Source organism: Ferrovibrio sp., assembly GCF_002796975.1.
In the GTDB taxonomy this organism is placed as follows: domain Bacteria; phylum Pseudomonadota; class Alphaproteobacteria; order Ferrovibrionales; family Ferrovibrionaceae; genus Ferrovibrio.
On the sequence record NZ_PEKV01000017.1, the window covers coordinates 1 to 55,092 of the forward strand.

Genomic DNA, 55,092 nt, shown 5'->3' on the forward strand with positions numbered 1-55,092 from the left:
GTCTGCGGCGCCGGCCTGGTCGGGTCCACCATCGCGCGCCAGCTTGCCGCCGAAGGCAACGAAGTGACGATGATTGACGTCTCGGCCGAACGCGCCAACAAGGCAGCGGAAAGCTACGACCTGCGCGCCATCGTTGGCCATGCCTCACATCCCGATGTGCTGGAACAAGCCGGCGCCTCCGATGCCGACATGCTGATCGCGGTCACCTTCGCCGATGAAGTGAACATGGTGGCCTGTGAAGTGGCGCATGCGCTGTTCAATGTGCCGACCAAGATCGCCCGCATCCGTGCGCAAGGCTATCTGCGGCCGGAATGGTCGGACCTGTTCAACGAAAAGCATATTTCGATAGATTTTATCATCTCGCCCGAGATCGAGGTGGCGCGCGCCATTCATCGCCGCATCCTGACGCCGGGCGCCTTCGACATGATCCCTTTTGCGGGTGATCGGCTGCGCCTGGTTGGCGTCCGGCTGGAGGAAGACTGCCCGGTGCTGAACACGCCGCTGCGTCAGTTGACTGGCCTGTTCCCGGACCTGGCGCTGAATATCTGCGGCATCATCCGCCAGGGCGCGATGCTGGTGCCAGATGCCGATGATCATCTGGAAGCCGACGATGAAATCTATGTCTGCGTGCTGTCGGAGCACCTGCAACGCGCCATGCGCATCTTTGGCCATGAGGAACGCGAGGCGCGTCGTATCGTACTGGCGGGCGGCGGTAATATCGGCCTGTTCCTGGCGCGCGAGATCCAGGAAAGTCAGCCTTCGGTGCTGCTCAAGATCATCGAGGCGAACCGCGAACGTGCGGAGCATATCGCCAGCACTCTGAAGAATGCGGTGGTGCTGCATGGCGACACACTGGACCAGGACATTCAGCAGGAAGCCAAGGTCGGTGCCGCCGAAACCATCATAGCCATGACCAACGACGACGAGGTGAATATCCTCACGTCGCTGCTGGCCAAGCAGGCTGGCGCTCAGCGCGCCATCACGCTGGTCAACAATCCGGCCTATGACACGCTGATCGGCTCGCTCGGCATCGATGTCGTGGTCAATCCACGCTCCACCACGGTGTCGTCGATCCTGCAGCATGTGCGCCGCGGTCGCATCCGTGCGGTGCATTCGCTGTACGATGGCGCCGCCGAGGCCATCGAGGCTGAGGCCCAGCAGACCAGCGCGTTGGTCGGCAAGCCGCTGTCGGAACTCGATCTCCCCGATGGTCTGAAGATCGGTGCCATCCTGCGTGGCGATACGGTCGAGATCGCGCGTGGCGACAGTGAGATCGAGGCTGGCGACCGCGTCATCCTGTTTGCCCGCCGCGACGCCGTGAAGAAGGTGGAAAAATTGTTCGCTGTCCGCCTGGAATTCTTCTGAGATAAAAGCAAAAAGCCGAGGCCTTTCCGATGTCGCGTATCGCTTATGTCAACGGTCAGTATGTGCCCTATGCCCAGGCCGGGGTACATGTGGAAGACCGCGGTTTCCAGTTCGCCGACGGCGTCTATGAAGTCGTGGCGGTGAAGGACGGCGGCTTCGTCGATCTCGAAGGCCATTTGGTGCGGCTGGAGCGCAGCCTGGATGAGTTGCGGATCGACCGTCCGATGTCGCGCGCCGCGCTCAGCGTCGTGCTGGCCGAAACCGTGCGGCGCAATCGTGTGCGTAACGGCAGCGTCTATCTGCAGATCACACGCGGTGAGGCCAGGCGCGAATTCCCGTTCCCCACCGATACCGCCCCCACTTTCGTCGCCATCGCGCGGCATCTCGATTGGGCGAAAGGCGCCGCCAATGCCGCCAAGGGCGTGGCCGCGATCACGCATCCCGATATTCGCTGGGGCCGCTGCGATATCAAGACGGTCGGCTTGCTGCCTGCCGCATTGGCAAAGCAGGCCGCGAAAGAAGCCGGCGCCTATGAAGCCTGGCTGGTCGATGACGAGGGCTTCGTCACCGAAGGCAGTTCCTCGAATGCCTGGATCGTGACCAAGGACAATGTGCTGGTCACCCGCAAGCCGACGCATGAAATCCTCAGCGGTATCACGCGTTCCGCCGTGCTGGAACTGGCGAAGCAGGAAGGGCTGAAAGTCGAATTCCGGCCCTTCAGCGTTGCCGAGGCACAGGCAGCGAAAGAGGCCTTCGTCTCCTCGGCCACGTCCTTCGTCATTCCCGTGGTGTCGCTGGACGGCAAACTGATCGGCAATGGCGGTCCGGGCGTGGTGGTCGCGAAGTTGCGCAGCCTGTATGAGGCACATGCCGCGACCCATAGCACCGACTGGCAGGCGCCCTTCCTCGGGCCGTAACGGTCGTCACACCACCGTCACTTCGGCGTGAGACAGCGGCAGGCGTGGTCTGATGCCGCACTGCACGCCATTGTTTTGCCACTTTCAGAAATTAATGGTTTAATTCATGGGCGTGGGGCAGCGGCCGCCGCCCCCGCAGTACTGATGGCCGCGTTTTCGAAGGAAAAATCCCGGGGACGTAGTCGGCAGAAGCTGAAAAAACAAAAGAACTACAACAACATAAGAAACGAAAGGTCTAAACTATGGCCGCCGACAAGCCTCAGAACGTCCAGGACGTCTTCCTCAATCACATCCGCAAGACCAAGACCCCGGTGACCGTCTTCCTGGTCAACGGCGTGAAGCTGCAGGGCATCATCAGCTGGTTCGACAATTTCTCGGTGCTGCTGCGCCGCGACGGCCACATGCAGCTGGTCTACAAGCATGCCATTTCGACGGTCATGCCGTCCGGCCCGATCCAGCTCTTCGACCCGGCCGCCGCCGGCGAGAAGCCCGCTGCCGGGGAACAGGGCTGATCCGCGCGGGTTTGTATCCCCTGAACGGTGCCCACCAGCGGAGCATCGTGTAAGTTTGGCTGATGTCTGATTACGACACTCTGGAAGACGAGCGCCCCCGCAAGGCGCTCGTCCTGCATCCGTCCCTGAAATCTGCCCAGGCCAAGGCGAAGGCAGCCGATCTGCGCCGCCGGCCCGAGGCGCGGCTGGCCGAAGCTGTGGGTCTGGCCGCCGCTATCGACCTGCAGGCCGTACGCGCTGATGTGGTGCCGGTTTCCACCTGGCGCCCGGGCACTCTGATCGGTCCGGGCAAATTGGAAGAACTTGCCGCCTGGATCGCCGAGAACCCGGTGGACGTGGTGGTGGTGGATGCCGCTGTTACGCCGGTACAGCAGCGCAATCTGGAAAAGAGCCTGAAGGCCAAGGTGATTGACCGCACCGGTCTGATCCTGGAAATCTTCGGCGCGCGCGCACGCACCAAGGAAGGCCGGCTGCAGGTCGAACTCGCGCATCTGAATTACCAGCGCTCGCGCCTTGTGCGGTCCTGGACCCACCTTGAACGTCAGCGCGGCGGCTTCGGCTTTCTCGGCGGCCCGGGCGAAAGCCAGCTGGAAATGGATCGCCGCCTGATCGGCGACCGCATCATCCGCATCAAGGAAGACCTGGCGCAGGTGGTGAACACCCGTTCGCTGCATCGCCGTGCGCGGCAGAAGGTGCCGTATCCGGTGGTGGCGCTGGTGGGTTACACCAACGCCGGCAAGTCGACGCTGTTCAACCGGCTGACTCAGGCCGATGTAATGGCGAAGGATCTGCTGTTCGCCACGCTTGATCCCACCATGCGCACCTTGCGCCTGCCGTCGGGCCGCAACATCATTCTCAGTGATACAGTCGGTTTCATCTCCGAACTTCCCACGCATCTGGTCGCTGCCTTCCGTGCCACGCTGGAAGAGGTGATCTCGGCCGACCTGATCCTGCATGTGCGCGACCTGTCGCATCCCGACACCGAAGCGCAGGCCGCCGACGTAGCCGATGTGCTGGCCTCGCTCGGCGTCAAGGAAGACAGCGAGCATCGGCGCATGGAGGCCTGGAACAAGGCCGACCAGTTGCCACCGGAAGAGCGTGAAGCGCTGCAGAACCAGGCTGACCGCCAGGACACCGCCGTGCTGATCTCGGCGCTGAACGGCTACGGCTGCGACACGCTGCTGGAACGTATCGACGGCATGCTGGATACGGACCGGGTCGAGATAGATGTCACGCTCGATGCCGGCGATGGCGCCGCGATTGCATGGCTGCATCGTCATGGCGAAGTGCTGGACATGAAGGAAGAAGGCGGCAGCCTGAAACTTTCCGTGGCGCTGTCGCAGGCGGAAGCGGGCAAGTGGCTCAAGCGCCAGGAAACGGGTCGTATATGAAGAAGGGACAAGTATGAAAGTCGATATGGACGCCGTGCGGCTGCTGATCGAAGGGGCGGCGCGCACCACCATCCTGCCGCATTTCCGTAAGCTGGAAAGCAAGCAGATCGACCAGAAGGCCGGTCCGCATGATGTGGTCACTGTCGCCGACAAGGCCTCGGAAGAGTTTCTGACGCCGCGTCTGCGCGATCTGGTGCCGGGGTCCACCGTGGTGGGCGAGGAAGCCAGCAGTGCCGATGAAAGCATCATGGATGCGCTGCGCCGCCCCGGCTATGCGTGGCTGATCGACCCGATCGACGGCACCGCCAATTTCGCCGTCGGCAGCGCGCTGTTCGCCGTGATGGTGGCGCTGGTGAAAGATGGCGATGCCGTGGCCAGCTGGATCCACGATCCGATCCGCAATATCACGGCGATGACCGAGAAGGGTTCCGGCGCCTTCATGCGCGAGGCCGACGGCGATATGCGCAAGCTGAAGACGCCGAACCCGCCGTCGCTGGCGCATGTCTCGGGCGCGCCCAACCTGCGCTACGGCGACCGCGATTTCGCCGCGCGGATTGCGTATCGCATGGACAAGACCGCCGGCGTGATGATCCTGCGCTGCGCCGGCCAGGAATATCTCGCCATGCTGGATGGTCATTTCCACTATGCGGTCTATAACCGCGCCATGCCCTGGGACCATACGGCTGGCTGCCTGCTGCTGACCGAGGCCGGCGGTATCGCCAAGCGGCTGGATGGCAGCCTCTATCGCGCTGCCGACAAGCCCTGGGGCAGCCCGCTGGTCGCAGCTTGCGGCGAAGAGCAGTGGAACTGGCTGAAGAAAGACATCTTCGACGCCTGATCAGGCCATGACGTCAGTGGATATCACCGCCGTCGGCGACCTGCTGATCCAGGCAGGGCGCGAGATCATCATGCCGCGCTTCCGCCGCCTGGAGGCGCATGACGTGCGCGAGAAATCCCAGGCTGATCTGGTCACCGTTGCCGACGAAGAGGCCGAAGCCTTTCTGACGCCACGGCTGGAAGCGCTGCTGCCCGGATCGCGCACCGTCGGCGAGGAGGCGGTCGGACGCAATCCTGCGCTGCTGGACCAGTTGCGTCAGCCGGGCCTGCGTTGGCTGATCGATCCTATTTCAGGGACATCGAATTTTGCTGCGGGCTGGCCGTTTTTTGCATCCATGATTGCATTGATTCTTGATGGCGATGCCGTCGCATCCTGGATACTGGATGTCCCCGGTGAAACTCTTGTGACGGCATCGAAAGGGGAAGGGGCCTGGCTTATGAGCGAGCGGGGCTACGGCATGCGTCTGCAAATGACGAAGCCTCCGTCGCTTGCCCATCTTTCGGGCGCGGCAAATCTCCGCATGAGCAACCGGTCGTTGGTCAGTCGCCTAGCGCACCGGCTGGACCGGACGGCGGGCCTTATGTGTCTTCGGTGTCTTGGACTTGAATATCTGTCTCTTGCCCAAGGACAACTGCATTATGGAATATACAGCGGGCGTCACCCATGGGATTTCGCCCCGGGCAGCCTACTGATCACTGAAGCCGGCGGTGTTGCGAAAAGGCTGGATGGGCGGTCCTATTGTGCCGCCGATCCGCTAAACACTGCGCCTCTGCTTCTGGCCTGCGGCGAGGAGCAGTGGGACTGGCTGAAACGCGAGATTTTCGATCCCTGATTCGGTGCGATTTCGGGGCAAAAAACCGCACCCGCGTACCGGACGGTAGCCCCCGGCCGCAGCGTCCAGGCGAAGTTCGCATAAATATCTGAAATATATAGAATTTTAACCTCCGCTTTGGGCCTTATTGGCCGGGTTCGAAACGTTGCTGCCATACCCTCGGCATGGTAGTTTCTGCGACCTGATTCCAGGGCCGAATCCGGGCCCATTCGGGTGGCCTGAGTCGCCCGATTTCAGACCCCAAATTCACTACATTTTTTGGACGCCGTTTCGTGACCGAACAGCCGAAGCCTCCGCACGATATTCAGCCGATCTCCATCGAACAGGAGATGCAGCGTTCGTATCTCGGTTACGCCATGAGCGTGATCGTGTCGCGTGCCTTGCCCGATGCGCGCGACGGTCTGAAGCCGGTGCATCGCCGCATCCTCTATTCGATGCATGAGAACGGCTATACCGCTGACAAGGCCTATCGCAAGTCGGCCCGCGTAGTCGGTGACGTGATGGGTAAGTATCACCCGCACGGCGACCAGTCGATTTACGATGCCATGGTGCGCATGGCGCAGCCCTTCTCGATGAGTCAGCTCCTGCTGGATGGCCAGGGCAATTTCGGCTCGATGGACGGCGATAAGGCCGCGGCGATGCGTTACACCGAAATCCGCCTGGAGCGCGCCGCCGAGGCGTTGCTGACGGATATCGACAAGGACACCATCGATTTCCAGCCGAACTACGACGACAGCACGCAGGAACCCAGCGTGCTGCCGGCGCAGTATCCCAATCTTCTGGTCAACGGCGCCAACGGCATCGCCGTTGGCATGGCGACCAATATTCCACCGCACAACATGGGTGAGGTGATCGACGCCTGCTGCGCCTATGTCGACAATAATGAAGTGACGCTGGAACAACTGTTGGAGATACTCCCGGCACCCGACTTCCCCACCGGCGGTATTATTCTGGGCCGGGCCGGCGCGAAGTCGGCGATGTGGACCGGGCGCGGCTCGGTGATCGTGCGCGGCAAGGTGCATTTCGAGGAGATCCGCAAGGACCGCGAAGCCATCATCATCACCGAGATCCCGTATCAGGTGAACAAGGCCTCGATGATCGAGAAGATGGCCGAACTGGTGCGCGCCAAGAAGATCGAGGGCATTTCCGATCTGCGCGACGAGTCAGATCGTGACGGCGTGCGCGTGGTGGTCGAAATCAAGCGCGATGCGATGGCCGATGTGGTGCTGAACCAGCTTTACCGCTTCACGCCGCTGCAGAGCAGCTTCGGCGTGAACATGCTGGCGCTGAACGGCGGCAAGCCGGAACTGCTGAATATCAAGCAGCTGATCGGCGCTTTCGTGAACTTCCGTGAGGAAGTGATCCTGCGCCGCACGCGCTTCCTGCTCGGCAAGGCGCGCGACCGTGCCCATGTTTTGGTCGGCCTGGCGATTGCGGTGGCGAATATCGATGAGGTGATCAAGACCATCCGCGCCGCGCCGGATCCGCAGACCGCGCGCGATCAGTTGATGACTCGCGAATGGCCTGCCCATGACGTGGCTGACATGATCGGTCTGATCGACGATCTGAGCCACAAGGTGATCGATGGTAAATACAAGCTGTCGGAAACTCAGGCCCGCGCCATTCTCGACCTGCGTCTGCAGCGCCTGACCGCACTGGGCCGCGACGAGATCGGCGACGAGATGAAGAAACTCGCCGAGGAGATCAACGAATATCTCTCGGTGCTGGGCAGCCGCGTCAAACTGATGGGTATCCTGCGCGGCGAGCTGGTCTCAATGCGCGAACGCTTTGCTGTACCGCGTCGCACCCAGATCGCCGAGATCGAGTTCGAGCAGGACGACGAGGATCTGATCCAGCGCGAAGACATGGTCGTGACCGTCAGCTTCGGCGGTTATGTGAAGCGTACGCCGCTCTCGACCTATCGCCTGCAGAAGCGTGGCGGCAAGGGCCGCACTGGCATGAGCACCAAGGACGAGGATTTCGTCACTGGCGTGCTGGTGGCCAGCACCCATACACCGGTGCTGTTCTTCTCCAATATCGGCCGTGTCTACAAGATGAAGGTCTACCGCCTGCCGGAAGGCACGCCGCAGTCGCGCGGCAAGGCCTTCGTGAACCTGCTGCCGCTGGCGGCGGGCGAGAAGATCACCGAAGTCCTGCCGCTGCCCGAGGATGAAACCAAGTGGAGCGAGCTGCATGTCATGTTCGCCACCGCCAAGGGCTATGTTCGCCGCAACGACCTGAGCGATTTCGTCTCGATCAATGCCAACGGCAAGATCGCGATGAAATTCGAGGGCGAGGACGCAGACGACAGCCTGGTCGGCGTGCTGCCCTGCACCGAGAGCGACGACATCCTGCTGGCCTCCTATGAAGGCAAGTGTGTGCGCTTCCCGGTCGCCGATGTCCGCACCTTCCAGAGCCGGTCGTCGACCGGCGTGCGCGGCATGAAACTCGCTGACGGCGATCGTGTCATTTCCATGTCGGTGCTGCGCCATATCGAGGTGACGCCGGAAGAGCGCGAGGCCTTCTTCAAGTACGAAGATGCCCATGAGCGTATCCGCAACGGCGAGAGCGGTGTGACCCTGCCTGAAGATATTTCGGTGCAGCGCTTCACCGAACTGCAGGCGGCCCAGCAGTTCATTCTCACCGTGACCGAAAAGGGCTACGGCAAACGCAGCTCAGCCTACGAGTACCGCATCACCAGCCGCGGCGGCTCAGGCATCATCAACATCGAGACGACGCAGAAGAACGGTAATGTCGGCGCTGCCTTCCCGGTGGAAGACGATGACCAGATCATGCTGGTGACGGATGGCGGCCAGGTGATCCGCTGCCCGGTGCATGATATTCGCATCGCCGGCCGCAATACGCAGGGCGTCATCATCTTCAAGCTGGGTGACGGCGAGAAGGTTGCGTCGGTGGCGCATTTGCCGGAAAGTGGCCCGAACGAAGCCGGCGAAGTGACTGACGACGGCGACGTGGCAGGCGAGACTGCCGGCGACACGCCGGAATAATCAGTCTGTAGTGATTCTGTGGGGGAGCGGATGACCAAGCAGCGGATCGGACTATACCCGGGGACTTTCGATCCGGTGACCAAGGGTCACTATGACATCATCAAGCGCGCCGCCAAGCTGGTCGACAAGCTGGTGGTTGGCGTTGCCGTCAATGTCGGCAAGGGACCGCTTTTCTCGATGGAAGAACGCGTCGAGATGGTGCGCGAAGAGATCGGCCCGCTGATGCCCGGCGCCACCGAGTTCGAGGTGAAGCCGTTTTCCAACCTGCTGATGCATTTCGCCATGGATCTGGGCGCGGTCATGATCATCCGCGGCCTGCGCGCGGTGTCGGACTTTGAGTATGAGTTCCAGATGGTCGGCATGAATGCCCGGCTGAATTCCGAGATCGAGACCGTCTTCCTGATGGCGTCTGACAATCACCAGTTCATCGCCTCGCGCCTCGTGAAGGAAATCGCCACCCTGAACGGCGACATCAATCCCTTCGTCTCGCCGCGCGTGGCGGAACGGGTGCGCGTCGCCCTGCAAAATCGGAAGAGCGAAGAATGATCCGGCGTAGTTTTCTGACGCTTGCTCTGTTCGCTGCCTTTGCGCCGCTTGCTGCGAAAGCGCAGCAGACCGATCCTGAGAATACTCTGATCATGGAACTGCGCGATGGCCGCGTGGTGATCGCCATGCGGCCCGATCTGGCGCCCAACCATGTGAAGCGTATCAAGGAGCTGACCCGCAAAGGTTTCTACGACGGTTCGGTCTTTCATCGCGTGATCCGCGGCTTCATGGCCCAGGTCGGCGATCCGACCGGCACCGGCGGTGGTGGCTCGGGCCAGAAGTTGCGTGCCGAGTTCAGCCGCGAGCCGCATCGTCGCGGCACCGTGTCGATGGCCCGCACCAGCGACCCGAACAGCGCCGACAGCCAATTCTTCATCTGCTTCGACGAGGCACCGCATCTGAACGGCCAGTATACCGTCTGGGGCCGGGTGGTGAGCGGCATGGAATTCGTCGATAATATTAAAAAGGGTGCGCCGGGCAGTGGCGCCGTCGCCGATCCCGACAAGATTGTCCGCATGCGCGTTGCTGCGGATGTGAAGTAAGAGGTTCAATATGAGCGCCGATCTCGAAAACACCTTGTATCTCGAACTCAAAGACGGTCGTGTCACTATCGCGCTGCGGCCCGATCTGGCCCCGAAGCATGTCGAGCGCATCAAGGAACTGGTGCGGCAGAATTTCTACGACGGCCTGAAATTCCATCGTGTGATCGAGGGTTTCATGGCGCAGACCGGCGATCCGAAAGGGAATGGCACCGGCGGTTCCGGCGAGAATCTGAAGGCTGAATTCAACGACGAACCTCATGTGCGCGGCACCTGTTCGATGGCCCGCGCCAGCAGCCCGCACAGCGCCGACAGTCAGTTCTTCATCTGCTTCGCCGATGCCCGCTTTCTGGACAAGCAGTATACCGTCTGGGGTCAGGTCACCGATGGCATGGAGCATGTCGACAAGATCAAGCGCGGCGCTGGTGGAAATGGCGAAGTGAAAGACCCGGACAAGATCATCACGATGCGCGTCGCTGCCGACGTCGAGTGACTGTCAGCCCTCATTGGGGCTAGATCAATGCTGGTTTCCGATTTCGACTTCGAACTTCCGCCGGCGCTGATCGCCGAGCGGCCGGCCGTGCCGCGTGAAGCGGCACGTCTGCTACTGCATGTCGGCAGCATCGATCGGCGTGAGTTTACCGTGGCCGATCTGCCGGATCTGCTGCGGCCGAATGACCTGCTGGTCTTCAACGACACGAAAGTCATTCCCGCGCGGCTCTACGGTCGTCGCGAGCGTGATCCGGAAGTCCGGGTGGAAGCCCTGCTGCTCAAGCCCATCGGTGAGCAGCGCTGGACCGCGATGGCCAGGCCGGCCAAACGGCTGAAATCCGGCGACCGCGTGCTGTTCGACGATGGCATCGTCGCTGAGGCCATCGGCCGTGAAGACGATCAGATCGTGCTGCGCTTCGACCGTGCTGATGGAGAGCTTTTGACGGCATTGGAAGATGCCGGTGCCATGCCGCTGCCACCTTATATCGTGGCGCAGCGCAAAGCCGACGCGCAGGACAAGATCGACTACCAGACGGTATTCGCCGAAAAGACCGGTGCGATTGCCGCGCCGACTGCCGGGCTGCATTTCACCCCGGCGCTGATCGAGACGCTGAAAGCGCGCGGTATCGGATTTGCCCGCGTCACGCTGCATGTCGGCGCAGGCACCTTCCTGCCGGTCAAGGTGGATCGCATCGAAGATCACAAGATGCATGCCGAATGGGGGGAGGTGACGGAGGAGACAGTTGCCGCGATCCGAGCCGCGAAGGCAAAAGGCGGTCGGGTGATTGCCATCGGCACGACGTCGCTGCGCCTGCTGGAAAGCGCCGCCAGAGATGGCGGCTTGAAACCCTTCCGGGGCGACACCGATATCTTTATCACCCCGGGCTTCCGCTTTGGGGTGGCCGACGGCCTGATGACCAATTTCCACCTGCCGAAATCCACGCTGCTGATGCTGGTGGCAGCCTTCGTCGGGTTGGAAGGCCAGCGGGCGATCTATGCCCATGCGGTGCAGAAAGGCTTCCGTTTCTACTCCTACGGCGATACAAGCCTGCTGTTCAGACAGGCCAGCCCGAGATGACGCTGAAGTTCACCGTTTCTGCCACCGATGGCGCCGCCCGCAGGGGCCGGCTTGAAACCGCGCATGGCGCGATCGACACGCCGGCCTTCATGCCCGTGGGTACGGCCGCGACCGTGAAGGCGATGACGCCGGAAGGCGTGCGGGAGACCGGCGCGCAGATCATCCTCGGCAACACTTATCACCTGATGTTGCGACCGAGCGCCGAGCGCGTTGCCAAGCTCGGCGGGCTGCACACGTTCATGAATTGGCCCGGGCCGATCCTGACTGATTCCGGCGGATTCCAGGTGATGTCGCTGTCGCAACTCAACAAGGTCACCGAACAGGGCGTCAGCTTCCAGTCGCATATCGACGGCGCGAAATACGACCTGACACCGGAGCGCTCCATCGAAATCCAGCATCTGCTCGATGCCACGATCACCATGCAGCTGGATGAATGCGTCAAGCTGCCGGCCGACGACAAGCGCGTCTCGGAAGCGATGCAGCTCTCCCTGCGTTGGGCCGAGCGCTGCAAAGCAGCGTTTCAGCAGCGCGACGGCTACGGCCTGTTCGGCATCGTGCAGGGCGGCACCAATGGCGGCTTACGCGAGGAGTCTGCGAAAGGCCTGATCAGAACCGGCTTCGATGGCTATGCCGTCGGCGGCCTGGCGGTGGGCGAGACGCAAGCCGAGATGTTCGCCACCCTGGACGTCACCATGCCGCATCTGCCGCAGGACCGCCCGCGCTATCTGATGGGCGTCGGCAAGCCCTCCGATCTGGTTGGCGCGGTGCAGCGCGGCATCGATATGTTCGACTGCGTGATGCCGACGCGCTCGGGCCGCAACGGGCAGGCTTTCACCCGGCGCGGCACCATCAACATCCGCAATGCCCGCCATGCGGAAGACCCGCGCCCCATCGATGAACATTGCCGCTGCCCGGCCTGCCGCAGTTACAGCCGCGCCTATGTGCATCATCTGGTGCGTTCGGATGAAATCCTCGGTTCGATGCTGATGACCGCGCATAACCTGACCTATTATCAGGACGTGATGCAGGGCATGCGCGCCGCCATCGCCGAAGGCCGGCTCAACGCTTTCGCCGCCGACTTCCATGCCGGCGAGGCGAGCGGCGACATCGACCCCCTGTAGATGCTATTGCGCCATTTGAAGGTTTTTGGCATCGCGGCATTCTTCGCCGCCATCGCCTATGGCCTGGCGCATCTGGCCTTCCGGATCATTTATCATTGGTGATAGTCGCTAGTCCTAAACGCTGAACGCGTCGTCGTCCTTGTGCAGGTGCAGGAAGCGACCGATCTGGGTTTTCAGCGTCGCAGGATCGTAGGAGTCATTCACCTTCAGCGCTTGCAGGAACAGCTCGCGCTGCAGCGTCTGCGGCAGGTCGTTCCAGGTCAGCACCACCGCCGCACCGAGGCATTTCAGGATGTTGGTCTCCGAGACCGCGAAATGATGATCTTCCATGGCGCCACCTTCGCCTTCCCAGCGACGCAGCGCGCGGGTGAGTTGGGCATCGGTGTCAAAGCGCGCCTTGTCGTCGGCCATTTTCAATCCTCGTCGTCGTAATAGGTGATGTTGATCAACTGTTCGATCTGGCCACGCTGTCCGATGGTCAGCGGCAGGGTGACCGATTCAAACTGCACGAAGCTGCGATCGACGAAATAGTAACTGCCAGCGGCGCGGAGCGGTTTCGCATTCTCCGTCGCCCAGGACAGACCGTTGTTGAAGTCGGTATAGGCCTGCTCGCTCATGATTTCGTCGACGAATTTGCCGGTGGGATCGCGCCCGGAATACTGGCTCACCAGCGTGCCATACAGACGGATGCGGAAGCGGCGCCTGTCGTTCTCCTGCACGATTTCGTAGATCAGGACGCGCGGCAGGTAGGGGCGCAGCACGAAGGGCGAGAAATCCGCGCGGTCAGGCGCGATACGGCCGGCGCGCTTTTCGTCCCACAGCGCGACAAGCAGGCGGAGTTCTGGACGCTGGAACCGTAACTCGGGATCGAGGCGGAACCTGCTTTCGACGATCTGCCGGTTCACGGCATCTCCTCCGGTTTGCTGCAGCATATACTGCAGGGCAATCGGGTACCGGGGCAATTCGTTCTACGATAGGAGAGGTTGGTGAGCCCGCCGGGATTCGAACCCGGGACCTCTCGATTAAAAGTCGCTTGCTCTACCAGCTGAGCTACGGGCTCACGAGGCCCTTTCCGGCAGCCCCCGAAGGCGACCTGGGCCGGAAAAGCGCCGCGACCATAGGTCGTCGGCCGGTCCCCGTCAACCAGCCGGATTATCTGTTGAATGAAGCACTTAGCTCGGTTCTGAGCCGCAATCGGTGGCGACTCTGTCCGGAGGGGTCACAGGCGCCGATGCGCCGCGTTTTCGGCGGAACCCGTAGCGGCGGTTACCAAGATACAACCTTTGAGGGGCTACAAAATTCTTCGCAGTTGCGGGATAATCTCCCGGTCCGGCCCGTACAGCCCGGAGGATGAGGATCATGACGAATTTCTACGTTGAAGGCGGGATTTTTAAGGATCTTGCGGACCCGGCGCCGATTGCCGGAACCGAGGAACGCTACGGCCCGTTCCCGACTGAGCAGGAAGCCGACAAGACTTGGCGTGCCCGCATGGCGGACAAGATCGACATCTGCAACCACCGCCTGCGCGTGATCAGGCGCGACGCCTGAGTCGCCGATTCCCCCGCCGGAGTCGCGCCCGGTTCACCAGGTCTCGCCGCGCTTTCCCTGTTGCTAAGCAGTTAGCCTGCCGTGATGATTTCACGGTAGACCCTCCGATTCGGCCAATTTCGGCCGGGAGACAGGTCGAGAGAAGGCGATGTTCGATCCTCACACTGCCGGTCGGCTGATTGCGAACCGGGGTGATTTGAAACGCAAAGCGGTGAATTACGCCCGCGGCCAGGACGTGCGGCTGAGCGCCGAATTGCGTGGCAAGATCGAGAAGGTGATTGTGAAGAGCCAGGCTGAATTCGAAGGTGCGGCGCGCGAGACACTGGTGACCTTAAAGGAAGCCTGGGGTTCGGCGTCGTTCAATTCGATCGGCCGCGCGCGCTATTACGAATGGATCCGCGACCTGGCGCTGGAGCTGAAGGGGCAGGGCAGCCTGTTCGGTTATCCGCTGGTCACGCTCTATGCCGATTCTTTGAAAAATCTCTGCGATGGCCTGACCAACCCGAGCCATCGCCTGCATGCCATTATCGGCCTGAATATCGACGCGCTGAATATTATCGTGCGGCGTCGCATCAGCGGGCCGGGCAGCGTGCTGGAGCGCCGCGTGGCCGAAGCCTTCCGCGAAGCCTATCTGAAGATGCGCCTGCGCCAGCCATCGGAAGTGGCGATGGAACACAAGGTGGCGGATGCGGTACGCCAGCTCGACGGCAAGCGCGAACCCGCGGTGAAATCGCCGGACCTGAAGAATACCGGCCGCGAATGGCCAGGCGGCGTGCGCCTGACGGCCGATTGAGGCCCCAGTTCTAGTGAGGCCTGGTCATGGCTGATTCCGACGATCGCAACAATCCGAACGGACCGCCGGACGGCTTTAACTGGAAGCCGCAGGCGATCAAGCCGATTGCCGCCCAGGAAGTGATCGCCGAGGCGATCAAGGATGCCGACAAAAGCTATTTTTTTGAAAACTACACCAAGCAGGCCGCCAATGTGATCGCCGAGCTGCGCAAGCATGGCTATGTGATCGTGCCCTATTATCCGACGGTGACCATGGTCAAGGCGGCGATGGACGAACTGCAGTACGGCCAGAACCGGTTCACCAATGTGGTGATGCCGATGTATCTGGCGATGATGAAGGCGGCCCCGAAATCCAAGGGCTGAAGCGGGGCTAACTCGGCATTAACCGCCATCTGGTATTGCAGCCGGACTGCGCTACAATACGGCCGAGGTTGGCTGTCTCTCTGGAGTTGAAGATGAGCCGGGACAAGCTGGTGGCTTTCCTGCGCGTGGCAGGGCCCGAACGCACCGCCGAAATCCTGAAACGTCTGCCGCCGCAGGAGGCGCAGGCGGTGCAGCAGGCGCTCGACCAGAGTCCGAATATTGCCTCCAATCAGGTGGATGTCGCTGCCGACGCAGCCGCCACCTTCGTCGCCGCCGTCGCACGCAAGCGCTGATGCCGGGTCAGATCCGCTGGCATGCCGTTGTGGCGGCAGGGCTGGCCCTGCTGTTGTCGGCCGACGTAGTGGCGCAAAGCGGCCTTGGCTCGGGCAGCCGGCCAAAAAGTTCTACCAAATGCTTCAACGCACCGGAGATCGAAGCGGTTGCCATCGTGCGCGCCGGCATGGTGATCCGCGACCACGCACGTGCCTGCGCCCGTCGTGGCCATGACCGCGACCTCATCAATGTCTGGGCGGCGTTTGACAACACCAATGCGGAAGAAATGAAGCAGGCGGTCGAGGTTCGCGCCAAGGCTTTTCAGCGCAACTGGCCCGACGATCCGAATGCCGCGCAGCGCGATGCCAATGAAACCGTGGCGTCACGCCAGCTGGTCGATTTTGCGCCGGCCGAATGTGTTGTCCTGCGCGACCTGGTCGAAAGCTTCAAGACCTGGCGGGACTATATGAAGCATGTCCGCACGGTCGAGGTGGGACAGGTGAAAATGCTGTACCGCACCTGCCCACGCCGCTCTCCCGGCGAAGTGCCGAGGTCTGAGCAGCCCTAGTTCGCTGGCACCACGACGATGCGGTTGTTTTCGAGCAACAGGCTGCCGGCGCGGAAGACCGACGCGCCATAAGGATCCATCTGGCCGATTGCGCGCACGCGGTCGCCGGCCTTCACCTTGGTCAGGTCGCGCCAGGCCGGACCGATCACGATCACCTGGCTTGAATTGCCGTCATTCAGCACGAAGGTTGTGGCCTGCGGGGACAGCACGGTGCCCTGGATCGTCACCGCCTTGCCGCGCGGGATTTCCGAGATTGGTACCAGCGGCGGGACATCGAAAGTCATGCTGCGCGTGGTGCCGCCCTGACTGTTACGCTTGGGCGCAGGCGCCGGGGCCGGCTTCTTCCCGTCCTTCTGCTCTGCCTGCGGCTGCGCACCGGGCTGTTGAGTCCCAGACTGTTGTGCCCCAGGCTGCGGAGCCGCGGGCTGCTGGGCAGGGGGCACGATCGGCTGGCTCTGCGGCTGCTGGGCGCGCGGATCGGCCTGTGACGGTGTTGGTGCCATTGGCTGCTGGGGCGTCACCGGCTGCTGGGCAACGACCGGCGCGGCGATCAGCAGCGCCGCGCCAAGAACGAGAAGGGGCTTCAGATGCATCGACCGCCATCGACCTCCATGCAGACGCCAGTGATAAAGTTCGCCTCATCCGAGGCGAGGTAGAGCGCGGCATTGGCGATATCGGTCGGCGTCGAAAAGCGGCCGATCGGAATAGTGCTGACGAATTTCGCCTTCATCTCCGGGGTTTCTTCACCGCCCATGAATTCCTTCAGCATCGGCGTCAGGCCGGCGACCGGGTTCAGCGCATTGACGCGGATCTGCTCGGGCGCCAGTTCCACTGCCATTGCCCGGGTCAGCGTGATCACCGCGCCCTTCGAGCCGTTATACCAGACCAGACCAGGGCGGGGCCGCACGCCGGCCGTGGACGCGATGTTGATGAAGCAGCCGCCGCCGCGCTTGCGCATTTCGGGGATGGCATGCTGGGCTGAGAGGTAGATGCTCTTCACGTTGACGGCGAACAGCTTGTCGAAGGTGGCTTCGTCGGTGTTCAGCAGCGAGGCATTGCGCTGTGGCATGCCGGCATTGTTCACCATGATGTCCAGCCCGCCGAAGGCTTCGACGGCCTTTTCCACCAGGGTCTTCATCTGCCCGTTCTGGCTGACATCGGCGGCAACCGGCAGTGCCTTCTGCCCGGCCTTGTTGATTTCGCCGGCGACTCTTTCCGCAGCAGCGAGATTCAGGTCGCCGATCACCACGGATGCGCCCTCGGCTGCGAAGCGCTTGGCGATGCCTTCGCCGAAACCCGAACCGCCACCCGTTACGATCGCAACCTTGCCAGACAGACGCATGAACCAATTCCTCCCAAAAATACAGGGGCCTTCCCTAAAAAAGCCGTGCCAATCACTCTAGCCTGCCGGCCGGGGCATGCAAGCGCCTGATTCCCCTGCTAGACTGCTTCCGATGCAGTCAGGGATAGGGAGGCGCGGCGTGCTGTTTCCGGGTTTCGAGCTAAAGCGTGTGGCCGGCGAAGGCGCCGAGATCAACCTGCGGATCGGCGGCAAGGGGCCGGCGCTGCTGCTGCTGCACGGCTACCCGCAAACCCATGCGATGTGGCACCGGATCGCGCCGAAACTGGCGGAAGACTTCACCGTGGTCTGCGCCGATCTGCGCGGCTATGGCGACAGCGGCAAGCCGGCCACCACGCCCGACCATGCCCCATATTCCTTCCGCGCCATGGCTGCTGATATGGTCAAAGCGATGGCCGCTCTCGGTTTCGACCAGTTTTGTCTTGCCGGCCATGACCGCGGTGCCCGCGTCTCGCATCGCCTGACGCTGGATCATCAGGCGCGTGTGAAGAAGGTTGCGCTGATGGATATCGTGCCGACCCTGCATCTTTACGAGAATATCGATCAGCAGGTGGCGACCGGTTATTACCACTGGTTCTGGCTGATCCAGCCCGAACCGTTCCCCGAGAAGATGATTGGCTCCGACCCGGAATTTTACCTGCGCAAGAAGACCGGCCACTGGTCGGGCGCGAGTTTCAAATTCGACGAAGACGCCATGGCGGAGTACCTGCGCTGCTTCAGCAAACCCGAGACCATCCACGCCTCCTGCGAGGACTACCGTGCCGCCGCCGGCATCGACCTGGTGCATGACCGCGCCGACCGCGACGCTGGCAAGCGCGTGACCTGCCCGATGCTGGTGCTGTGGGGCAGCAAGGGGCTGATGGCCAAGGCCTATGACGTGCTGGGCGCCTGGCGCGACCGGGTGAACGGACCGCTCGACGGCCATGCCGTCAACAGCGGGCATTTCCTGCCTGAGGAAGCGCCAGACGAGACTTATGCGGCGCTGATCAAGTTCCTGAAGGCCTGATCTGCGATGACCACCGACACGCCGCCGCCCAATCCCGAAACCGAACTGCCGCCTATTATCGCGCCGGCGCCGAAGGTGAGCCTGCTCACCCGCCTGCGCAATTACTTCCTGGCCGGTATTATCGTGGCCGCACCGATTGGCCTGACCATCTATCTGGTCTTCATCACCATCGAGGCGATCGACCGTAACGTGCGTAGCCTGGTGCCGCCGGGCTACGAGCCGGAACGCTTCATCCCGTCCTACAATCTGCCCTTCGGCATTCCGGGGCTCGGCCTGATCGCGGCACTCGTCATCCTTACGCTGATTGGTTTCCTCGCCACCAACCTGATGGGCCGCACGCTGCTGTCACTCGGCGAGCGGATCGTGGCGCGCATGCCGGTGGTGCGCGGCATCTATTCGGCGCTGAAGCAGATTTTCGAAACCGTGTTCAGCCAGTCGGGTAATTCCTTCCGCCAGGTCGCGCTGGTGCCCTGGCCGTCCACCGGCTCGTGGACCATCGCCTTCGTCACCAATTATGTGCAGGGCAACGAAGTGAACGATCTGCTCGGCGAGGAGATCGTGACCGTCTACGTGCCCACTACGCCGAACCCGACCGGCGGTTACATGACCTATTATCGCCGCCGCGACATCCATATCCTGTCGATGAGCGTGGATCAGGCGATGAAGCTGATCATTTCCTGCGGTGTGATCGTGCCCCAAGGGACAATGGCGGACATTACGGACGCTCAGATCAAGGCAGCCGGCGGAGGAAGGCCCAGTGTCAAGCCCGACAATGGAGATGGCAACTTCACGCCCTGATCTTCCCCCGCAGGTCGCGCGTTTCGACCTGCGCGCACTGGATCGGGATTTCCTCGACAATCCCTATCCGGTCTACCATCTGTTGCGGCAGCATGATCCGGTGCGCCACATGCCCGACGGCAGCTGGTTCCTGACGCGCTACGACGACCTGCATGCGGTCTATCGCGACAGTCGGCGCTTTTCGTCGGACAAGAAAGTGGAATTCGGCGCCAAATACGGCGAAGGCACGCCGCTGCACCGGCATCATACCACCAGTCTGGTGTTCAACGATCCGCCGCTGCATACCCGCGTGCGGCGGCTGCTGTCTCCGGCCTTCACGCCGCGCGCGCTGAAACTGCTGGAACATCGCTTTCAGGCACTGGTGGCGCGCATGCTGGACCGCGCGGAGAAAAACGGCGGCATGGACGTGATCGCCGATTTTGCTTCCGCCTTGCCGGTCGAGATCGTCGGCGACATGCTGGCGGTGCCACATGAGGACCGCCATCTGCTGCGCGACTGGTCGCTCGCCATCCTCGGGGCGCTGGAGCCGGTGCTGACGCCGGAACGGGCAGAGCAGGGGCACCGTGCCGTCGCCGAATTCGAGACCTATCTGGAAAAGCATATCGTCGACTGGGAAACGCGCATGGATGCGCGGGAGGCGGAAGACGCCTATGGCGATGTGCTGGCAGGACTGATCCGCGGTGAGAATGGCGAGAAGCTGACCTCGGCCGAACTGGTGCAGAACTGCATCTTCCTGCTCAATGCGGGCCACGAAACCACCACCAACCTGATCGGCAACGGCATTGCCGCCTTACTGGAATGGCCGGACGAAAAGCGGCGGCTGGCGAACGATCCTGGCCTGATCAAACCGGCGATCGAGGAGTTCCTGCGCTTTGAATCCTCCAACCAGCTCGGCAACCGCCGCGTGGTGGAGCGCGTCGAGATCGGTGGCGTGACATTCGAGCCCGGCGCGCTGGTCACGCTCTGCATCGGCGCGGCCAACCGCGATCCGGCACAGTTCGCCGATCCCGACCGGCTCGATGTCGGCCGCACGCCGAACCGGCATCTGGCTTTCGGCGCCGGCATTCACGCCTGCGCCGGCATGTCGCTGGCGCGGCTGGAGGGCCAGATTGCCGTGCAGCAGCTGCTGGCGCGTTTTCCGGACTTCCGCGCCACCGGCACGGCCGTGCGGGGCGGTCGTGCCCGGTTCAGAGGGTATCTGTCTTTCCCCATTCAGTTCAGTTGAGCATGACCCGGAAAAAGCGTCTCGCCGTGGCCCGCCTCTGGCATGAGGGCAACAGTTTCACGCCGCTGCGGACCGCGCAGGCCGATTTCGAGCGCCGCGAATGGTTCGAGGGCAACGAAGGCCTGGCGCGCTATCGCGGCACCGGCACCGAACTGGGTGCGGTCGTTGCCTTCGAGGATGCCCGTCCTGACTGGGACATCACCGTGCTGCGCTGCGCCTCGGCACCGCCGGGCGGGCCGGTGGAAGACACGCTGTATGAACGCATCGTCGCCGACATGCTGCGCGGACTGGAAGGCCAACAGTGGGATGCCGTGTATCTCTCGCTGCATGGCGCACTGGTGACGGAAAGCGAACCGCAGGCCGACCTGATGCTGCTGCGCCGCGTGCGCGCCATGATTGGCTCTACGCCGTTAGGTGTCAGTTTCGATCTGCATGCCAATATTTCTTCCGAACTGCCGCAGCTGGTCGATTTCGCCTCAGGCTATAAAACGCATCCGCATATCGATATGGACCGGACGGCCGCGCGCGTGCTGGCTGAACTGGCACGGCTGGCCGAGGGCGGCGCGAAACTGTTTGGCGCGGTGAAAAAGCTGCCGGTGCTGCTGCACAGCTTCAATATGCGCACCGCCGCCGGTCCGATGGCCGATACCGTCAACGACGCGAAAGCGGCCACGACCGGCAGCGTGAAGGATGTCACGGTTTTCGGTGGTTTCGTCTGGGGTGACAGTCCAGATGCCGGCGCCAGCATTCTGAGTTGGGCCGAGACGGCGACGGCTGCGACGGCTGTGGCCGATGACATCGCGCAGAAGCTGTTCGACCGCCGCGAGCAGTTCCGCACCTCGCTGCCGAATCCGGTTGAGGGCCTGAAGACGGCGCTGCAGACGCCCGGTCTCGTCTGTGTGGTCGAGCCGAGCGACAATCCGCTGTCGGGCGGTATCGGCGATACCACTGGTTTGCTGCACGCGTTGCTGGAGATGAAGGTCGACGGTGAATCGGTGTTCGCCTTCCTCTACGATCCGGATCTGGTACAGGCTGCGAAAGCCGCCGGTGTCGGAGCCAGTATTGCTGCCAAACTTGGTGGACGGATCGCGCCGCATTTCGGTACACCGGTCGAGGCGAAGGCGGAGGTTGTCGCGCTCACAGATGGTCGTTTCGTCAACGAGGGCCCGTTTGAAACAGGCATGGCGGTCGATCTGGGCGAAACCGCTGTGCTGCAGACCGGCGGTGTGAAGGTGATCGTCACCTCCAGCTGCCAGGCCGGCATCGACCCGGCCTATTTCCGCCTGCATAGCATCGATCTGGAAAAGACCCGGTTGATCGCCGCCAAGGCGAAAAACCATTTCCGCGCCGCTTTCATCGAGCGCGCCGCGATCATCGTCGATGTCGACACGCCCGGCCCGGCGGCACTCGATCTCTCAGTGCTGCCGTTCAGGTATCTGCCGGCTGGTATGGAGATGTAGAAAAATGGATCCCCGCTTTCGCGGGGATGACGACATCATTCTCGTCGTTCCCGCGCAGGCGGGAACCCAGTCTTTTTTGGTGTATCAATCGATCTTGGCGCCCGAGGCCTTCACGGCCTTGGCCCATTTCTCGATCTCGGTCTTCATCAGGTCGGCCAGTACCTGCGGCTTGCCACCCACGGGCTGCGCACCCTGCTGGTCGAACTGCGCCTTCATTTCGGGCGACTTGAGGATCGCATCGATTTCTTGGTTCAGCTTGGTCACGATGGCCGCCGGCGTCTTGGCTGGCGCATACATGGCGAACCAGGCGGTGGCGCTGTAGTCCGGCAAGCCCTGTTCGGCGACGGTCGGAATATCCGGCGTCGACGGCCAGCGCTGCGGCGTGGTGACGCCGAGCGCACGCAGCGCACCCGAGCGGATATGCGGCAGCGCCGAGGGCAGGTTGTCGAAAGTGAACTGCACATTGCCGCCCAGCAGGTCGGTCAGCATCGGGCCCGAACCGCGATAGGGCACATGCACCAGATCGGTGCCGGTCATGGTCTTGAACAACTCGGCCGAAAGATGGCCCGAGGTGCCATTGCCAGGGGTGCCGAAATTCAGCTTGCCCGGCTGCGACTTCGCCAGCGCGATGAATTCCTGCACATTCTTGGCCGGCACGCTGGGATGCACCACCAGCACATTGGCGACCATGGCGATCAGCGACAGCGGGGCGAAATCCTTCACCGGGTCGTAGCCCAGCTTGGAATAGAGGCTGATATTGATCGAATGGGTGCCGATGGTACCCATCATGATCGTGTAGCCGTCCGCGTCCGACTTCGCCGTGTATTCGGTGCCGATATTGCCGCCCGCACCGGCGCGGTTGTCGACGATGAACTGCTGGCCGAGCCGTTCGGTCAGTTTCTGCGACACGAGGCGGGCAAGGATGTCGGTGGTGCCGCCGGCGGGGAAGGGCACTACGACCTTCACCGGCTTGTTCGGATAAGCCTGCGCGAAGGCTTGTGTGACGGCAGCGGGTGCCAGCAGCAGCGTGGCGGCAGCCACGGCGGATAAGAGCGTCCGGGTGAAAGTCATCAGCATTGTCTTTCTTGCGTTCGTTTCCTCTGGGCGAGCGGACTCGCCATGCGGCCGGCATTCTAGGCCTGCCAGTCTGCTCTGCCCACGGATTTGTTTGCGGTGGCATGCAGTCTTGTATTTTGAATTGAATTCAATATAGTTTGTATATGGCGCCCCGATTACGTGTTTCCGCTGCGGAACTGCTGCCGCCCGACCTGCCGGCCTCGGCGCGCGGCAATGAGACCCGCGACCGCATCCTGAAGGCGGCGGCGAAAGTGCTGATCGCCGGCGACGGTCAATGCGAGATCGCCGATGTCGCGCGCGCCGCCGGCGTTTCAGCGGGCCTGAGCTATCACTATTTCACCTCCAAGGCCGGGCTCATCTCGGCCGTGGTCGAAGCCTTCTACGACCGTATGGAAGCCGCCGTGATGGAGCCCAATCCGAAGCCGGGCGCGGGCTGGGGCGAGCGCGAGCGGCTGCGGCTCGAACGCATGGTCGACTTTTATTATGCCGAACCGCTGGCGCCGCTGATCCTGACCCGGCTCAGCCGCACGCCAGAGGTGGCAGCTGTCGAAGCTGCGCGGCTGGCACGGCATATCGATCTGGCGGCGCGCAATATCGAACTGGCACAGCAGAAGAGTGAAATCCCTGTCGAACTGGACGCGCATCTGCTCGGTGCGATGATCCTCGGCGGATTGCGACAGGCGATCGGTCAGGCCCTCGGCATGGTGAAGCGTCCAGGCCGCGAGAAGATTACGGAACAGCTCTGGTCCTTCATCACCGGGACCGCGCAGCTGAAGCCGGCCAGGAAGAAAGCCGCGCGCTGATGCAGCCCGCTTTGCAGAAAGAATGGCTCGGCCGTGTGCGCGATCATATGGCGGCACGCAGTACCGATATGGCCGAGACGGTGACGCGCATCGATATCGCGCGCTACACCGATCCGCAGCGACTGGCGGCCGAGCAGGCGCTGCTGCGCCGCACGCCGGTTTTCGTCAGCTTTGCATCGAAACTGTCGAAGCCCGGCGATTACGTCACACATGACCTGCTCGGGCTGCCGATCCTGGTGCTGCGCGATATGGATGGCGTGCTGCGCGCCTTCCTCAATGTCTGCCGCCATCGCGGCGCCAAGCTGGTCTGGGACAAGGGCGGCTGCGGCAAGCGCGCTTTCACCTGTCCCTATCATGCCTGGAGTTATGATCTGCGTGGCACCTTGCGCGGCATACCGCATGAAGCCGGTTTCGCCGGGCTCGACAAGACGCAGCACAATCTCGTGCGGCTGGCAGTGACGGAGGCTTTCGGCCTTGTCTTCGTGCAGCCGGATTCCGCGCTGCCGGACTACGACTTCACGGGTTTTCTGTCAGGCATCCGCGACGATCTCGAAGGCTTCGGCCTCGGCGATCACATCCTGCATGACGAGCGTGAGATCGGCATCAACTGCAACTGGAAGGTCGTGGTCGAGGGCGGGCTGGAAACCTATCACGTGCAGCACGCGCACAAGCGCACGATTGCGCCGATGTTTGCCGACAATGTCGCGGTGGCCGACCGGCTCGATCCGCATATGCGGCTCTATTTCACCAAGCGCAATGCGGCAGAACTGGTTGCGGGCACAGCGCAGGGCACGATCCGCGACTACGGCAACCCGCTTTACTACATCTTTCCCAATCTGATCATCCTGGTGCAGCCCGATCACGCCACCGCCATGGCCGTGCTGCCGAAGGGGACTGACACCTGTATCGTACATGGCGGCGCGCTGGTGCCGCCGGTCACGGAGAAGGGCCCGGCCGGCACGGCCAAGGCCGACGCGCACTGGGACCGCAACGTGAAGATCTTCTGGGACGCGCTGGACGAGGATTTCCAGATGGGCCAGGCGATCCAGGCCGGCTTCCGCTCCGGCGCCAACAGCCACATCACCTTCGGCCGCTTCGAGCAGGGCTGCGCCTGGTTCCACGACAGCTTGGATGCGCGGCTCAAATAGTTGTCGTTCCCGCGAAAGCGGGAACCCAGCCTCCCTGCCTGACTGGGCCCCCGCTTTCGCGGGGGCGACGGATAGGTTTTGCACACAAAGGTGTCATCAGCTCGACGGCGAGCCGCCACTTAATCCCTTGGCCGGACCTTACCGGCACACTACATTTGTTCCATGAGCAAGCTGTCACGCCGCTATTTCGTATCGGGCCGGGTGCAGGGCGTCGGCTACCGGTACTGGGTCACCACCCGTGCCAAGGCCCTTACTCTGGTCGGCTGGGTGCGCAACCGGCGCGACGGCCGGGTGGAAGTGCTGGCCTATGGCGCGAAGAGCGACCTCGACAGCCTGGGCCAGGATCTGCATGCCGGCCCGGAGGCCGCGCAGGTCGAGACGGTGGAAGAAGCCCCGGTGACCCCGGAAGAGGCGGAACTGGCCGCCGGCGCGACCAAGTTCTCGCAGAACGCGACGCTCTAGTCTGCGCGATCACAGCGCGTTGATATCGGCCACTTCGAGAATCTGCTTCGCCGCGCGTGTCCGCGCCACTGCGATCATCGCCCGGCCGACCTGCCGCGTGGTGGTGAGCGCCGCCTGCGGCCAGAGGAACCTGACCAGCGACAGACACGGCATCAGCAGATAATACGCCGCGCGATAGACGCGGCTTTTCGGCTTGATGCCGTCCATTGGTTCGATCACGCCGGGGCGGAACATATAAGCCGCCTTGAACGGCAGCTTCAGCAGCGCATTCTCGGTGCGGCCCTTGACGCGCGCCCACATCGACGGGCCGTTCTCTGTGCCGTCGGTGCTGCGGCCGGACACATATGTGAAAACCATCTGCGGATTGAGTCGTGCCAGCGTGGTGGCGGCCGCCAGCGTGAGATCATAGGTCACGCGCGTATAAGCCGCTTCGCTCATGCCGGCGGACGAGACACCGAGGCAGAAGAAGCAGGCATCGAAGCCGGTCAGACGGTCTTCGATCGCGCTATAGTCGTACATGTCGATGTGATGCAGGTCTTCCAGCTTGCCGGCTTCGGGCAGCCGCCCCATCGGCGTGGCGCGCGCCGCGCTGCGGCCGATGGCAACCACGCGGCTGACACCCGGATCGAGCAGGCATTCGCGCAGCACCGCTTGGCCGACCATGCCGGTGGCGCCGAAGATCAGGATGTTCATGAGCATTCCCCCGAAAGGCCGCAAACCACATCATCCTAACCCAGTGACGACCTGTCGAGGAGGTCGGGCGTCACATTTTTGTCGAGGTGGCGCTTAACGATCAGATCGGTAGAAGTGGTTGGTGTAGGGTGTCACCAGTGGAAGCGTGGCATTTGCCCCAAAGGTTGTCTCGGGCTCTTCGGAAAACAGGAGTTCGACATTCTCCTGTAGACGCCCGCAATACTGCCCCAGTTCCGTGGCACTGCTCACGTCCTGCTGGTTTGCTCCCGCTCCCACCATGATGGTGTCGTAAAGGATATCGATCTCCGGCTCTATGCTGTTGCAGATGAGCAGACGAATGCACATCGCTTTCGCGACATGGCCTTTCGGCGGCTCTCTCAGTCTGGGAACGCGCTCTGACAGCAACTTGGCCATGGCGGCGGTCATCCGACCGAAACAGACAGGTTCATAGGCAGGCCGCTTTCCGAAATATTCATCGAAGTCAAACGCGGGGTTTCGGCGCAGCGACAGCGGGCGATACTTGATCTCCGCCATGAACTCGCTGAATGGCCCGACATGGATTTCGTCGATTTGTCCATCCGCGTGTTTGCGATATCGCACCACGACGGGGATGATAGTGGGGCATTCCAGATACCAGATTTCGGTTTCCTGAAGCGTATCAGGCACGCTCTGCCTGACCAGAGAGGCACGCAGAGGCACTGTGCTGTAGCGCAATGTCGGGCTGCTGCAATCGGGAACCGCGCCCGCGGCATACTCTCTCGTCCGCAGAAAAACTTCGGCGGCGATCTCGCCTGAAAGACCGCTATCCGAACGCCCGGATGGCAGACTTGCGTATTTGGATTGGGCGACAGCCGGAGCCGACAGGCAGATGCCGAGCAGAAGGTGTATCAGTAATTTCCAACGCTGCTGTTTCATTTTCTGGCCTGCCAATGGCGCTGCGCGTGCCAGCAGGATAGAGCGGTGGATAAAACGAGACAAGAACATTATAGAAACTAATAGTGTATTCAGGCCGAACGGGAAAATAAGCGTCCCTATGTCGGCCCGGCCGGGGTGGCAGCGTCCTTGGACTATCGCGGCCATGCGAGCCGCAGCCAAACCAGAGGAGACGACAATGCGCGTGATGGTGATGGTGAAGGCGACCAAGGACAGCGAAGCGGGCTTCATGCCCTCGACCGAACTGCTGGTGGCCATGGGCAAATACAACGAGGAACTGGTGAAGGCCGGCATCATGAAGGGCGGCGACGGGCTGCATGCCTCATCCAGGGGCAAGCGGATTGCCTTCGATGGCGCCAGCCGCACCGTCTATGACGGGCCCTTCGCCGAGACCAAGGAACTGATCGCCGGATTCTGGCTCTGGGAGGTCAAGGACATGGCCGAGGCGGTGGCCTGGGCGAAACGCTGCCCGAATCCGATGCCGGGCCCGAGCGAACTGGAAATCCGGCCAATCATCGAGATGGAGCATTTCGACGCGATCATGACGCCGGAAGCGCAGGCCACCTTCGACCGGGTGCAGGACAAGCTCGACAAGCGCTAAAGCCAGGCTGTGATCCGGAACTGATCCGTGGCGTTGCCCGGATCAGTTCCGGCTGAACATAAATGCCTGAATGCGGGTGCGCAGCGCGCGATAAGTGTCGCTGAAGGCGAGGCGCCGCGGTTCTTCGCCGCCCGCGACAGCGGCGGGATCGGGCAGTCCCCAATGCGCCGTGATCGGCTTGCCGGGCCAGATCGGGCAGACTTCGTTCGCGGCGTCGTCGCAAACGGTGAAGATGAAATCCATTTCCGGTGCCCCCGGCGCGGAGAATTCATTCCAGGATTTCGAGCGCAGGCCTGCGATATCGTGGCCGTTCCCGGTCAGCAGATCGAGCGCCATGGGGTGCACGTCACCCTTGGGAAGCTGCCCGCGCTGTAGCCCCGAAAAAGCCCATTGCCGAGCTGGTTCATCAGCGCCTCGGCCAGAATGCTGCGCGCGGAGTTTCCGGTGCAGAGGAAAAGGACGTTACGGATATTCCGGCTCATTGCATGTCTCAGGCCTTGGCGGCTGTCCCGGAAGACTGCGCGCGCAGCATCAGCATCGCGGCAAAACCGGCGATGCAGAGCCCCGAGGTGAACAGCAGCACATTCTGGCCGTACCATTCGAGCAGCAGTGCGAAGACGAAGGGTGCGCCGGCCTGACCGAAGCGGGCGGGCGCAACAAGCCAGCCCTGTCGTCGTCCATAGCCGACCGGTCCGAAGATCGTCAGTGGCAGAGTGCCTTTGGCAATCGTCATCACGCCGTTGCCGGCGCCATGCAGCAGCGTAAAAAGATAAGCTGCCGGCGGACCGAACAGCAGCAGCGCACCGACGCCGATGGGATGCGTGATCGAGGCCAGTCGCGCCGAGAGCAGCGGATGAAACCGTTGCAGCAGGGTGTGTTCCAGAATCCGCGCGGCCACCTGTGCCGGACCGACCAGTGCCGCGGCGGCAATCGCCACGGCTTTGCTGGCGCCGGCAGCTTCGAGAATGCGCGGCAGGTGCGCTGCCATCGCCGTGCTGGTGATCCAGGTGACGGCAAAGGCGAAGGCGAGCAACAGCATCGGGCGGGTGAACAGCGATTCATCAATCTGTTCCGTCGCCGACGCCGGGCCGGTGATATGTGCCCCCAGGTCGCGGGGGATCAGCAGGCGGTTGAGCGGCAGGCCGATGCAGAGATGTGCGCCGGCCCAGGCAAAGCAGGTGACGCGCCAGCCCCATTCGGCATCGAGCAGGGCGGAGATCGGCCAGCAGACCGTACTGGCGAAACCCGCCAGCAGCGTGATGCCGGTGATCGCGCCGCGGGCGTTCCTGCCATAGATGGCGGTCAGCGTGGCAAAAGCGGCCTCATACAGGCCGATGGCCATGCCGCAGCCGATCAGCAGCCAGGCGGCGACGAAGACCGGCAGGTTGGGCGCGGCGCCGAGCAGGCCAAGGCCGACGGCGAAGATCAGGCTCGACACTGTCAGCACGTTGCGGCCGCCGAAACGATCGATGCGATGGCCGACGCCTGGGCCGATGAAGGCCGTCAGCAGCATCGCTGCCGAGAAGGCGCCATAGATCCAGCCGGTGGAAACACCGAACTCTGCCGCCATGGGACCGGCGAGGATCGCCGGCAGGTAATAGGTCGAGCCCCAGCCAAGCGTCTGGGCGGTGCCGAGGGCCACGACAACCAGTGTACGACGGTCCCTCGATACGGACATGCAGACCTCAGCAGCAGGCAGTTGCGGCAACCGGGCGGGCCTGCTGGCCTGCCTTCACTGCCGTTTCGTTGGCGCGTGTGCAGCAGGCGGTGGCAGCGGGCACCGGTTCGGGCGTGCCGCAGCAACTGGTTCCGCAGCGTTCACCATCGCCTTCGACACCTGTGACTTTAGGCAGATTGGTGCTGCAGACGCCAGTTTCCGGCAGGTCGAGCTGGATATCGTCGGCCGCCATCATGTCGCCCGCGAGTGCAGCGACAATCGAACGTACCTGTTCGTAACCGGTCGCCAGCAGGAAGGTCGGTGCGCGGCCATAGCTCTTGATGCCGGCGATATAGAAGCCGCTGTCGGGCTGTGCCAGTTCGCGATGCCCGTGCGGGCGCACCGTGCCGCAGGAATGCATATTGGGATCGATCATCGGCGCCAGCACGCGCGGGCTTTCGGTGGCCGGATCGAGATCGAGGCGGATTTCGCGCAGCATGGCGAGGTCGGGTCGCTGTCCGGTGGCCGCAATGATACGGTCGACCTCCAGCGTCTGGTCCGCGCCGCCCGGTGTGGCCAGCGTGACGCCGAGTGCGGCGCTGACTTCGATGCAGGTCACCGTGCTGTGCATATGCAGGTCGATGCCGCCGGCCTTCACCAGTGTCTCCAGCGCCTGTCCCAGGGCGCCGCGCGCCGCCAGCTTGTCATTCGCGCCGCCGCCGAACAGGCGCGCGAGGCTGGCGCCGCGCACCGCCCAGACGATCTCGGTGGCCGGCGCGCTGTCCTTCAGCTTCGCCAGATCGAGCAGCACATTGGCCGCCGAATGTCCGGCGCCGATCACCAGAATGCGCTTGCCGGCATAATGCGCGGCATCGCGGCCGAGCACATCCGGCACGCCGTAGGCAATCGCATCCCGGGCTGCGGTCTCGCCGGGCACCGGCAGGCCGTTGCCGCCGATCGGATTGTGCTGGGTCCAGGTGCCCGAGGTGTCGATCACGGCAGAGGCCAGTTCCTGCCGCTCGCGCCCGTCCTTGTGCTGCACGATGACGGAGAAGGGTGCGTGGTCGCGGCCGGCGGATTTCATCTTGTCGAAGCCGAGCCGGCTCACGCCGGTGACGCGCGCATCGCATTCCAGCACGGCAGCGATTTCGGGCGTGGCGGCCAGCGGCTTCAGATACTGCTCATACAGTTCCGCGCCGGTCGGATGCAGGCTACGCTTCGGAGCCTGCCAGCCGTTCCTGTCCAGCAGGGCGCGAGCGGCCTTGTCGATATTGTAGGACCAGGGCGAGAAGAGCTGCACATGGCCCCAGTCGCGCACATGGGCGCCGACCTCGCTGCCGGCTTCCAGCAGCTTCACCGGAATGTTGCGCACGACCAGATGCGCGGCGGCGGCAAGTCCGACCGGACCGGCACCGATCACGACGACAGGCAGGCTGGTGCGGATGATCTTCGTCAGGGCGGTCATGGTGTCGTTTCCTTAGTTGTTCGTCGAACTACGAATATTCTGGGCAAATTTTTTTACAGATCGCCGATCAGATGCTGCATGCGACGCAGCTTCTGCAGGTCGACGCAGTAGCAGGGACGCTCGCCCTCGATCTCGCCTTTCACCAGACCGGCATCCTTCAGGATGGTCAGATGCTGCGAAGCAGTGGAGGGGGCGACCGGCAGCAGGTCGGCCAGACGGCCGAAGTAGCAGGCGCCGATGCGCAGCAGGTTGCGCAGGATCAGGATGCGGACGGGATGGGCGACGGCCTTGGCCAGCATGGCCAGTTCCTCGTCTTCCGGCCGCAGCGTTTCGGCCAAGGCGACAGCGCCGGTCGCGCTGTCGCAGCAGCTGTCCTCGGCCCCCACCGGGCGGGCGTCAGGTTTCGTCGGAGAGGCGATCTTGTTCGTCATTCGACGAATAACATATACCGGGATCGTCCCGGGTCAAGCGGAATGTTTGGCGGGATTGCAATGGCGGAAGCGTACCTTATATGTTCCTTTTCTGCGCGGTCCCCCGGCAGATATGTTTCACGGCCTATGTTTCACGGAATAAGCAAATATAAGGATGCTATAAGCACTGAATAAGCATCGAATAAGGTCACCGCAGACTTGCCATCACGCGCAGATAAGCTGTCTAAGAAGATCAGAAAGAAGACATAGTAATATGATTACAAAGAAAAAATACAGGATGACACTGAAGGAGTGGGCGATCTGTTATGCCGGCGCTCTGGTCCTGGGCGGTGTGGGATGGGTGACGACCGGCAACCAGTGGGTCGGCTTCGGCTCCATCCTCATCTTCACGGCCGGCTACGTGCTCTGGCTCAAGTCCAAGAAGGCTGCGGCCGAGCCGGTGGTGATCTCGACCGATCATCTCAGCCGCCAGCAGAAGCGCGAGTTGAAGCGCAAGAATAAGATTTAGATTTCAGTTTCTTAGGTTGTGTATCTGATTAGGTAGTGCAAGTAGTGCCCAGCCGGTCGAGCAGGGCGGCTTCTACAGTGTCACGTAAGATCAGGTCGACCTCGGGCAGCGAGGGTGTCAGGCCCAGATCGGCCAGCGAGGTGACGCCGTAGGGTTCGGCCTCGGTGTTCTGGATGCCGCAGGCGACGATGCCGCCGTAGTGGTCCAGGTCGGGGTCGACGTTCAGGCTCAGGCCGTGGAAGGTGATCCAGTGGCGGACCCGGACACCGATGGCGGCGATCTTGTCCTCGCGGCCCGGTCCCTGATCGGGGCGGTCGACCCAGACGCCGACCCGGCTGTCACGGATCGCGCCGGCGACATTGAAGCGGGCGAGGCTGGCGATCACCCAGTCCTCCATCCGGCAGACGAAGGCACGCACGTCGCGGCCCCGTTTGGTCAGGTCCAGCATCAGGTAGACCACCCGCTGGCCCGGCCCATGATAGGTGTACTGGCCGCCCCGGCCGGTGGCGAAGACCGGGAACTGGGAGCTGAGCAGGTCGGCCGGTTTGGCCGAGGTACCGGCGGTGTAGAGCGGCGGATGCTCCAGCAGCCAGATCGCCTCGTTGGCCCGGCCGGCATGGATGTCGGCTACCCGGGCCTCCATCGCGGCCTGGGCGACCTCGTAGGCCACCGGAGCGTCGCTGATGATCCAGTCCACCGGTCCGGCCGGGGTCTGGATGGTCTGGTTGGGGGGCGGCAGAAGGGAGGGCATGACCTTAAGACTGTGCTAACCTTGCAGGGGTTACTTAAGCCCTGCAGTGGCCCAAAGGAAGTGCGGCCGAGGAAGGTGTTGTATGGCGACCAATGCGGTCAACGACGTCTCGGTGGAAATCTCGGTGGTGCTGGGCAAGGCCACCATGCCGATCCACCAGGTGCTGAAAGTCGGCCGCGGCGCCGTCATCGAGCTGGACGCCAGCGTGGATGACCATGCCTGGATCTTCGCCAACAACAAGCTGATCGCCCGCGGCGAGATCGTGATTTCCGGCGAGAAGGTCGCCGTCTCGATCACCGACACGATGTCCGAAGACTGACCGGACGATTAAAGCTGCGTTTTTAAGGCCTTGTGCGGCCTTGAATACCCCGGCGGGATTTGCTATTCCCCCGCGTCGCCCGAAAATGCGGTCGTGGCGGAATTGGTAGACGCGCAGCCTTGAGGTGGCTGTGGCCGAAAGGCCGTGAAAGTTCGAGTCTTTTCGACCGCACCATTCGAAACCTCTCCAGGGTCCGGGCGTCCCACTTTCATCGCAGGACGGGCTGTTGTAAGCCTGATTGCCCCGGCGGCATGTGCTTCGCTGTCGCCCCTGATCGTACTGATCCTGCGAGAGTTTTGATGACATCCGATCTCGACCGCGCGGCCCTGGAATACCACCGGCTGCCGAAGCCGGGTAAGCTCGAAATCACCCCGACCAAGCCGCTCGGTACCCAGCGCGACCTGGCGCTCGCCTACAGCCCCGGCGTCGCCGCCGCCTGCAATGCCATCAAGGACGATCCGGCCCAGGCCGCCGAGCTGACCGCGCGCGGCAACTTGATCGGCGTGATCTCCAACGGCACCGCCGTGCTCGGCCTCGGCAATATCGGGCCTCTCGCGTCCAAGCCCGTCATGGAAGGCAAGGCGGTGCTATTCAAGAAGTTCGCCGGCATCGACGTCTTCGACATCGAGGTCAACGAAACCGATCCCGACAAGCTGGTGCAGATCATCGCGGCGCTCGAGCCGACCTTCGGCGGCATCAACCTGGAAGACATCAAGTCGCCGGAATGTTTCGTGGTCGAGCGCGCGCTGCGCCAGAAGATGAAGATCCCGGTCTTCCACGACGACCAGCATGGCACGGCGATCACCGTGGCGGCTGCGGTGCTGAACGGCCTGCGCGTGGTCGGCAAGAAGATGGAAGATGTTCGACTAGTGGCCAGCGGCGCCGGCGCTGCGGCGCTCGCCTGCCTCGACCTTCTGGTCGAACTGGGCATCAAGAAGGAGAATATCGTCGTCAGCGACATCGTCGGCGTGGTCTATGAAGGCCGCACCGAGCAGATGGATGAGTTCAAGGCGCGCTATGCGCGGCCGACCAACCACCGCACGCTGAGCGACGCGATCAGCGGCGCCGATGTCTTCCTCGGGCTTTCGGCCGCCAATGTGCTGAAGCCGGAAATGGTCGAGAAGATGGGGCCGAAGCCGCTGATTCTCGCGCTGGCCAATCCCTCGCCGGAAATCCTGCCGGAAGCGGCCAAGGCTGTACGTCCCGATGCGATCCTGGCCACGGGGCGGTCTGATTATCCCAACCAGGTCAACAACGTGCTGTGCTTCCCGTTCCTGTTCCGCGGCGCGCTGGATGTCGGCGCCACCACGATCAACACGGAGATGGAACTGGCCGCGGTGCGCGCCATCGCCGATCTCGCCATGGCGGAAATCTCCGACGTGGTTGCGCGCGCCTATGGCAACGACGAAGACCTGAGCTTCGGCCCGGAATACTTCATCCCGAAGCCCTTCGATCCGCGCCTGATCCTGCAGATCGCGCCCGCCGTCGCCCAGGCGGCGATGGACAGCGGCGTGGCGACGCGCCCGATCGCCGACATGGATGCCTATCGCCACAGCCTGGAGCGCTTCGTTTATCGCACCGGCTTCGTGATGCGGCCGACATTCGAGCGCGCCAAGCGCAAGCCGATGCGCCTGATCTATGCCGAGGGCGAGGATGAGCGCGTGCTGCGTGCCGCCCAGATCGTGCTGGACGACAAGGTGGCGGTGCCGACCCTGATCGGCCGCCGCGCCGTGGTGGAAAAGCGCATCGAAAAGCTCGGCCTGCGCCTGAAAATCGGCACCAATGTGGAACTGATCGACCCCGAGCGCGACGACCGCTATCACGAATACTGGACCGGTTATCTGGCGCTGATGAACCGCAAGGGCGTGGCGCCCGACGATGCCCGCATCATGATCCGCACCAATACCACGGTGATTGCCGCCATGGCGGTGCAGCGCGGCGAGGCGGATGCGATGCTTTGCGGCGCGGTCGGCCAGTACGACCAGCATCTGCCGCATATCCAGGATGTGATCGGTCTGCGCAGCGGTGTGGCGCTGGCCGCAGCCATGCAGCTGCTGGTGCTGCCGCAGGGCATGCTGTTCATCACCGACACCAATGTCAGCCTAGATCCCACCGCCGATGAGATCGTGGCGATCACGCAGATCGCGGCCGATGAAGTGCGCCGTTTCGGCCTGGTGCCGAAGATAGCACTGGTGTCGCACTCCAATTTCGGCACCTCGTCGTCGCCGTCGGCGCAGAAGATGCGCGAGGCAACTCACCGCCTGCACCAGCTGATGCCCGATGTGGAGATCGAAGGCGAGATGAAGGCCGATGCCGCCGTCTCGGAAGCGATCCGCGAGAAGCTGATGCCCGGCAACGGCCTGAAGGGCAGTGCCAATCTGCTGGTGATGCCGAATCAGGATGCCGCCAATATCTCGGCCAATCTGGTGCGCCAGATGGAGCAGGGCTTCTATGTCGGTCCGATCCTGATGGGCATGGCCAAGTCGGCGCATATCGTGTCGCGCAATGTCACCGTGCGCGGCCTGGTCAATATGAGCGCCGTCGCCGTGGTGGATGCGCAGGACCATGCCGAAGGCCTGATGGGACGCGGCGCCTGAGATTTTAGTGGCCGAGAACGGCGCGGTCCGTGGCCGCGTCCCAGTCGTGGCCGGCGGCGAAATCGCGCAGCTGGCCCAGCGCAACATGCGCGTCGTCGCGCCAGCGCAGGCCGATGCGATGCATGTCGCGTAGTTCGGGCAGAGTGAGCGTCGCCACTGTGTCGCTCGCCAGCCAGTGCGGCAGCAGCGCGACGCCGATGCCGGCCTCCACCAGCGCCAGCAGAGCCGCATCGCTTTCGGCCCGGCCGATGATGCGCGGACGCACATTCAGTCCGTCGAACAGCCTCTCGGCCGCCGGCATGATCTCGGCCTGGGGGCGGATTACGAAAGGCTGGTCCTGCAAATCTGAAATCCGTGCGCTGCTGCGCCGCGCCAGCGGATGCTTGGGCGGTACAGCGAGCAGGTAGCGCTGGCGGAACAGCGTCAGGCTGTGCTCATCACTTTCATCTCCCAGCGGCAGGATCGCCGCATCGATGCGGCCGAGATCAAGCCGGCGCGTCAGCGTGGCCGCCGGTGCTTCGAGAATCTCCAGCGCCACATCGGGATGGGCCGAGGCGAAGCTGCCGAGCAGGGCGGTCAGTCGCTGCTGCGGCAGGCCGGGAATGTAGCCGAGCCGCAGGCGCAGTTTGGTCGGCCGGCCTTCCTGGCGCAGTTCGCGCCGCGCCGCTGTCCATTCCTGCAGCAGCAGTCGGGCTCGGGGCAAGAAACGTGCGCCGGCGGGAGTCAGTTGCGGCGTGCGGCTGCGCTCGAACAGGCTGGCGCCCAGCGACTCTTCCAGCCGCTTGATCCCGGCCGAGAGGGTCGGCTGGGTGACGTTGGCGCGCTCGGCCCCGCGGGTGAAGCTGCCGGTTTCGGCCACGGCCATGAAATAGCGGATCAGGGTCAGGTTCATCGATCATAGAAAAACCCTATCCGACTGATAAAAACAATCGATTTTCTCTATTCAACTTTCCACGCTATCACGGCAGGCAGAGGAAACCGGCCGGAAGGGGCTGCCAGCCATGACCGAGAAATACATCGAAACGCTCCGCATGATGACGCAGGCCTGGCAATGCGACCATCTGGGCCACGTGAATGTCAGCTTCTACATGGGCTGGCTGGGCGATGCCGCTTTTGCCATGGGCGCCATGCATGGCTGGCCGCGCGAGCAGATGCTGGCCGAACAGGCGGGCGTTGCTGCGGTGAAGGCCGAAGTCGATTACCAGGCCGAACTGCGCGGCGGCGACATGGTGCGGATGGAAAGCACGGTCGAAAGCATTGCTGAACGCAAGATCGTGTTTCGCCACCGCCTGATCCGCGTCGGCGATGAGAAGCTGGCGATGACCGCGCGGCTGACCGGTGTTTGCATCGATCTGGTGAAGCGCCGCTCGCGGCCGTTTCCGCAGAATTTTGTGGCGCGTATCGTCGAGACATTCGGCATCAAGCCGGTCGCGCCAAAGGAGGCTGCAGCGTGAATATGGTGACTGAGTTCAAGCCCGCCGACCCCGGTTTCGAGGCTCGCGTGCGCGACAGTTTCAACCGCCAGCCGGCCATGCATCTGATCGGCGCGGTGCTGACCACGGTGAAGCCGGGCCTCTGCGAGGTGGAAATGCCGCGCAAGCCGGAGGTGACCCAGCAGCATGGCTTCGTTCACGGCGGCATCGTCGGCATGATCGCGGATTCGGCGGCCGGCTATGCCGCCTACAGCCTGTTTCCGGCCGACGCCACGGTGCTGACGGTGGAATACAAGATGAACCTGATGGCGCCGGCCGACGGCGACCGCATGNNTTCGACGTCTTTGCAGAAAAATCGGGAAAGATGCTGCATTGCGCTACGGGACTCGCGACCATGATGTGCATGCTGGGACGCCCTGACGCACCCCGCACGGCTGTATCCTGAGCCACGATCCGCTACACTTCCGCCACCCCCGATTCAGGGTTCGCCTGAATCCGTCCGAGAAGGGCCAATAACCATGATTTCCAACAGCTATCCGACGCTCGATTTCGGGCTCGGCGAGACCGCCGACATGCTGCGCCAGTCCGTACGCGGCTTCGTCGACGCCGAACTGGCGCCGCGCGCCGATGCCATCGACAAGACCAACGAATTCCCGCGCGATCTGTGGACCAAGTTTGGCGATCTTGGCCTGCATGGGATCACGGTGGAGGAAGAGTATGGCGGCAGCGGGCTGGGCTATCTGGAACACTGCGTAGCGATGGAAGAGGTGAGTCGCGGCTCGGCCTCCGTTGGGCTCTCGTATGGCGCGCATTCCAATCTCTGCGTCAACCAGATCCGCCGCAACGGCAACACTGAGCAGAAGAAGAAGTATCTGCCGGGTCTGATCAGCGGTAAAAGCCTCGGCGCGCTGGCAATGAGCGAACCCAATGCCGGCTCGGATGTCGTATCGATGAAGCTGCGCGCCGACAAGAAGGGCGACCGCTACATCCTGAACGGCAACAAGATGTGGATCACCAATGGTCCCACCGCGGATGTGCTGGTGGTCTATGCCAAGACCGATCCGGCCGCCGGCCCGCGTGGCATCACGGCCTTTCTGGTCGAGAAGGGCTTCAAGGGTTTCTCCACGGCGCAGAAGCTCGACAAGCTGGGCATGCGCGGTTCGGATACAGGCGAACTGGTGTTCCAGGACTGCGAAGTGCCCGAAGAGAATGTGCTGAACCAGGTCGGGCGCGGTGTGAATGTGCTGATGAGCGGCCTGGATTATGAGCGCGCCGTGCTGGCTGCCGGTCCACTGGGCATCATGCAGGCGGCGATGGATGTGGTGATTCCCTACATTCACGAGCGTAAGCAGTTCGGCCAGTCGATCGGCACCTTCCAGCTGATACAGGGCAAGGTGGCCGACATGTATACCGAGATGAATGCATCGCGAGCTTATGTCTACACGGTGGCCAAGGCCTGCGACCGCGGCCAGACCACGCGCAAGGATGCCGCCGGCGCGATCCTGTTCGCTGCCGAGAAGGCGACCAAGCTGGCGCTCGATGCGATCCAGATCCTGGGCGGCAACGGCTATATCAACGACTATCCGACCGGGCGCCTGCTGCGCGATGCCAAGCTCTATGAAATCGGCGCTGGCACCTCGGAAATCCGGCGCATGCTGATCGGCCGCGAAATCTTCGAGGAGACCAAGTGAGGCTGCTGCATTCCATCTTTCTTGCTGGTGTTACCCTTGCCGCGTTGCCCGCCTGGGCGGGCGACGAGACTGATGTGCGCTGGGAGCCGCTGCGTGCGCCCGAGCAACGCGTGCGGTGGGAGGCGGAAGGCCTGACGGCAGCGCCGCAACTGGCGGAATCGTTTTCTTCGCCGCTGGGCTACCGGCTGGAGCGCTATCTGTGGAAAGCACAGAAGCCGGCCGGCAGTTTTGCCCTCGCTGTGCTGCGCGACCTGAGCGAGGAAGACCATTATCTCAGCGGTCCGGTCGACCTGATCCGGTTTGCCACGACTGTGCTGAACGGGCTGGAAGCGCCGAAGCCGCAGGCGACCCAGACGGCCGACGAAAAGCTGGCGACGCCGAATGGCCCGGTGCTGTCGCGTCGCTTCGACCTCGGCACACGGCAATGCGTGTCGCTCGGCTTCTATGCACAGCCGCAAACGGCGGAAGGCGCCAGTGGCCTGCAGGCCAAAGCCGCCAAGGACGAACCGCTGACCGAAGGCAGCCAGCGGCTGGATGGCGTGTATTGCGCCACAGCCGGCCGGCCGCTGACGCCTGAACAGGTGCTGGCTTACGCAGCCGGCGTGAAGCTGATGCAGCGGAAGGACTGAGATGAGCGCCAATGACATGACGGGGCGTCGCCGGATTTCGTCGGGATCGACCTTCGAGAAGACCATGGGCTATTCGCGCGCCGTGGTGGATGGCGACTGGATTCATGTTTCGGGGACCACCGGCTACGATTATGCCACGATGACGATCAGCGACGATCCCGTGGTGCAATGCGAGCAGATATTCAAAAACATCTCGGCGGCACTGGCGCAGGCCGGCTGCAGCCTGGATGACGTGGTGCGGGTGCACTACTACCTGACCGATGCAAGCTTTTTCGAGAAGATCGCGCCGATCTGCGGGCGGCATTTCGCCAGGGCATTGCCGGCGGCGACCGCACTGATCTGCCAGTTGATCGATCCGAAGATGAAGCTGGAGATTGAAGTCACGGCCCGCAAGCAGAGTTGAGGGAAGGCGTAGCATGCTGACCGAAGAACAGCAGATGATCCGCGATATGGCGCGGGATTTTGCCCAGGAAAAACTGGTGCCCGGCGCGAGCGAACGCGACCGCAGCGGTAAACCGCCGGTCGAGTTGCTGCGCCAGATGGGCAATCTCGGCCTGATGGGCATGGGCGTGCCCGAACAGTGGGGCGGTGCAGGTGCCGATTTTGTCGCCTATGTGCTGGCGCTGCAGGAGATTGCCGCCGGCGACGGCGCAGTCAGCACCATTATGTCGGTCAACAATTCACCTGTATGCGCAGCGCTGCTGCGCTATGGCAGCCTGCAGCAGAAGGAACAGTATCTGAAGCCGTTGGCGCGCGGCGAATGGATCGGCGCCTTCTGCCTGACCGAACCGCAAGCCGGTTCGGATGCCTCTGCCCTCAAGACCCGGGCCCGGCGTGAAGGCAATGACTGGGTGATCAGCGGCGTAAAGCAGTTCATCACCTCGGGCTCGATCGCGAAACTGGCATTGGTCTTTGCCATCAGCGATCCGGCGGCCGGCAAGCGCGGCATGTCCTGCTTCCTGGTTCCCACCGACACGCCCGGTTACCGCGTGGCCAGCATTGAACAGAAGCTGGGGCAGAAATGCTCCGACACCTGCCAGATCGTGCTGGAGGATGTGCGGGTACCGGAAGACGCGATCCTGGGCGCTGAGGGCGAGGGCTACCGGATCGCGCTCGCCAACCTGGAATCTGGCCGCATCGGCATTGCCGCACAGGCAACCGGCATGGCGCGGGCGGCTTTCGACGCCGCGCGGCTGTATGCAGGCCAGCGCGAGGCCTTTGGCACCGCCATCATCAACCATCAGGCGGTGGCCTTCCGGCTGGCCGACATGGCGACCCGCATCGAAGCGGCGCATCAGCTGATCCTGAATGCGGCCCGGCTGAAGGATGCCGGCCAGCCTTGCCTGAAAGAGGCCAGCATGGCCAAATTGTTTGCCTCTGAAATGGCCGAGCGGGTATGCTCGGATGCCATCCAGATTCACGGCGGTTACGGCTATCTGGCCGACTTCCCGGTGGAACGCATCTACCGGGATGTCCGCGTCTGCCAGATTTACGAAGGCACCAGCGACGTCCAGCGGCTGGTGATCAGCCGGGCTATCGCCGGGAACGCCCCGGGAAGCTAGGGAAGAAACGAGGAAACCGAGCGTTTGTACCAGGCCAACGAGATTCTCTTTATTGCCTCCTTGTTGGTCCTGGTGAGCATCTTTGCCGGGTCGGCCTCGAGCCGTTTTGGCGTTCCTTTCCTGCTGGTCTTCCTCGGCCTTGGCCTTCTGGCCGGCGAGGGCGGTCCTGGCGGCATCGTCTTCAACGATTATCAGCTGACCTACTCGGTCGGCTCGGCCGCGCTCGGCATCATCCTGTTCGACGGCGGGTTGCGAACGCATCTCACCACCGTGCGGCTGGTGGTGGGGCCGGCCTTCGTGCTGGCGACAGTTGGCGTGCTGGCGACAGCCGGACTGGTCGGCGTCGCGGCCTATTACGCGCTCGGCCTCGGACTGATGGAGTCTTTCCTGGTCGGCGCCATCGTCGGTTCGACCGATGCCGCGGCGGTATTCTTCCTGCTCAACATGAAGGGCCTCGCGCTGCAGAAGCGCGTCAGCGGCACGCTGGAAGTCGAGTCCGGCATCAACGATCCGATGGCGATCTTCCTCACCATGGTGGCGGTTGAACTGATGCGGCAGGGCCAGCCGCCTGACACGCTGGAACTGGCTACACAGTTCGTGGTCGAAATGGTTGGCGGCCTGGTGGTCGGCGTCGGCGGGGGTTTCCTGCTGGTGGCGCTGTTCAACCGCGTGCCGGTCGCCGGCGGCCTCTATCCGATCGTGGCCATGGCGGCGGCATTGCTGATCTTCTCCGGCGCCTATTTCCTGCACGCCTCGGGTTATGTCGCGGTTTATGTCGCCGGCCTGGTGCTGGGTAACCGGCGCCATCGCGGCGCGCAGGTGATCCTGCGCTTCTACGACGGTCTCAGCTGGCTCAGCCAGATCGTCATGTTCCTGCTGCTCGGCCTGCTGATGACGCCCGACCAGATGAAACCCTATCTGGCCGGCAGCGGTGTTGTTGCCGGTGTGCTGATCTTGCTGGCGCGGCCGGTCGCCGTACTGCTCTGCCTGGTGCCGTTCCGCTATACCTTCCGCGAGATCGGCTTCATCTCCTGGATCGGATTGCGCGGCGCGGTGCCGATCTTCCTCGCCACCATTCCGGTGCTGGCCAAGCTGCCTGATGCCGAAGTCTACGTCACCGCCGCATTCGTCTGTGTGCTGGCCTCGCTCACCCTGCAGGGCTGGACGATTGCACCGGTAGCGCGTTTCTTCGGCCTCGAATTGCCCCCGAAACCTGAGGCCGTCAGCCGCACCGATCTCGATCTCGGCTCGACCGCCGACCGCGATGTGGCCAGCTATCGCGTCGAAGCCGATGCGCCCGCGCTGGGCTATCGCTTCGCCGAAATCCCGCTGCCAAGACGTTCGCGCATCATCACCGTGATCCGCGAGGGCACGGTGATGGACCGTACGAAACTGGATCACCTCGAGGCCGGCGACTACATCCTGGTGCTGGCGCCGGCCGAGCAGTTTTTCTCGCTCGACCGCCTGTTCATCTCCCGCGAGGCGCCGAAGCGCCGCAAAAAACGGGAACGCGGCGAGGAAGTGTTCGGGGAATTCGTATTGACCGGCGACACGCTGCTGGGTGAGGTGGCGCTGCTCTATGGCATTCCCGTCGAAGAAAAAGATCGTGGCGAGCCGGTCGGCGCCTATATGCGTCGCCGCCTGCGCCATCGCGCCGTGGTGGGTGATCGCGTGCGCTGGGGTCCGGTGGAACTGGTGGCGCGCGAGATCCGCAAGGATCGCATCACTTCGATCGGCATCGAACTCGAACCGGAGGAGCATCCGGTCTGGCGCGGTTTCCGCCGCGCATTCGGTTTCGATTAAGTAAATCAAGAAAAGAGGAAACGCATGGCCGCCCCGCTGGAATTCTATTTCGATTTCGCCTCGCCCTATGGCTATATCGCCGCCCAGCGTATCGATGCACTGGCGCAGAAACATGGCCGCAGCATCGACTGGCGGCCGATGCTGCTCGGCGCGGTGTTCAAGGTGGCGGGGACGCAGCCGCTGACCGAATATCCGCTCAAGGGGAAATACTCGACCTACGATTTCCAGCGCAGCGCGCGCGAGCATGGCATCGGTTTCAGGATGCCGTCGAAATTCCCGCTTGGCACCGTCGGTGCCTGCCGTGGCACCTACTGGCTGAAGGCGACTGATGCCGACAAGGCGGTGCCGTTCGTCAAGGCGGTCTACAAGGCCTATTTCGTCGAGGATCGCGATATCTCGTCGAACGAGGTGCTGGCCGATATCGCCGCCGACCTTGGTGTGGATCGTGCGGCTTTCCTCGCCGGCATTGAGCAGCCCGAGGTCAAGGGCAAGCTGCGCGAGGTGACTGAAGATGCGATCCAGAACCGCGGCGTGTTCGGCTCACCTTTCATCTTCGTCGACGGCGAGCCCTTCTGGGGCGCTGACCGTCTCGACCAGATCGACCGCTGGCTGTCGCGCGGCGGCTGGTAACAGATAGAAAATACAGGGAGAGGCGTCGTGGCCAAGCAGATTGTCTTTTATTGGGACTTCACCTCGCCTTATGCCTATATCGGCGCCAACATGATCGAGGCCGTGGCGCGCAAGCACAATCGCAGCGTCGACTGGCGACCGGTTTCGATCGGGCATCTGTGGAAGGCAATCCCGGATCGCACGCCATTTCCCAAGGTGAAGATGGACTACATGGAGCATGACTGGACGCGCTCGGCGAAACTCGCCGGCCTGCCCATCGTAACCACGCCCAGCCCGTTTCCCACCGATGCCAAGCTGCCGCGCCTGCTGTTCTATCGCCTGAAAGACCAGAATCCGACCAAGGCAGTGGCCTTCGCCAAGGCAGCGTTCAAGCAATACTGGGGTGAGGGCAAGGATATCGCCCTACCGGAACACCTTAAGGCTGTGGTGCACGTGGCCGGAGTACCCGAAGCCGAGATTGCCAAGGCTGCCGAAGATGGTGCCGCGCGGCAGGCGGTGATCGATGCAACTGCCGAGGCGATTGAAACCAAGGCCTTCGGCACGCCGACTTTCATTGTCGATGACGAGATGTTCTGGGGTTCGGATCGCATCGATCATATCGACCGTTGGCTGACGCAGAAGAAGTAGCCCCGTATGTCAGACAAACCAGCCGGTACGGCGATGGCTGTTGCCGGGCTTGTCACCACTGCGCTGCTCTGGGGCATGATGATCCCGATGACGCATGCGCTGGCGACCCGGTATCTCGATCCGTTTTTCGTCTCGGCGGTTCGCTACCTGATCCCGGCACCGCTGCTGTTTGCGCTGGCGCTAATCTACGACCGCAAGTCGCCGTTCCGCGCGCCGATGCCCTGGGGCAAGCTGCTGCGGCTCGGCATGTCCATGTCGCTGTTCTCGCTCTGCTTCACCATCGGCATCATGCTGTCGGAACCGGTGCGTGCTGCCATCGTGATGAGCGCCAGCCCGCTGGTCGCGGCACTGGTCTCGAAGGTAATGCTGCGGGCACCGCTGGCGCGCGGTTTTTGGCCGGCGGCAGCGGCGGCCATGATCGGGGCAGCTCTGGTGGCGATCGATGCCGTAAAGGCACGCGCCGCCGCACCCGGCGAGATCGCCTATCTCGGTGAGGGGCTGCTGGTCTGCGCCATGGTGCTGTGGAGCTGGTATTCGGTGCGGGCGCAAAACTGGCTGGCGCCACTCGGCTTCGGCCAGATGCGAATTACGCTGCTGACCTCGCTGGCTGGCGGCCTGCTGATCTGCAGCCTGGTCGGTATCCTTGCGGTCTCCCAGCCCGAACGGCTGCCGACCGCATGGCCCGCGGCGTCTGCCATCGGCATGCTGCTTTGCATTGGGCTCGGCGGCGCGGGCCTCGCCATCCTGTTCTGGAATTATGGCGTCAGCCGCATCGGCGTGCCGGTCGCCACGCTCTATTCCAGCATGGCGCCGGTCTTTGCGGTCGTGGTCTCGGCGCTGTTCTTCGGCGCCAGCATCACGCTGCAGCAGGTGGCCGGCGGGATTCTCATCCTCGCCGGTATCCTGCGCATGCAGTGGATGCAGGTGAAAGTGACGCGTCAGAAGATCGTATAGGCGCCATCGATCACGAAACTGTCGCCGGTGTGGTACTGGCTGGTATCGCTCATGATATAGGCGGCGATGCCGGCAAAGTCGGAACCCTGGCCCCAGCGCCGTACCGGAATGCGCGGCAGCACATTGCCACTGAATTTCGGATCGGCCACGCCGGCCGCTGTCATCTCGGTCTCGATCCAGCCGGGCAGGATCGAATTCGCCGTCACGCCGTAGCGCGCCATGCCAACCGCCAGCGCGCGGACCATCGAGAGCATCGCCCCCTTGCTGGCGGCATAGGACTCCGCGCGTGCCGCACCGTGTACGCCGGCCGTACTCGCCATGCCCACGAGACGTCCGCCAGCCTTGTCGCCATTCTGGCTGCGCTCAACCATGTGGCGCGCAGCAGCACGCAGCGTGAAGAAGGCGCCATCGAGATTGACCGACAGCACGCGTCGCCATTCCTCGGTGCTGAGTTCATGGAAGACGGCGCGCTTCTGACTGACGCCGGCATTGGCGAAGCAGCCGTCAATGCGACCCATCTGCTTCAGCGCCTCGGCCATGGCGGCCTCGACCTGTGCCTCATCGGCGACATTCACTTTCTGCACGAGAACCTTGCGGCCATAAGCGGCGAGTTTCTTTTCCGCAGCGGCGTTCTTGTCAGGGTTGCCACCCCAGATCACCAGGTCGCAACCGGCCTGCGCCATGCCCTCGGCCATGCCCAGTCCGATGCCACCATTACCGCCGGTGACAAGGGCAACCTTGCCGCTGAGATCGAAGCCTTTGCCGGCCATGTTTCCTCCATAGTTTTTGTCGATGTTGGCGATAGATATATCTCGAAATTAACAGGTTGCACCGCGGGTCGCATCCTTTTCCGCCGGGGCCACTTGCGGGCATCCGGGGCGGCTGGCATGGTCGTTTCCATCACCGTCCGAGAACGAGAATCAGAACGCCCATGAGCGCGCTCACCAGCCAACTCGATACCCGTTCGGCCGCCTTCCGCGACAATACTGCCCAGATGCAGGCGCTGGTTGACGACCTGAAAGCCAAGGTCCGCCAGATCAAGCAGGGCGGTGGCGACAAGGCCCGTGAAAAGCATCTCTCGCGCGGGAAGCTGCTGCCGCGCGACCGTGTGCGCACCCTGCTCGATCCGGGCTCACCATTTCTGGAACTGAGCCAGTTCGCCGCTTACGACATGTATGGCGGGGACATCGCTGCTGCAGGCGTGATTACCGGCATCGGCCGGGTGAATGGCCGCGAATGCGTGATCGTCTGCAACGACGCCACGGTCAAGGGCGGCACGTATTTTCCGATGACGGTGAAGAAGCATCTGCGGGCGCAGGAGATCGCGCTGCAGAACCGGCTGCCCTGTATCTACATGGTGGATTCCGGCGGTGCCAATCTGCCGACCTGGGACGAGGTGTTCCCCGACAAGGAGCATTTCGGCCGCATCTTCTACAATCAGGCCCATATGTCGGCCGCCGGCATTCCGCAGATCGCCGTGGTGATGGGCAGTTGCACGGCGGGTGGCGCTTATATGCCAGCCATGTCGGATGAGTCGATCATCGTGCGTAATCAGGGCACCATCTTCCTCGCGGGCCCGCCGCTGGTGAAGGCGGCAACCGGGGAAGTGGTCTCGGCCGAGGATCTCGGCGGCGCCGATGTGCATACCCGCGTCTCGGGCGTCAGCGATCATTACGCAATGAACGATGCCCATGCGCTGGGTCTCGCGCGCAAGATCGTCGGTAACCTGAACACGGTGAAGCAGGTGACGGGCGACGTGCGCGAGCCGAAGCCTCCGCGTTTCGATCCGGCCGAACTCTATGGCGTGATTCCGAAGGACGGCCGCATTCCCTTCGACGTGCGTGAGATCATTGCGCGCATCGTCGACGATTCCGAACTGGATGAGTTCAAGAAACTCTATGGCAGCACGCTGGTCTGCGGCTTCGCTCGCATCCACGGCTATCCGGTCGGCATCATCGCCAATAACGGCATTCTGTTCTCGGAAAGCTCGCTCAAGGGCGCGCATTTCATCGAACTCTGCTGCCAGCGCAACATCCCGCTGGTTTTCCTGCAGAACATCACCGGTTTCATGGTCGGCAAAAAATATGAGTCTGGTGGCATCGCCAAGGATGGCGCTAAGCTGGTGACGGCAGTCTCGACTGCGAGCGTGCCGAAATTCACTGTGATCATCGGCGGCTCCTACGGTGCCGGCAATTACGGCATGTGCGGTCGCGCCTACAGTCCGCGTCTGCTGTTCATGTGGCCCAATGCCCGCATCTCGGTGATGGGCGGGGAGCAGGCGGCCAGCGTGCTGGCCACCGTGAAACGCGACGGTATCGAAGCCGGCGGCGGCAACTGGTCGAAGGACGAGGAAGAAGCCTTCAAGAACCCGATCCGCGCACAATACGATCGACAGGGGCACCCGTATTATGCGTCGGCGCGACTGTGGGATGACGGTATCATCGATCCGGTCGATACCCGCACGGTGCTGGCGCTCGGCCTGAGCGCTGCCCATAACGCACCCATCGAGCCGACAAAGTTCGGCGTCTTCCGGATGTAATACCATGACCGATCAGATTGTACTGTTCGATATCGATCCGCGCGGCGTCGCCACCGTGACGCTGAACCGGCCACAGATCCACAATGCCTTCAACGACGACGTCATCGCCACGCTGACGAAAATCTGGGACGATCTTGCCGCACGTAGCGATGTGCGCGTTGTGGTGATGAAGGGTGCCGGCAAGAGCTTCTCGGCCGGCGGCGACCTCGACTGGATGCGCAAATCCGGTCAGGCGACACCCGAACAGAACCGTGTCAGTACCATGAACATGGCGCGCATGCTCAAAAAGCTGAACGATCTGCCGCAGGCGACGGTCGCGCTCGTCCATGGCAACTGCATGGCCGGCGGCACCGGCCTAGCCTCGGCGGCCGATATCGTGGTGGCCACCAAGAGTGCGCAGTTCGCGCTGACTGAGGTGCGGCTCGGCCTGACGCCGGCGACCATCTCGCCCTATGTAGTGGCGGCCATGGGCCCGCGGCAGGCACGACGCTATTTCCTCACCGCCGAACGCTTCACTGCTGACGATGCCTGTCGCATCGGTCTGATCCATGAAGTGGTGGCCGACGAGGGTGCGCTGGAAACCCGCGGCGTCGAGCTGATCGGTATGCTGCTGCAGGGTGCGCCGGGCGCGATCCGCGACAGCAAGCTGCTGGTCGGCCGTGTGGCGAGCCGCAGCGTGGATGAAGAGGTGATGCAGTTCACCGCGCAGAATATTGCCGAGCGGCGCGCCAGTCCGGAAGGGCAGGAGGGCCTCGCGGCCTTCTTCGACAAGCGCAAACCAAACTGGGCGAAGTGAGAGGGCTGGCAACGTGTTTCGCAAGATCCTGATTGCCAATCGCGGCGAGATCGCCTGCCGGGTCGTCCGCACCGCCAAGCGCATGGGCGTGGCCACCGTCGCGGTCTATTCCGATGCTGATGCCAATGCGCTGCATGTGGCGATGGCCGACGAAGCGGTGCATATCGGCGCGGCTCCCGTGCGCGAAAGCTACCTGCTGCCAGACCGCATCATTGATGCGGCCAAGCGCACCGGCGCGCAGGCGATCCATCCGGGTTATGGCTTCCTGTCGGAAAATGCCAGCTTCGCCAAAGCCTGCAAGGATGCTGGCCTGGTCTTCATCGGTCCGCCGCCCTCGGCCATCGAGGCGATGGGCCTGAAGGGTGCTGCCAAGGCGCTGATGGAAAAGGCGAAGGTTCCGGTCGTGCCGGGCTATCATGGCGACGACCAGTCGCCCGATCTGCTGGCCAGGGAAGCCGAACGTATCGGCTATCCGGTGCTGATCAAGGCAGTTGCCGGCGGTGGTGGTAAGGGCATGCGTCGTGTCGACTCTGCACAGGAATTTGCCGCGGCGCTTGCCGGTGCACAGCGTGAAGGGGCTAATGCCTTCGGCGACGACAAGGTGCTGCTGGAAAAGTATCTGGTGAAGCCGCGCCATATCGAGATACAGGTCTTCGCCGACAGCCATGGCAATGCCGTGCATTTGTTCGAGCGCGACTGCTCGGTGCAGCGTCGGCATCAGAAGGTGCTGGAAGAGGCGCCGGCGCCGGGCATGCCACCGGAAATGCGCAAGGCGATGGGTGATGCCGCCGTAGCTGCCGCCAAAGCAATCGGCTATGTCGGTGCCGGCACGGTGGAGTTCATCGCCGATGTTTCCGATGGACTTCGGCCCGACCGCTTTTACTTCATGGAAATGAACACGCGCCTGCAGGTCGAGCATCCGGTGACCGAAATGATTACCGGTCAGGACCTAGTGGCCTGGCAGCTGGAAGTGGCGGCTGGCGGCAAGCTGCCGCTGACGCAGGACAAGTTGACCATCACCGGCCATGCGGTGGAAGCCCGAATCTACGCCGAAGATCCGCAAAAGAACTTCCTGCCGTCCGTCGGCACGCTGCATCGTCTGCGCACACCAGCGGTGGATGGCCATGTGCGGATCGATACGGGCGTGCGCGAAGGCGACTCCGTCACACCGTTCTATGATCCGATGATCGCCAAGCTGATCGTCTGGGATGCCGACCGTACCTCGGCTTTGCGTCGCATGCGGCAGGCGCTGGGTGAGTACCAGATCGCCGGCGTCACCACCAATACAGCTTTCCTGATCGCGCTGGCCGGCCACCAGGCGTTTATCGGCGGCGATCTCGATACCGGCTTTATCGAGCGGTTCCGCGCCGACCTGCTGCCGCCGGCCGAACCGGCCTCAATCACGGTGCTGGCGCTCGCCGCGCTGGCCGTGACGCTGGAGCGTCGCGCTGTTGTGGCGCAGGCGGCGACGAGAAGTGGCGACCCCTGGTCGCCGTGGTCTGCCGTCGATGGCTGGCGCGTGAACGATCAGGGCTGGGACGAGCTGCTGATGCGGGAACGGGACAACGACATTCTCTGCCGTATCGAATATCTGTCGGGTGGTGCATTACGCGTGCATGCACACGATACCGAGACGGTCGTGCAGGGCGTGATGGATAGCGAGGGTGGATTGGCCGCCGTGATCGACGGTCGCCGCCTGCGCGCCGGTATCGTGCGACGCGACGACGATCTGGTCGTCCTGCTGCCGGGCGAAACCCATCGCCTGACGATTATCGATCCGCGCGCAGCCGGCGATATGGATGAAGGCGGCAGCGGTCAGCTGAATGCGCCGATGCCGGGCAAGATCGTGCAGGTTCTGGTCGAGGAAGGGGCGAGTGTCGACAAAGGCCAGCCCCTGATGATTCTGGAAGCCATGAAGATGGAACACACCATCTCGGCGCCCGACAAGGGCAAGGTCGCCAAGGTGAACTTCATGGCCGGCGAGCAGGTGCCCGAGGGTGCTGCGCTGCTGCAGATCGAGGCGGAGGGCTGAGATGGTATTGCCGCGGAAAATCACTCTCTGGGAGGCCGGTCCGCGCGACGGCTTGCAGAACGAGCCCGGCGTGGTCTCGACCGAGGTCAAGGTCGAACTGATCGACCGGCTGGTCGATTGCGGCGCGACCCATATTGAGGCCACCAGTTTCGTGTCGCCGAAATGGGTGCCGCAGATGGGCGACCATGAGGCGGTGATGGCGCAGATGAAACGTCGGCCCGGCGTGGTCTACCAGGTGCTGACGCCTAATATGAAGGGCTATGAAGGGGCGCGTGCTGCTGGCGCACAGGCCATCGGTATCTTCGCGGCCGCCAGCGAAGGTTTCTCCAGGAAGAACATCAATTGCAGCATCGATGAAAGCATCGAACGGTTTCGTCCGGTGGTCGAGGCGGCAAAGCGCGATGGCGTGAAGGTGCGTGCTTTCGTGTCGGTGGCGATCGGCTGTCCGTTCGACGGGCCGATTGCGCCCGAGCAGACCGCGAAGGTGACGAAACAGATCTACGATCTAGGCTGCGACGATATCGCATTGGGCGATACCATCGGCGTCGGCACGCCCGGCAAGATCAGGGCGATGATCGAGGCCTGCGCCAAACTCGTGCCGCTGCATGTGCTGGGCGCGCATTTCCACGACACCTATGGCCAGGCCCTGGCGAATACGCTGGCCGCGCTGGAATGCGGTGTCACGCGGCACGATGCGTCGGTGGCCGGCCTTGGCGGTTGTCCTTACGCCCCCGGTGCGACCGGAAATGTCGCCACCGAAGATATCGTCTATATGCTGGATGGTATGGGCATCGAGACAGGCCTCGATCTGAAGAAGCTGGTGCAGACCGCCTGGTGGATTTCCGACCGGCTCGGTCGCCTGCCGGTGTCGCGCGTGGCGCGTGCGCTGAAATCGAAATGCGTCTGAGGTTGCCGTGCCGGTTCATCTCCTGAAAATCGCTGTCGGCATCGACAGCATCGAGCATTTCCAGGAACGCATGAAGCTGCGCCGAAAGGCCGGCAAAACCTTCACGCATTACACGCGCCATATGCCTAAGCGTTCGGAGGAAGTGCTAAACGGCGGTTCGCTGTACTGGATCGTCAAAGGCTATATCGCTGTGCGCTGCCCCATCGTCGGCCTGGAAGAAGCGGTGCTGGAGAACAAGGGGCCGCATTGCGGCATCGTGATGAAGTCGCAGTTGATCCCGGTACTACCGCTGCCGCGCCGGCCGCATCAGGGGTGGCGTTATCTGGAAGCTGAAGACGCGCCGCCAGACGTTGCCACCGCTGGCAAGGGCACCGACAAGCTGCCGCCGAAGCTGTTGGCCGAGTTGCGCGATCTGGGTCTGCTGTAATACCTAGAACATCTCTTTCTTTACCGGGTGATTCGGGATGACCGTGCAGTCACGGCCGCGCGTCATTGTCGTCGGCAACGAGAAGGGCGGCTCGGGCAAGTCGACCACCGCAATGCATATCCTGATCGCCCTTCTGCTGGAGGGCGGGCGGATTGCCGCCATCGATCTGGATGGCAAGCAGCGCACGCTGACGCGGTATCTGGAAAATCGTCGCGCCTTCATCACCAGGCATAACCTGCGGCTGGCAATGCCTGAGCATCGTGTCATCACCGAAAGCGAACTTGGGGTGAAGGCCGATGCGGCAGCGGAAGAAGCGGCACAGTTCGCCGCCACAGTCGATGAGCTTTCGGCGCAGCACGATTTCATTCTGGTCGACTGCCCGGGCAGCGACACCAACCTTGCCCGCGTGGGCCATTCCTATGCCGATCTGCTGGTCACGCCGGTGAATGATAGTTTCATTGATGTAGATTTGCTGGCCAGCGTCGATCCCGACACGCTGAAGGTGATCAAGCCAAGCCGGTATGCCGTCATGGTTTGGGAACAGCGCAAGCAGAGATTCGTGCGCGACCGCCAGAATGTCGACTGGGTGGTGATCCGCAACCGGTTGTCGCATCTCGATGCACGCAACAAGCGTAATGTCGGTCATGTACTCGAATCGCTGGAAAAGCGGATCGGTTTCCGCTTTCTGCCGGGCCTGTCGGAACGCGTGATTTTCCGCGAACTTTTCCTCAGCGGACTGACTTTGATGGATCTGGATCGCGCAGGACCGGGTGGTACAGCTGCGGGATTGAGCATGGCGCAGGCGGCGGCGCGACAGGAAGTCCGGAGCCTGCTGCTGGGCCTGAATTTAATAACTGACTGAATTGCCCGAAACAGCAGCATGCTGCAGTGCAAAAAGAGGCAAAATCACTTTTGCAACATATGGAAAAAGCCCCGCTTTCCCTTGGAGGAAGCAGGCGATGTGTGCTTTAAGAGGCGTCCAATTCGGGCATGATCCGACCGAGATTTACAGGGGACAGAACATGAGAACGACACTATCGCTGCTTGCCGGTGCTGCGCTGATTCTGACAGGTGCTTCTGCTCAGGCCCAGGGTTATCCCGACAAGCCCGTCACCATGGTGGTGCCTTTCTCCGCTGGCGGTCCGACTGACACTGTCGCCCGCCTGATCGGGCAGTCGATGGGTACGACCCTGAAGCAGCAGGTGATCGTCGAGAACGTCGGCGGTGCTGGCGGCACATTGGGTGCCGGTCGTGTCGCACGCTCGGCGCCGGATGGCTACACGATCCTGCTGCATCATATCGGCCAGGCCACCAGCGCGACGCTGTATCGCAAGCTGCCGTATGACGCGATCAAGGATTTCGAGCCGATCGGTCTGGTGACCGATGTGCCGATGACCATCGTCGCCAGGAAGGATCTGCCGCCGAAGGACTTCAAGGAACTGGTTACCTACGTGCAGCAGCAGAAGGACAAGGTGTCCTATGGCAATGCTGGCATCGGTGCGGCCTCGCATCTCTGCGGCCTGATGTTCATGAGTGCGATCAAGACGCAGATGACCACGGTTGCCTATAAGGGTACCGGTCCGGCGATGAACGACCTGCTGGGCGGTCAGATCGACCTGATGTGCGACCAGACCACCAACACCACGGGTCAGATCAAGGGTGGCAAGATCAAGGCCTATGCCGTGACCTCCAAGACCCGCGTGCCCTCGCTGCCCGATCTGCCGACCATGGACGAAGCCGGCATCAAGGGTTTCGAAGTGGCGATCTGGCATGGCCTCTATGCTCCGAAGGGCACCCCGAAGGCGGCCATCGACAAGCTGTCGAGTGCCCTCCAGGTGGCCCTGAAGGATAAGAATGTCGTGCAGCGCTTTGCTGAACTTGGCACCGAGCCGGTGGCGCAGAACCGTGCCACGCCGGCAGCGCTGGGCGCGCATCTGAAGGCCGAGATCGCCAAGTGGGCGCCGGTCATCAAGGCGGCCGGCGAATACGCCGACTGATCGACGCATAGCATTCTCGTAAACTTGGGGCGTCCCGTCTTTCTCCGACCGGACGCCCCTTGTACAAGATTTACCAAGCAGTTGGGGTACAGGGGGAGAAAATGTCCGGTTTCGGCATACGCAACCAGAAGGATTTCTACTCTGGTCTGCTATTTATCGCGTTCGGGGTGGCCTTCATGTGGATCGCCCAGAATTATAATTTCGGCACGCCCCGCCGCATGGGCCCCGCCTTCTTTCCTATCATTCTCTCCGGCATTCTGATCGCGATTGGAATTGCGATTGCGGTGCGAGGCGTGACGGTAGCTGAGGAACCGATGCGTGGCTTCACGCTCAAGGGCCTGGTACTGGTCATCGTCGGCACATTGCTGTTCGGTTTCCTGGTGCGCTCGGCTGGAGTGCCGATTGCGACCGCCGCTCTGGTTGCCGTCAGTGCCTATGCGAGCCAGCGTTTCAACTGGAAGCCGACACTGGTTCTGGCCGTTGGCATGGCGGTGTTCTGTACCGTTGTCTTCATCTACGCCCTCGGCCTGCCGATGCCGGTCCGCGGGCCGTGGCTTGGCGGTTGAGAAGGATCGCGTAAATGGAACTGTTTGCCAATCTTTACACCGGCTTTGAAGTCGCCCTGACCCCGCTCAACCTGCTCTATTGTCTGGGCGGCGTTTTCGTCGGCACGCTGATCGGCGTGTTGCCGGGCCTCGGGCCCACGGCCACGATCGCCATGCTCCTGCCGGTCACCTTCGGCCTGCCGCCCGTCTCGGCGCTGATCATGCTGGCCGGCATCTATTACGGCGCGCAATATGGCGGTTCCACGACCGCCATATTGATCAACCTGCCCGGTGAGTCATCCTCGGTGGTGACGGCGCTCGACGGCTATCAGATGGCGCGTCAGGGCAGGGCGGGACTGGCACTCTCCACGGCTGCGCTCGGCTCGTTCTTTGCCGGCACGGTGGCCACCTTCCTGCTGGCGCTGTTCGCACCGCCGCTGGCCGAGATTGCGCTGAAATTCGGTCCAGCCGAGTACTTCTCGCTGATGGTAATGGGCCTGGTGGCCTCGGTGGTGCTGGCGCATGGCTCGCTGATCAAGGCGATTGCCATGATCCTGCTGGGTCTGCTGCTCGGTCTGGTTGGCACGGACGTCACCTCAGGTACGCCGCGCTTCACCTTCGACATTCCTGAACTGGCCGACGGCATCAATTTCGTGATCGTCGCCATGGGCATGTTCGGCCTTGGCGAGATCATCCGGAATCTGGAGAACGAGGAGACGCGCGACGTCTTTGCTCGCAAGATCACCGGTCTGTTGCCGACCTGGAATGATATCAAGACGATCACCGCGCCGGTGTTGCGTGGCACCGCACTGGGCTCGGCGCTGGGCATTCTGCCTGGCGGTGGCGCCATGCTGTCGTCCTTTGCCGCCTATTCGCTGGAAAAGAAGATTTCGAAGAATTCGAAGAACTTCGGCAAAGGCGCCATCGAAGGTGTGGCGGCTCCGGAATCGGCCAACAATGCCGGCGCGCAGACCAGCTTCATTCCGATGCTGACGCTGGGTATTCCATCTAATCCGGTGATGGCGCTGATGATCGGCGCGATG

60 protein-coding genes, 2 tRNA genes and 1 pseudogene (1 of these 63 only partly in view) are annotated in these 55,092 nt (G+C 62.8%); 48 read left to right on the top strand and 15 right to left on the bottom strand.

The window, feature by feature from the left end:
• The 12 genes from trkA to tgt all read left to right on the top strand — a co-directional run.
• Positions 1-1,365: Trk system potassium transporter TrkA (trkA, locus tag CTR53_RS18060; protein ID WP_290816773.1), on the top strand; the 1,365-nt coding region annotated here is incomplete at its 5' end.
• A 29-nt stretch (positions 1,366-1,394) separates the two neighbouring features.
• The gene (locus CTR53_RS18065) at positions 1,395-2,282 is read left to right on the top strand and encodes a D-amino-acid transaminase (RefSeq protein WP_290816775.1); all 888 of its coding nucleotides are present in this window, start codon (positions 1,395-1,397) and stop codon (positions 2,280-2,282) included.
• A 242-nt stretch (positions 2,283-2,524) separates the two neighbouring features.
• On the top strand, positions 2,525-2,794 hold the full coding sequence (gene hfq / locus CTR53_RS18070) for an RNA chaperone Hfq (protein WP_144069494.1): 270 nt from the start codon (positions 2,525-2,527) through the stop codon (positions 2,792-2,794).
• 62 nt (positions 2,795-2,856) lie between these two features.
• Entirely contained in the window at positions 2,857-4,185 is a 1,329-nt protein-coding gene (gene hflX, locus CTR53_RS18075; protein WP_290816778.1) for a GTPase HflX, read from the top strand.
• Between the two features lie 13 nt (positions 4,186-4,198).
• Positions 4,199-5,023 (top strand): inositol monophosphatase, encoded by an 825-nt coding sequence (locus CTR53_RS18080; RefSeq protein WP_290816781.1) that lies wholly within the window; start codon positions 4,199-4,201, stop codon positions 5,021-5,023.
• Positions 5,024-5,030: 7 nt separating this feature from the next.
• Entirely contained in the window at positions 5,031-5,855 is an 825-nt protein-coding gene (locus tag CTR53_RS18085) for an inositol monophosphatase family protein (RefSeq protein ID WP_290816782.1), read from the top strand.
• A 272-nt stretch (positions 5,856-6,127) separates the two neighbouring features.
• Entirely contained in the window at positions 6,128-8,863 is a 2,736-nt protein-coding gene (gyrA, locus tag CTR53_RS18090; RefSeq protein ID WP_290816784.1) for a DNA gyrase subunit A, read from the top strand.
• Positions 8,864-8,893: 30 nt separating this feature from the next.
• Positions 8,894-9,409 (top strand): pantetheine-phosphate adenylyltransferase, encoded by a 516-nt coding sequence (coaD, locus tag CTR53_RS18095; protein ID WP_290816787.1) that lies wholly within the window; start codon positions 8,894-8,896, stop codon positions 9,407-9,409.
• Positions 9,406-9,951: a peptidylprolyl isomerase gene (locus CTR53_RS18100; RefSeq protein WP_290816790.1), complete on the top strand. Its 546-nt coding sequence runs from the start codon at positions 9,406-9,408 to the stop codon at positions 9,949-9,951. The genes coaD and CTR53_RS18100 overlap by 4 nt, the downstream gene beginning before the upstream one ends.
• A gap of 10 nt (positions 9,952-9,961) precedes the next feature.
• Positions 9,962-10,441, top strand: a complete 480-nt coding sequence (locus CTR53_RS18105) for a peptidylprolyl isomerase (RefSeq protein ID WP_290816793.1) — start codon at positions 9,962-9,964, stop codon at positions 10,439-10,441.
• Between the two features lie 27 nt (positions 10,442-10,468).
• Positions 10,469-11,518, top strand: coding sequence for a tRNA preQ1(34) S-adenosylmethionine ribosyltransferase-isomerase QueA (queA, locus tag CTR53_RS18110; RefSeq protein ID WP_290816797.1), 1,050 nt, complete (start codon positions 10,469-10,471; stop codon positions 11,516-11,518).
• Positions 11,515-12,639, top strand: coding sequence for a tRNA guanosine(34) transglycosylase Tgt (gene tgt / locus CTR53_RS18115; protein WP_290816800.1), 1,125 nt, complete (start codon positions 11,515-11,517; stop codon positions 12,637-12,639). The genes queA and tgt overlap by 4 nt, the downstream gene beginning before the upstream one ends.
• A 114-nt stretch (positions 12,640-12,753) precedes the next feature.
• Here the strand turns inward: tgt and CTR53_RS18120 are convergent, their stop codons facing one another.
• The 3 genes from CTR53_RS18120 to CTR53_RS18130 form a co-directional block, all read right to left on the bottom strand.
• Complete coding sequence (locus CTR53_RS18120; RefSeq protein WP_290816803.1) at positions 12,754-13,050, bottom strand: hypothetical protein; 297 nt, start codon at positions 13,048-13,050, stop codon at positions 12,754-12,756.
• Positions 13,051-13,052: 2 nt separating this feature from the next.
• Positions 13,053-13,544 (bottom strand): PAS domain-containing protein, encoded by a 492-nt coding sequence (locus tag CTR53_RS18125; RefSeq protein ID WP_290816805.1) that lies wholly within the window; start codon positions 13,542-13,544, stop codon positions 13,053-13,055.
• 79 nt (positions 13,545-13,623) lie between these two features.
• A tRNA-Lys gene (locus tag CTR53_RS18130) sits at positions 13,624-13,699 on the bottom strand.
• A gap of 299 nt (positions 13,700-13,998) precedes the next feature.
• Here CTR53_RS18130 and CTR53_RS18135 point away from each other — a divergent pair.
• The 5 genes from CTR53_RS18135 (at position 13,999) to CTR53_RS18155 (ending at position 16,183) form a co-directional block, all read left to right on the top strand.
• Positions 13,999-14,187: a hypothetical protein gene (locus tag CTR53_RS18135; protein WP_290816809.1), complete on the top strand. Its 189-nt coding sequence runs from the start codon at positions 13,999-14,001 to the stop codon at positions 14,185-14,187.
• 148 nt (positions 14,188-14,335) lie between these two features.
• The gene (locus tag CTR53_RS18140) at positions 14,336-14,980 is read left to right on the top strand and encodes a hypothetical protein (protein WP_290816812.1); all 645 of its coding nucleotides are present in this window, start codon (positions 14,336-14,338) and stop codon (positions 14,978-14,980) included.
• Positions 14,981-15,006: 26 nt separating this feature from the next.
• Positions 15,007-15,342 carry a hypothetical protein gene (locus tag CTR53_RS18145; protein WP_290816815.1) on the top strand — a complete coding sequence of 112 codons (336 nt, stop codon included), beginning with the start codon at positions 15,007-15,009 and terminating at the stop codon, positions 15,340-15,342.
• Positions 15,343-15,434: 92 nt separating this feature from the next.
• A complete protein-coding gene (locus CTR53_RS18150) occupies positions 15,435-15,635 on the top strand; it encodes a hypothetical protein (protein ID WP_290816818.1) in 201 nt (66 codons plus the stop codon).
• The gene (locus CTR53_RS18155; RefSeq protein WP_290816821.1) at positions 15,635-16,183 is read left to right on the top strand and encodes a hypothetical protein; all 549 of its coding nucleotides are present in this window, start codon (positions 15,635-15,637) and stop codon (positions 16,181-16,183) included. The genes CTR53_RS18150 and CTR53_RS18155 overlap by 1 nt, the downstream gene beginning before the upstream one ends.
• On the opposite strand, the gene CTR53_RS18160 is transcribed toward CTR53_RS18155, so the two are convergent.
• Together CTR53_RS18160 and CTR53_RS18165 are read right to left on the bottom strand one after the other, a co-directional pair.
• A complete protein-coding gene (locus tag CTR53_RS18160) occupies positions 16,180-16,776 on the bottom strand; it encodes a hypothetical protein (protein WP_290816824.1) in 597 nt (198 codons plus the stop codon). The two genes, CTR53_RS18155 and CTR53_RS18160, sit on opposite strands and share 4 nt — an antisense overlap.
• Complete coding sequence (locus tag CTR53_RS18165) at positions 16,767-17,525, bottom strand: glucose 1-dehydrogenase (RefSeq protein WP_290816827.1); 759 nt, start codon at positions 17,523-17,525, stop codon at positions 16,767-16,769. Before CTR53_RS18165 ends, CTR53_RS18160 begins: the two co-directional genes overlap by 10 nt.
• A 139-nt stretch (positions 17,526-17,664) precedes the next feature.
• Between CTR53_RS18165 and CTR53_RS18170 the strand changes: the two genes are divergently transcribed.
• From CTR53_RS18170 to CTR53_RS18185, 4 genes are read left to right on the top strand one after another with little or no spacing between them, the layout of a single operon-like run.
• Positions 17,665-18,549, top strand: coding sequence for an alpha/beta fold hydrolase (locus CTR53_RS18170; protein WP_367159001.1), 885 nt, complete (start codon positions 17,665-17,667; stop codon positions 18,547-18,549).
• 6 nt (positions 18,550-18,555) lie between these two features.
• Positions 18,556-19,347, top strand: a complete 792-nt coding sequence (locus tag CTR53_RS18175) for a DUF502 domain-containing protein (RefSeq protein WP_290816830.1) — start codon at positions 18,556-18,558, stop codon at positions 19,345-19,347.
• Positions 19,328-20,572 carry a cytochrome P450 gene (locus CTR53_RS18180; protein WP_290816832.1) on the top strand — a complete coding sequence of 415 codons (1,245 nt, stop codon included), beginning with the start codon at positions 19,328-19,330 and terminating at the stop codon, positions 20,570-20,572. The genes CTR53_RS18175 and CTR53_RS18180 overlap by 20 nt, the downstream gene beginning before the upstream one ends.
• 2 nt (positions 20,573-20,574) lie before the next feature.
• A complete protein-coding gene (locus CTR53_RS18185; RefSeq protein WP_290816834.1) occupies positions 20,575-22,032 on the top strand; it encodes a M81 family metallopeptidase in 1,458 nt (485 codons plus the stop codon).
• An 84-nt stretch (positions 22,033-22,116) separates the two neighbouring features.
• Here the strand turns inward: CTR53_RS18185 and CTR53_RS18190 are convergent, their stop codons facing one another.
• Complete coding sequence (locus CTR53_RS18190) at positions 22,117-23,103, bottom strand: tripartite tricarboxylate transporter substrate binding protein (RefSeq protein ID WP_290816836.1); 987 nt, start codon at positions 23,101-23,103, stop codon at positions 22,117-22,119.
• Positions 23,104-23,252: 149 nt separating this feature from the next.
• Here CTR53_RS18190 and CTR53_RS18195 point away from each other — a divergent pair, with 149 nt between their 5' ends.
• From CTR53_RS18195 to CTR53_RS18205, 3 genes are all read left to right on the top strand, one after another.
• The gene (locus CTR53_RS18195; protein WP_290816838.1) at positions 23,253-23,912 is read left to right on the top strand and encodes a TetR/AcrR family transcriptional regulator; all 660 of its coding nucleotides are present in this window, start codon (positions 23,253-23,255) and stop codon (positions 23,910-23,912) included.
• A complete protein-coding gene (locus CTR53_RS18200; RefSeq protein ID WP_290816841.1) occupies positions 23,912-25,060 on the top strand; it encodes an aromatic ring-hydroxylating dioxygenase subunit alpha in 1,149 nt (382 codons plus the stop codon). Before CTR53_RS18195 ends, CTR53_RS18200 begins: the two co-directional genes overlap by 1 nt.
• A gap of 162 nt (positions 25,061-25,222) precedes the next feature.
• The gene (locus CTR53_RS18205; RefSeq protein WP_290816843.1) at positions 25,223-25,522 is read left to right on the top strand and encodes an acylphosphatase; all 300 of its coding nucleotides are present in this window, start codon (positions 25,223-25,225) and stop codon (positions 25,520-25,522) included.
• A 9-nt stretch (positions 25,523-25,531) separates the two neighbouring features.
• On the opposite strand, the gene CTR53_RS18210 is transcribed toward CTR53_RS18205, so the two are convergent.
• On the bottom strand, positions 25,532-26,215 hold the full coding sequence (locus CTR53_RS18210; RefSeq protein WP_290816845.1) for an NAD-dependent epimerase/dehydratase family protein: 684 nt from the start codon (positions 26,213-26,215) through the stop codon (positions 25,532-25,534).
• A gap of 93 nt (positions 26,216-26,308) precedes the next feature.
• Positions 26,309-27,295 carry a hypothetical protein gene (locus CTR53_RS18215; RefSeq protein WP_290816847.1) on the bottom strand — a complete coding sequence of 329 codons (987 nt, stop codon included), beginning with the start codon at positions 27,293-27,295 and terminating at the stop codon, positions 26,309-26,311.
• Positions 27,296-27,326: 31 nt separating this feature from the next.
• Between CTR53_RS18215 and CTR53_RS18220 the strand changes: the two genes are divergently transcribed.
• Positions 27,327-27,749: a YciI family protein gene (locus CTR53_RS18220; protein ID WP_290816850.1), complete on the top strand. Its 423-nt coding sequence runs from the start codon at positions 27,327-27,329 to the stop codon at positions 27,747-27,749.
• 57 nt (positions 27,750-27,806) lie between these two features.
• On the opposite strand, the pseudogene CTR53_RS18225 reads toward CTR53_RS18220, so the two are convergent.
• From CTR53_RS18225 to CTR53_RS18240, 4 genes and pseudogenes are all read right to left on the bottom strand, one after another.
• Positions 27,807-28,231: pseudogene (locus CTR53_RS18225) on the bottom strand (arsenate reductase ArsC); the annotation flags it as partial.
• An 8-nt stretch (positions 28,232-28,239) separates the two neighbouring features.
• Complete coding sequence (locus tag CTR53_RS18230) at positions 28,240-29,427, bottom strand: MFS transporter (RefSeq protein WP_290816855.1); 1,188 nt, start codon at positions 29,425-29,427, stop codon at positions 28,240-28,242.
• 7 nt (positions 29,428-29,434) lie between these two features.
• Positions 29,435-30,871, bottom strand: coding sequence for an NAD(P)-binding protein (locus CTR53_RS18235; RefSeq protein WP_290816858.1), 1,437 nt, complete (start codon positions 30,869-30,871; stop codon positions 29,435-29,437).
• A 53-nt stretch (positions 30,872-30,924) separates the two neighbouring features.
• Positions 30,925-31,302 (bottom strand): helix-turn-helix transcriptional regulator, encoded by a 378-nt coding sequence (locus CTR53_RS18240; protein WP_290816861.1) that lies wholly within the window; start codon positions 31,300-31,302, stop codon positions 30,925-30,927.
• 277 nt (positions 31,303-31,579) lie between these two features.
• Between CTR53_RS18240 and CTR53_RS18245 the strand changes: the two genes are divergently transcribed.
• On the top strand, positions 31,580-31,810 hold the full coding sequence (locus CTR53_RS18245) for a hypothetical protein (protein ID WP_290816864.1): 231 nt from the start codon (positions 31,580-31,582) through the stop codon (positions 31,808-31,810).
• A 28-nt stretch (positions 31,811-31,838) separates the two neighbouring features.
• Here the strand turns inward: CTR53_RS18245 and lipB are convergent, their stop codons facing one another.
• The gene (gene lipB, locus CTR53_RS18250) at positions 31,839-32,561 is read right to left on the bottom strand and encodes a lipoyl(octanoyl) transferase LipB (protein WP_290816867.1); all 723 of its coding nucleotides are present in this window, start codon (positions 32,559-32,561) and stop codon (positions 31,839-31,841) included.
• 82 nt (positions 32,562-32,643) lie between these two features.
• Here lipB and CTR53_RS18255 point away from each other — a divergent pair, with 82 nt between their 5' ends.
• The 3 genes from CTR53_RS18255 (at position 32,644) to CTR53_RS18265 (ending at position 35,477) form a co-directional block, all read left to right on the top strand.
• Positions 32,644-32,880: a FliM/FliN family flagellar motor switch protein gene (locus CTR53_RS18255; protein WP_290816870.1), complete on the top strand. Its 237-nt coding sequence runs from the start codon at positions 32,644-32,646 to the stop codon at positions 32,878-32,880.
• 87 nt (positions 32,881-32,967) lie between these two features.
• Positions 32,968-33,054, top strand: a tRNA-Leu gene (locus tag CTR53_RS18260).
• A 125-nt stretch (positions 33,055-33,179) separates the two neighbouring features.
• Complete coding sequence (locus CTR53_RS18265) at positions 33,180-35,477, top strand: NADP-dependent malic enzyme (RefSeq protein WP_290816874.1); 2,298 nt, start codon at positions 33,180-33,182, stop codon at positions 35,475-35,477.
• Between the two features lie 4 nt (positions 35,478-35,481).
• Here the strand turns inward: CTR53_RS18265 and CTR53_RS18270 are convergent, their stop codons facing one another.
• Complete coding sequence (locus CTR53_RS18270; protein ID WP_290816877.1) at positions 35,482-36,369, bottom strand: LysR family transcriptional regulator; 888 nt, start codon at positions 36,367-36,369, stop codon at positions 35,482-35,484.
• A 109-nt stretch (positions 36,370-36,478) separates the two neighbouring features.
• Between CTR53_RS18270 and CTR53_RS18275 the strand changes: the two genes are divergently transcribed.
• From CTR53_RS18275 to CTR53_RS18320, 10 genes are all read left to right on the top strand, one after another.
• Positions 36,479-36,931, top strand: a complete 453-nt coding sequence (locus CTR53_RS18275) for a thioesterase family protein (RefSeq protein ID WP_290816880.1) — start codon at positions 36,479-36,481, stop codon at positions 36,929-36,931.
• A 2-nt stretch (positions 36,932-36,933) separates the two neighbouring features.
• The gene (locus tag CTR53_RS18280) at positions 36,934-37,308 is read left to right on the top strand and encodes a PaaI family thioesterase (protein ID WP_290816969.1); all 375 of its coding nucleotides are present in this window, start codon (positions 36,934-36,936) and stop codon (positions 37,306-37,308) included.
• A gap of 120 nt (positions 37,309-37,428) precedes the next feature.
• Positions 37,429-38,601, top strand: a complete 1,173-nt coding sequence (locus tag CTR53_RS18285; RefSeq protein ID WP_290816883.1) for an isovaleryl-CoA dehydrogenase — start codon at positions 37,429-37,431, stop codon at positions 38,599-38,601.
• On the top strand, positions 38,598-39,230 hold the full coding sequence (locus CTR53_RS18290; protein ID WP_290816886.1) for a hypothetical protein: 633 nt from the start codon (positions 38,598-38,600) through the stop codon (positions 39,228-39,230). The genes CTR53_RS18285 and CTR53_RS18290 overlap by 4 nt, the downstream gene beginning before the upstream one ends.
• 1 nt (position 39,231) lies before the next feature.
• Positions 39,232-39,633 (top strand): RidA family protein, encoded by a 402-nt coding sequence (locus CTR53_RS18295; protein WP_290816888.1) that lies wholly within the window; start codon positions 39,232-39,234, stop codon positions 39,631-39,633.
• 13 nt (positions 39,634-39,646) lie between these two features.
• Complete coding sequence (locus tag CTR53_RS18300; RefSeq protein WP_290816890.1) at positions 39,647-40,792, top strand: acyl-CoA dehydrogenase family protein; 1,146 nt, start codon at positions 39,647-39,649, stop codon at positions 40,790-40,792.
• Positions 40,793-40,816: 24 nt separating this feature from the next.
• Complete coding sequence (locus tag CTR53_RS18305) at positions 40,817-42,595, top strand: potassium/proton antiporter (RefSeq protein ID WP_290816892.1); 1,779 nt, start codon at positions 40,817-40,819, stop codon at positions 42,593-42,595.
• 24 nt (positions 42,596-42,619) lie between these two features.
• The gene (locus CTR53_RS18310; RefSeq protein ID WP_290816894.1) at positions 42,620-43,225 is read left to right on the top strand and encodes a 2-hydroxychromene-2-carboxylate isomerase; all 606 of its coding nucleotides are present in this window, start codon (positions 42,620-42,622) and stop codon (positions 43,223-43,225) included.
• A gap of 27 nt (positions 43,226-43,252) precedes the next feature.
• Complete coding sequence (locus tag CTR53_RS18315) at positions 43,253-43,852, top strand: 2-hydroxychromene-2-carboxylate isomerase (protein ID WP_290816897.1); 600 nt, start codon at positions 43,253-43,255, stop codon at positions 43,850-43,852.
• Positions 43,853-43,858: 6 nt separating this feature from the next.
• Positions 43,859-44,806, top strand: coding sequence for a DMT family transporter (locus CTR53_RS18320; protein WP_290816899.1), 948 nt, complete (start codon positions 43,859-43,861; stop codon positions 44,804-44,806).
• Here the strand turns inward: CTR53_RS18320 and CTR53_RS18325 are convergent.
• Positions 44,791-45,576 carry an SDR family NAD(P)-dependent oxidoreductase gene (locus CTR53_RS18325; RefSeq protein ID WP_290816901.1) on the bottom strand — a complete coding sequence of 262 codons (786 nt, stop codon included), beginning with the start codon at positions 45,574-45,576 and terminating at the stop codon, positions 44,791-44,793. The genes CTR53_RS18320 and CTR53_RS18325 overlap by 16 nt on opposite strands.
• 161 nt (positions 45,577-45,737) lie before the next feature.
• On the opposite strand from CTR53_RS18325, the gene CTR53_RS18330 reads away from it, so the two are divergent.
• The 9 genes from CTR53_RS18330 to CTR53_RS18370 all read left to right on the top strand — a co-directional run.
• The gene (locus tag CTR53_RS18330) at positions 45,738-47,345 is read left to right on the top strand and encodes a carboxyl transferase domain-containing protein (RefSeq protein WP_290816902.1); all 1,608 of its coding nucleotides are present in this window, start codon (positions 45,738-45,740) and stop codon (positions 47,343-47,345) included.
• Positions 47,346-47,349: 4 nt separating this feature from the next.
• Entirely contained in the window at positions 47,350-48,141 is a 792-nt protein-coding gene (locus CTR53_RS18335) for an enoyl-CoA hydratase/isomerase family protein (RefSeq protein WP_290816905.1), read from the top strand.
• A 13-nt stretch (positions 48,142-48,154) separates the two neighbouring features.
• Positions 48,155-50,173, top strand: coding sequence for an acetyl/propionyl/methylcrotonyl-CoA carboxylase subunit alpha (locus CTR53_RS18340; protein WP_290816908.1), 2,019 nt, complete (start codon positions 48,155-48,157; stop codon positions 50,171-50,173).
• A gap of 1 nt (position 50,174) precedes the next feature.
• Positions 50,175-51,080 (top strand): hydroxymethylglutaryl-CoA lyase, encoded by a 906-nt coding sequence (locus CTR53_RS18345; RefSeq protein WP_290816911.1) that lies wholly within the window; start codon positions 50,175-50,177, stop codon positions 51,078-51,080.
• A gap of 7 nt (positions 51,081-51,087) precedes the next feature.
• Complete coding sequence (locus CTR53_RS18350; RefSeq protein ID WP_290816914.1) at positions 51,088-51,507, top strand: DUF1489 domain-containing protein; 420 nt, start codon at positions 51,088-51,090, stop codon at positions 51,505-51,507.
• Positions 51,508-51,544: 37 nt separating this feature from the next.
• Complete coding sequence (locus tag CTR53_RS18355) at positions 51,545-52,369, top strand: division plane positioning ATPase MipZ (RefSeq protein ID WP_290816917.1); 825 nt, start codon at positions 51,545-51,547, stop codon at positions 52,367-52,369.
• Between the two features lie 160 nt (positions 52,370-52,529).
• Positions 52,530-53,504 (top strand): tripartite tricarboxylate transporter substrate binding protein BugD, encoded by a 975-nt coding sequence (locus tag CTR53_RS18360; RefSeq protein ID WP_290816920.1) that lies wholly within the window; start codon positions 52,530-52,532, stop codon positions 53,502-53,504.
• A gap of 59 nt (positions 53,505-53,563) precedes the next feature.
• Positions 53,564-54,070 carry a tripartite tricarboxylate transporter TctB family protein gene (locus CTR53_RS18365; RefSeq protein WP_290816923.1) on the top strand — a complete coding sequence of 169 codons (507 nt, stop codon included), beginning with the start codon at positions 53,564-53,566 and terminating at the stop codon, positions 54,068-54,070.
• Positions 54,071-54,084: 14 nt separating this feature from the next.
• On the top strand, positions 54,085-55,092 hold the 5' portion of the coding sequence (locus CTR53_RS18370; protein ID WP_290816926.1) for a tripartite tricarboxylate transporter permease. The gene runs 498 nt beyond the window's last position; 1,008 of the gene's 1,506 nt are visible here — the first part of the coding sequence; the start codon lies at positions 54,085-54,087; its stop codon lies off the right edge, out of view.

Excerpts from the sequence above, each read along its gene's own strand:
- CTR53_RS18065 (WP_290816775.1), top strand. The coding sequence starts at position 1,395 with ATGTCGCGTATCGCTTATGTCAACGGTCAGTATGTGCCCTATGCCCAG.
- hfq (WP_144069494.1), top strand. The coding sequence starts at position 2,525 with ATGGCCGCCGACAAGCCTCAGAACGTCCAGGACGTCTTCCTCAATCAC.
- hflX (WP_290816778.1), top strand. The coding sequence starts at position 2,857 with ATGTCTGATTACGACACTCTGGAAGACGAGCGCCCCCGCAAGGCGCTC.
- CTR53_RS18080 (WP_290816781.1), top strand. The coding sequence starts at position 4,199 with ATGAAAGTCGATATGGACGCCGTGCGGCTGCTGATCGAAGGGGCGGCG.
- CTR53_RS18085 (WP_290816782.1), top strand. The coding sequence starts at position 5,031 with ATGACGTCAGTGGATATCACCGCCGTCGGCGACCTGCTGATCCAGGCA.
- coaD (WP_290816787.1), top strand. The coding sequence starts at position 8,894 with ATGACCAAGCAGCGGATCGGACTATACCCGGGGACTTTCGATCCGGTG.
- CTR53_RS18100 (WP_290816790.1), top strand. The coding sequence starts at position 9,406 with ATGATCCGGCGTAGTTTTCTGACGCTTGCTCTGTTCGCTGCCTTTGCG.
- CTR53_RS18105 (WP_290816793.1), top strand. The coding sequence starts at position 9,962 with ATGAGCGCCGATCTCGAAAACACCTTGTATCTCGAACTCAAAGACGGT.
- queA (WP_290816797.1), top strand. The coding sequence starts at position 10,469 with ATGCTGGTTTCCGATTTCGACTTCGAACTTCCGCCGGCGCTGATCGCC.
- tgt (WP_290816800.1), top strand. The coding sequence starts at position 11,515 with ATGACGCTGAAGTTCACCGTTTCTGCCACCGATGGCGCCGCCCGCAGG.
- CTR53_RS18120 (WP_290816803.1), bottom strand. The coding sequence starts at position 13,050 with ATGGCCGACGACAAGGCGCGCTTTGACACCGATGCCCAACTCACCCGC.
- CTR53_RS18135 (WP_290816809.1), top strand. The coding sequence starts at position 13,999 with ATGACGAATTTCTACGTTGAAGGCGGGATTTTTAAGGATCTTGCGGAC.
- CTR53_RS18140 (WP_290816812.1), top strand. The coding sequence starts at position 14,336 with ATGTTCGATCCTCACACTGCCGGTCGGCTGATTGCGAACCGGGGTGAT.
- CTR53_RS18145 (WP_290816815.1), top strand. The coding sequence starts at position 15,007 with ATGGCTGATTCCGACGATCGCAACAATCCGAACGGACCGCCGGACGGC.
- CTR53_RS18150 (WP_290816818.1), top strand. The coding sequence starts at position 15,435 with ATGAGCCGGGACAAGCTGGTGGCTTTCCTGCGCGTGGCAGGGCCCGAA.
- CTR53_RS18155 (WP_290816821.1), top strand. The coding sequence starts at position 15,635 with ATGCCGGGTCAGATCCGCTGGCATGCCGTTGTGGCGGCAGGGCTGGCC.
- CTR53_RS18160 (WP_290816824.1), bottom strand. The coding sequence starts at position 16,776 with ATGCATCTGAAGCCCCTTCTCGTTCTTGGCGCGGCGCTGCTGATCGCC.
- CTR53_RS18165 (WP_290816827.1), bottom strand. The coding sequence starts at position 17,525 with ATGCGTCTGTCTGGCAAGGTTGCGATCGTAACGGGTGGCGGTTCGGGT.
- CTR53_RS18175 (WP_290816830.1), top strand. The coding sequence starts at position 18,556 with ATGACCACCGACACGCCGCCGCCCAATCCCGAAACCGAACTGCCGCCT.
- CTR53_RS18180 (WP_290816832.1), top strand. The coding sequence starts at position 19,328 with ATGGCAACTTCACGCCCTGATCTTCCCCCGCAGGTCGCGCGTTTCGAC.
- CTR53_RS18185 (WP_290816834.1), top strand. The coding sequence starts at position 20,575 with ATGACCCGGAAAAAGCGTCTCGCCGTGGCCCGCCTCTGGCATGAGGGC.
- CTR53_RS18190 (WP_290816836.1), bottom strand. The coding sequence starts at position 23,103 with ATGACTTTCACCCGGACGCTCTTATCCGCCGTGGCTGCCGCCACGCTG.
- CTR53_RS18195 (WP_290816838.1), top strand. The coding sequence starts at position 23,253 with ATGGCGCCCCGATTACGTGTTTCCGCTGCGGAACTGCTGCCGCCCGAC.
- CTR53_RS18200 (WP_290816841.1), top strand. The coding sequence starts at position 23,912 with ATGCAGCCCGCTTTGCAGAAAGAATGGCTCGGCCGTGTGCGCGATCAT.
- CTR53_RS18205 (WP_290816843.1), top strand. The coding sequence starts at position 25,223 with ATGAGCAAGCTGTCACGCCGCTATTTCGTATCGGGCCGGGTGCAGGGC.
- CTR53_RS18210 (WP_290816845.1), bottom strand. The coding sequence starts at position 26,215 with ATGAACATCCTGATCTTCGGCGCCACCGGCATGGTCGGCCAAGCGGTG.
- CTR53_RS18215 (WP_290816847.1), bottom strand. The coding sequence starts at position 27,295 with ATGGCCGCGATAGTCCAAGGACGCTGCCACCCCGGCCGGGCCGACATA.
- CTR53_RS18220 (WP_290816850.1), top strand. The coding sequence starts at position 27,327 with ATGCGCGTGATGGTGATGGTGAAGGCGACCAAGGACAGCGAAGCGGGC.
- CTR53_RS18230 (WP_290816855.1), bottom strand. The coding sequence starts at position 29,427 with ATGTCCGTATCGAGGGACCGTCGTACACTGGTTGTCGTGGCCCTCGGC.
- CTR53_RS18235 (WP_290816858.1), bottom strand. The coding sequence starts at position 30,871 with ATGACCGCCCTGACGAAGATCATCCGCACCAGCCTGCCTGTCGTCGTG.
- CTR53_RS18240 (WP_290816861.1), bottom strand. The coding sequence starts at position 31,302 with ATGACGAACAAGATCGCCTCTCCGACGAAACCTGACGCCCGCCCGGTG.
- CTR53_RS18245 (WP_290816864.1), top strand. The coding sequence starts at position 31,580 with ATGACACTGAAGGAGTGGGCGATCTGTTATGCCGGCGCTCTGGTCCTG.
- lipB (WP_290816867.1), bottom strand. The coding sequence starts at position 32,561 with ATGCCCTCCCTTCTGCCGCCCCCCAACCAGACCATCCAGACCCCGGCC.
- CTR53_RS18255 (WP_290816870.1), top strand. The coding sequence starts at position 32,644 with ATGGCGACCAATGCGGTCAACGACGTCTCGGTGGAAATCTCGGTGGTG.
- CTR53_RS18265 (WP_290816874.1), top strand. The coding sequence starts at position 33,180 with ATGACATCCGATCTCGACCGCGCGGCCCTGGAATACCACCGGCTGCCG.
- CTR53_RS18270 (WP_290816877.1), bottom strand. The coding sequence starts at position 36,369 with ATGAACCTGACCCTGATCCGCTATTTCATGGCCGTGGCCGAAACCGGC.
- CTR53_RS18275 (WP_290816880.1), top strand. The coding sequence starts at position 36,479 with ATGACCGAGAAATACATCGAAACGCTCCGCATGATGACGCAGGCCTGG.
- CTR53_RS18285 (WP_290816883.1), top strand. The coding sequence starts at position 37,429 with ATGATTTCCAACAGCTATCCGACGCTCGATTTCGGGCTCGGCGAGACC.
- CTR53_RS18295 (WP_290816888.1), top strand. The coding sequence starts at position 39,232 with ATGAGCGCCAATGACATGACGGGGCGTCGCCGGATTTCGTCGGGATCG.
- CTR53_RS18300 (WP_290816890.1), top strand. The coding sequence starts at position 39,647 with ATGCTGACCGAAGAACAGCAGATGATCCGCGATATGGCGCGGGATTTT.
- CTR53_RS18310 (WP_290816894.1), top strand. The coding sequence starts at position 42,620 with ATGGCCGCCCCGCTGGAATTCTATTTCGATTTCGCCTCGCCCTATGGC.
- CTR53_RS18320 (WP_290816899.1), top strand. The coding sequence starts at position 43,859 with ATGTCAGACAAACCAGCCGGTACGGCGATGGCTGTTGCCGGGCTTGTC.
- CTR53_RS18325 (WP_290816901.1), bottom strand. The coding sequence starts at position 45,576 with ATGGCCGGCAAAGGCTTCGATCTCAGCGGCAAGGTTGCCCTTGTCACC.
- CTR53_RS18330 (WP_290816902.1), top strand. The coding sequence starts at position 45,738 with ATGAGCGCGCTCACCAGCCAACTCGATACCCGTTCGGCCGCCTTCCGC.
- CTR53_RS18335 (WP_290816905.1), top strand. The coding sequence starts at position 47,350 with ATGACCGATCAGATTGTACTGTTCGATATCGATCCGCGCGGCGTCGCC.
- CTR53_RS18345 (WP_290816911.1), top strand. The coding sequence starts at position 50,175 with ATGGTATTGCCGCGGAAAATCACTCTCTGGGAGGCCGGTCCGCGCGAC.
- CTR53_RS18355 (WP_290816917.1), top strand. The coding sequence starts at position 51,545 with ATGACCGTGCAGTCACGGCCGCGCGTCATTGTCGTCGGCAACGAGAAG.
- CTR53_RS18360 (WP_290816920.1), top strand. The coding sequence starts at position 52,530 with ATGAGAACGACACTATCGCTGCTTGCCGGTGCTGCGCTGATTCTGACA.